The following is a 56224-nucleotide window of genomic DNA, read 5'->3' on the forward strand; positions in this document are numbered from 1 at the left end:
GCCCGCGTTCAATGTATCGCAGAATCCTTGTTCTGCTTGTGAATTAAGCAATGATCTTGGCCACGACGCCAGCGCCCACGGTACGGCCGCCTTCGCGGATAGCGAAGCGCAGACCTTCTTCCATGGCGATGGGGTTGATCAGCTTCACAGTGATCGACACGTTGTCACCAGGCATGACCATTTCCTTGTCGGCTGGCAGCTCGATGGCGCCAGTCACGTCGGTCGTGCGGAAGTAGAACTGGGGACGGTAGTTGTTGAAGAAAGGAGTGTGGCGGCCGCCTTCGTCCTTGCTCAGCACATACACCTCAGCCGTGAAGTGGGTGTGGGGCTTGATCGAGCCGGGCTTGCACAGCACTTGGCCGCGTTCCACGTCTTCACGCTTGGTGCCGCGCAGCAGCAGGCCGACGTTGTCGCCAGCTTGGCCTTGATCCAGCAGCTTGCGGAACATTTCCACGCCGGTGCAGATGGTCTTTTGCGTGTCGCGGATACCCACGATTTCGATTTCTTCGCCGACCTTGATGATGCCGCGTTCCACGCGACCGGTCACCACGGTACCACGGCCGGAGATGGAGAACACGTCTTCCACGGGCATCAGGAAGGCACCGTCCACAGCGCGCTCTGGCGTGGGGATGTAGGTGTCCAGGGCTTCGGCCAGCTTCATGATGGCTTCTTCACCCAGCTTGCCCTTGTCGCCTTCCAGGGCGAGCTTGGCAGAACCACGGATGATGGGGGTGTCGTCGCCTGGGAAGTCGTACTTGTCCAGGAGTTCGCGCACTTCCATTTCGACGAGTTCCAGCAGTTCTTCGTCGTCCACCATGTCGCACTTGTTCAGGAACACGATGATGTAAGGCACGCCCACTTGACGGGCCAGCAGGATGTGTTCGCGGGTCTGGGGCATGGGGCCGTCAGCGGCCGAGCACACCAGGATAGCGCCGTCCATCTGGGCAGCGCCGGTGATCATGTTCTTCACATAGTCGGCGTGGCCGGGGCAGTCCACGTGGGCGTAGTGGCGGTTGGCCGTTTCGTATTCCACGTGAGCGGTGTTGATCGTGATACCGCGGGCCTTTTCTTCGGGCGCAGCGTCGATCTGGTCGTAGGCCTTGGCTTCGCCGCCGAACTTGGCGGACAGCACCGTGGCAATCGCTGCCGTCAGCGTCGTCTTGCCATGGTCCACGTGGCCGATCGTGCCCACGTTGACGTGGGGCTTGGTCCGCTCGAACTTTCCTTTTGCCATTTTTCCGACTCCGAAAANATGAACAGCGTCTGCTTGGCTTCGCCGCCGAACTTGGCGGACAGCACCGTGGCAATCGCTGCCGTCAGCGTCGTCTTGCCATGGTCCACGTGGCCGATCGTGCCCACGTTGACGTGGGGCTTGGTGCGTTCAAACTTACCTTTTGCCATTTCAATTCTCCAAAGAGCAATCCCTGTGTAGTGGTTTTACGTCTGCATCTGGTTGCTGATTCACTCCGCACAGGGGACAGAGTGGCACCGGATCGCAGACAAAACAAAGCCCGGACCAGAAAGGCCCGGGCGAAGTGCTTACTTATTTGGCGCGTGCTGCCATGATGGCTTCAGACACGTTGCGAGGTGCTTCGCTGTAGTGCTTGAATTCCATCGAGTACGTAGCGCGGCCTTGCGTTGCGGAACGCAGGGTCGTGGAGTAGCCGAACATTTCCGACAGCGGCACTTCAGCGCGGATGGCCTTGCCACCGCCTGGGATGTCATCCATGCCCTGCACCATGCCGCGACGGCTGGACAGGTCGCCCATCACGTTACCGGCGTAGTCTTCAGGCGTTTCCACTTCCACGGCCATCATGGGTTCCAGAATGACCGGACCGGCCTTCTTGCAGCCTTCCTTGAAGCCGAAGATGGCAGCCATCTTGAACGCCAGTTCGTTCGAGTCCACATCGTGGTACGAACCGAAGTGCAGCGTGACTTTGACGTCGACCACGGGGTAGCCGGCCAGCACGCCTTGCGTGACGGCTTCGTTGATACCCTTTTCCACGGCCGGGATGAATTCGCGAGGAACCACACCGCCCTTGATCGCGTCGACGAACTCGATGCCCTTGCCGGCTTCGTTGGGTTCGATCTTGAGCACGACGTGACCGTACTGGCCCTTACCACCGGACTGGCGCACGAACTTGCCTTCGGCTTCTTCCACCGTCTTGCGGATGGTTTCGCGGTAAGCCACTTGGGGCTTGCCCACATTGGCTTCCACGCCGAATTCGCGCTTCATGCGGTCCACGATGATTTCGAGGTGGAGCTCGCCCATGCCGGAGATGATGGTCTGGCCGGATTCTTCGTCGGTCTTCACGCGGAAGGATGGATCTTCGGCAGCCAGACGCTGCAGTGCGATACCCATCTTTTCCTGGTCAGCCTTGGTCTTGGGTTCCACAGCTTGCGAAATCACAGGCTCAGGGAAAATCATGCGCTCGAGAATGATCTGCGAGTTCACGTCGCACAGGGTTTCGCCCGTGGTCACTTCCTTCAGGCCCACGCAGGCAGCGATGTCGCCGGCGCGAATTTCTTCGACTTCCTGGCGCTCGTTGGCATGCATCTGCACGATACGGCCGATACGCTCTTTCTTGCCCTTGATGGGGTTGTAGACGGTATCGCCCTTGGTCAGCACGCCGGAGTACACGCGCACGAAGGTCAACTGGCCCACGAACGGGTCGGTCATCAGCTTGAATGCGAGCGCAGAGAACTTCTCGCCGTCATCCGCCTTGCGGGTGACTGGATTCTCGTCGTCGTCGGTACCGGTCACGTCAGGAATATCCGTCGGCGCAGGCAGGTAGTCGATCACAGCATCCAGCATGCGCTGCACGCCCTTGTTCTTGAACGCGGTACCGCACAGCATCGGATGGATTTCTGTAGCGATCGTGCGCGTACGCAGGCCGAGCTTGATTTCGGTTTCGGAAAGGTCGCCCTCTTCCAGGTACTTGTTCATCAGCTCTTCAGAGGCTTCGGCCGCAGCCTCCACCATCTTCTCGCGCCATTCCTTGGCAGATTCCACCAAGTTGGCCGGGATGTCTTCGTAGCTGAACTTCATGCCCTGGGAAGCTTCGTCCCAGATGATGGCCTTCATCTTCAGCAGGTCCACCACGCCAGTGAACGTGTCTTCTGCGCCGATCGGAATCACGACGGGCACAGGGTTGGCCTTCAGGCGCAGCTTCATCTGGTCGTAGACCTTGAAGAAGTTGGCACCAGTGCGGTCCATCTTGTTCACAAAGGCCAGACGAGGCACCTTGTACTTGTTGGCCTGGCGCCAGACGGTTTCCGACTGAGGCTGCACGCCACCCACGGCGCAGTACACCATGCAGGCGCCGTCGAGCACGCGCATAGAACGCTCCACTTCAATCGTGAAGTCCACGTGGCCGGGGGTGTCGATGATGTTGAAGCGGTGCTCGGGATAGGTATTGTCCATACCCTTCCAGAAACAGGTCGTGGCAGCCGAGGTGATCGTGATGCCGCGCTCTTGCTCTTGCTCCATCCAGTCCATGGTGGCAGCACCATCGTGCACTTCACCAATCTTGTGGCTCACGCCCGTGTAGAACAGGATACGTTCGGTGGTCGTGGTCTTGCCAGCGTCAATGTGGGCCGAGATACCGATATTGCGGTAGCGCTCGATGGGGGTATTGCGAGCCATGGTGGATCCTTGATGGGTCGTATTGGAGAGGGTGTCGGGCAGCCATACTGGCAAGAAAGCCCGTCAATTTTGTGACTGCCTGAAATCGACACAAGGCTGCAGGCAAAACGCCAGCAGCCTTGGGCCTATATCAGGGCAAATCCGCGTTTTAGAAGCGGAAGTGGCTGAATGCCTTGTTAGCTTCGGCCATGCGGTGCACTTCGTCACGCTTCTTCATGGCGCCGCCACGGCCTTCGGTGGCTTCCAGCAGTTCGTTGGCCAGGCGTTGGGCCATCGACTTTTCACCACGCTTGCGGGCGGCTTCCTTGATCCAACGCATGGACAGGGCCAGACGACGGACAGGACGCACTTCCACGGGCACCTGGTAGTTGGCACCGCCGACGCGGCGGGACTTCACTTCCACCATGGGCTTCACGTTGTTGATGGCAACGGTGAAGGCTTCCAGAGGGTCCTTATCGGGGTGCTTCTTCTCGATCAGTTCCAGGGCACCGTAAATGATGCGTTCTGCAACAGCCTTTTTGCCGCCTTCCATGATCACGTTCATGAATTTGGACAGCTCTACATTGCCGAACTTGGGATCCGGCAGGATTTCACGTTTGGGGACTTCGCGACGACGTGGCATTTTTTACCTCTATCTTTGCTTCAGTTGGCATCTTTTCAGACACCGCGAGAGCCAATCTCTGGACTCCCACTTACTCGACCCGCGCAGAACACCTGCGTTTGGGGTCACTACGCTGCAACTCCGCGCCACGCGGAAAAACAGCACCGAAAATTTTTCAGACCAGAAGGCCAGGGCTTACTTGGCCTTTGGCTTCTTCGCACCGTACTTGGAGCGGGCTTGCTTGCGGTCTTTCACGCCTTGCAAGTCCAGCGAACCACGCACGATGTGGTAACGCACACCAGGCAAGTCCTTGACACGACCGCCGCGAACCAGCACCACGCTGTGTTCTTGCAGGTTGTGGCCTTCACCGCCGATGTAGGAGATCACCTCAAAACCGTTGGTCAGGCGCACCTTGGCGACCTTACGCAGAGCGGAGTTAGGCTTCTTAGGCGTCGTGGTGTACACACGGGTGCACACGCCACGGCGCTGTGGAGAGTTTTCCATCGCAGGGCTCTTGGACTTGGTCTTTTCGACCTCGCGCCCCTGACGGACCAGTTGATTAATGGTTGGCATGAAATACGTCCCTAAACGTGAATTTGCTTCGTGAAAGCGAAAACGTGAATCCCTTCGGAAATTCCGAAAAGCCTTCTAATGTAGCAGGATGCCCCCCGAAAGGCAAGCCTGCTGCGGCTTGTGGCGACCAAGGGCACTTGCTGCGGCCGCGATGACTAGCAGGCGCTGGCCGCCAAAAGGAGGCCAAAACCAGACCCGGCACCTGCCAGACCTGCGCAGCCAGCTATGGTTTCAGAAGTAGCCCCTTCACTTCTGCAACCCAGCGTTACTTGATCCAGAGGCGGATGGCGTCCCAAGCGCGGCCCAGGATGCCGGCCTGCTCCACCGCCTCCAGCGCCACCAGGGGCACTTCGCCGATGGACTGGTCGCCCAGCATGACCTTGAGGGTGCCGATGGCCTGGCCCTTGGTGTAGGGCGCGACCAGCGGATCGGGGCGGGCGATCTGGGTGGTGATCTTTCCGGCGCTGCCTGCGGGCACGGCGACCACGATGGCTTCTTCGCGGCCAATCTTCAGCACGCTGTCCTTGCCCTTCCAGACGGCAGGGGTCGCCACGGGCTTGCCCGCGTCAAACAGCTTGACCGCCTCGAACGCGGTGTAGCCCCAGTTCAGCAGCTTCTGACTTTCGTTCGCGCGCGCGTTTTCGCTCGCGGCACCCAGCACGATGGACAGCAGGCGGCGCTGGCCCACACCGGGGAATTCACGCTTGGACGTGGCCACCAGGCAGTAGCCTGCAGCGGCGGTGTGGCCGGTCTTGAGGCCGTCCACCGTGGGGTCACGGAACAACAGCGAATTGCGGTTGCTGCCATTCGATGCCGGGGTGCCAGGGTAGCTGTACTGCTTAGTGGAGTAATAGTGCATGTACTCCGGGAAGTCCTTCATCAGCCGCATGGCCAGCACGGAGAGGTCGCGGGCCGTGGTGGTGTGGCCGGGCTCGGTCAGGCCTTCGGGGTTCTTGTAGCTCGTGCCCTTCATGCCCAGCGCCTGCGCCTGGTCGTTCATGAGCTTGACGAAGTTCTCGGCCGTGCCACCCACGCCTTCGGCCAGGGCCATGGTGGCGTCGTTGCCAGACTGCACGATCATGCCCTTGATGAGGTCTTCGACCGGCACCTGCATCTTGGGGTCGATGAACATGCGCGAGCCGGGCATCTTCCAGGCGCGCACGCTCACGGGCAGCTTCTGGTCCAGCGCGATCTTCTTGGAGCGCAGCGCGTCAAACACCAGATAGCCCGTCATGAGCTTGGTGAGCGAGGCCTGCTCCACTGGCGCGTCGATGTCCTTGGCGGCCAGCACCTGGTTGGCGGTGACGTCCACCAGCAGATAGGTGCGCGCGGCGATTTCAGGCGGCTGGGGTGCCTGGGCAAAGGCGCCAAAGGCAGCCGGGGCCACCGCAGCAAAGACGGCCAGGGATCGCAACGCAGACAGGATTCGTTTCATGGGGCAGGAGGGGGCTGAAAAGGCTCGAAAAAGGGGTGGGGGAAAAGGCGGAAGAGGGAGGACAGCGGACGGCCGCAGCCAGTCCGGGCGGCGCCCCTCAGGCGCCCGATTGCAGGTGGCGGACCACCAGATTCTTCAGAAGCGGCAATTGTCCGTGAAAGAAATGCCCCCCCGCGGGGACGACTGTGACAGGCAGTATCTGGGGCCGGGCCCAGTCCATCACGGCCGACAGCGGCACGGTGTCGTCCTGCTCGCCGTGCACGACCAGCGTGCGCAGGTGGGCGTCGGGCGGCACCGGGGCCACCGTGAAGCGGCTGGCGGCCGTGCCGACCAGCACGGCCTTTTCCACGCGCTGCGTGGGCCAGAGGGCCTCCAGGGCGTGGCTGGTGACAAACGCACCGAAAGAGAACCCCGCCAGCGCCAGGGGTTGCCCCTCGGCGGCGGGCGCCACCTGCTCCACCACCGCCAGCAGGTCTTGCAACTCGCCCCGGCCTTCGTCGTACACGCCAGCCGTGGCGCCCACGCCGCGAAAGTTGAAGCGCACCGCCGTCCAGCCACACTGCACAAACGCACGCGCCAGGGTCTGCACCACCTTGTTGTCCATGGTGCCGCCAAACAGCGGGTGGGGGTGGGCAATGATGGCGACGCCACGGGGCGCCGCACCATCGGCCAGGGTGGCGCTGTCGCGCACGGCCTCGATGGCACCTGCGGGGCCGGACAGGGTCAGGCGTTCGGTCTGGGCATTCACGGATTTGCTACTCAATCAATAGCAACAGGGGCATGATTCACTAGCGCCTGCTGCCAAAATCGTTCCAAGACAGGGATGGAGCCGCGCTCAGCGGCCAAGTTCCGCTGGCGTGACCAGGCGTTCCACCACCTGGCCGTTCTTGAGGTGCGATTCGACGATTTCGTCGATGTCCGCCGCGTCCACATAGGTGTACCAGGTGCCTTCGGGGTAGACCACGGCCACAGGGCCGCCCGCGCAGCGGTCCAGGCAACCGGCCTTGTTCACACGGACCTTGCCGGCACCCGCCAGCCCGGCGGCCTTGACCTGGGCCTTGCAGCGGTCAAAACCCGCCTGTGCGTTGTGGTGAGCGCAACTGTCTTCACCGCTGGTGCGCTCGTTGAGGCAGAAGAAGATGTGGCGCTGGTAGTAACCGGGCGCTGCGGCCGGTGCGGAAGGGGTGTCGCTCATCCCTGCATTTTAAGGACCCCCGCCTGCCAGAGAGGGCGGAGCGCAGCCCCAAACCCCTGCGCGGACACACAGAACGCAAGGGGCCATCGCCCTGCGACTCAGGCGGCACTCTCTCTGCGCGACACCCGAAACACCACATACAGCAGCGCCAGGTAGGGCCACAGCCAGCCCAGCCATTGGCCCAGGCCGTAAAAGCGGATGAAGCGGCCCTGCTCCCAGATCTGCAGGGTCTGGGCAAAGTAGGCGCTGGTGGGCGCCTGGTTCAGCAGTGCCAGGTGCCAGGTCAGCGCCAGCAGCAGCACGGCAGCGCAGGCCCGGCGCGGCAGGGCCATCATCAGCAGGGCCAGCGCCAGCGCCGCCCACACGCCCACGCGCACGGGCAGGTCCATCCACTCCCAGGCGTGCACGGGGCCCCAGCTCAGCGCGGCGGACAGAGCGGTCAGGACAACCCCCACCCCGACCACCGCCAGCGCAAACAGCGCGCGCCGCCCCATCTGGCGGATCACACAGTACCCCAGCAGACAGGGGATGAGCAGCCCCAGGGTGACGCAGAGCAGTTCGCCACTGGGCGACAAGGGATCGAGCTCAGCCTCGCGCAGGGGCAGCCAGTCCAGAAACGGGGTGTCGGCCAGCAGATCAATGAGCGCGGCTTCGAGCCGCTCCAGCACCTGGCCCAGGCCAAACGGCACGGCGGCCGGAAACAGCAGCGCCAGCGGCCACAGCGCCAGCAGCACCATGGCCCCCGAAGCGTCGGACACAAACCAGCGCGCGCGAAAGTTGCTCCAGCGGTCCAGCGCCCCCAGCCGCTCCAGCAGTGCGGCACTGAGCGCACCGGCCAGCGTGCCCAGCGCGTTGAGCGCCAGATCCAGGTTGGAGGGCACGCGCCGGGGCAGGTAGATCTGCAAAAACTCCATGCACAGCGACAGCAGCGTGCCCACCAGCGTGGCCAGCGCCACCGCCCACAGCACATGCCGCCAGCCCGAGCGCAACAGGCCCAGCACCAGCAAGAAGCCCAGGGGCGCGTAACCCACGATGTTGGTCACCACGTCAAACCCCGTCCAGTAAGGCGGGGGGATCCGTGCAAACAAAAAGACCAGGGGGTCGATGCCCTGTTCGCGCCACCCGTCAAACGGGAACAGGCTGGCAAAAACGATCAGCGCCGTGTACGTCAGCGCGAGCGGCCAGGCAGAGGTTTTGTGCATGCGCCCTCTGCGTCTCCGTCAAAAGGGTTTGACCACCACCAGCACCACGGCCACCAGCAGCAGCAGCACGGGTGCTTCGTTGAACCAGCGGAACCACACATGGCTGCGGCGGCTGGTGCCATCGGCCAGCTTGCGCAGCAGCACGCTGCACGCATGGTGGTAGCCGATGACCAGCACCACCACGGCCAGCTTGGCATGCATCCAGCCATTGCCCGGGCCCCGGCCAATGCCGTAGCCCAGCCACAGCCACAGCCCCAGCGCAATGGCGGGCACGGCCAGCAGGGTGGTAAAGCGCATCAGCTTGCGCGCCATGAGCAGCAGGCGGTCGCGCTCGGCGGCCGAGCCGGGCGCCACCATCGCCAGATTGACGAAGATGCGCGGCAGGTAGAACAGGCCCGCAAACCAGCTGGCCACGAAAACGATGTGAAAGGCTTTGACCCAGAGCATGGGGGCAGTTTACGGGCCTACGCCACTCCGGCGGGCCAACCCCAAAAAAAAGCCCGGCAGATCCGCCGGGCCGGGAAAGCCTGTGCCGCATCGCTGCAGCCCAGGTCCCGCTCAGGGAGGAAAAGCGGGGGGCGGCAAGCCGCCCGGCCCCAATCTAGCACTGGGCCTGGGCGGTTACAAGCGGCTTTTCCACAGCGCGCCGGAGCGCCAACCACCGCCGCCTGCCAGTGCCACCGGGGGTTCAGCTTGACCGGTTCAGCGGGCTGCGCCGCCCTCGCGGGTCAATGCACGGCGCCACAGGGAGGGCTTCATAATCTGGTGATGCATCTCCAAAGCCCCGCCCCCTTCCCCCAGAACCGCCCCCGTCGCCTGCGCCGCGATGCCTTCACCCGCCGCCTGGTGCGCGAGAACGTGGTCACCGCCGACGACCTGATCTACCCCGTGTTCGTGCACGAGGGCACGAACCGCAGCGAGGCCGTGACCTCGATGCCCGGCGTGGACCGCCTGAGCCTGGACCTGCTGCTGCCCGTGGCCGAGGACTGCGTGAAGCTGGGCATCCCGGTGCTGGCGCTATTCCCGGCAATTGACCCGTCGCTCAAGACGCCAGACGGCAAGGAAGCCCTGAACCCCAACGGCCTGATCCCACGCGTGGTGCGCGCACTGAAGAAGGAATTCCCCGATCTTGGCGTGATGACCGACGTGGCGCTGGACCCCTACACCAGCCACGGCCAGGACGGCGTGCTGGACGAGACCGGCTACATCATCAATGACGAGACGGTGGAGATCCTCACCGGCCAGGCGCTCACGCATGCCGAGGCGGGCGTGGACATCGTCGCGCCCAGCGACATGATGGACGGGCGCATCGGCGCCATCCGCGAGGCGCTGGAGGTGCAGGGCCACATCCACACCCGCATCATGGCCTACAGCGCCAAGTACGCGAGCGCCTTCTACGGCCCCTTCCGCGACGCGGTGGGCACGCGGGGCGCTTTAGGCAAGGCCGACAAGAACGTGTACCAGATGGACCCGGGCAACAGCGACGAAGCCCTGCGCGAGGTGGCGATCGATATCGCCGAAGGCGCCGACATGGTGATGGTCAAACCCGGCATGCCTTACCTGGACATCGTGCGCCGCGTGAAGGACGAGTTCAAGGTACCCACTTTTGCTTACCAGGTGAGCGGCGAGTACGCCATGATCAAGGCCGCCGCCGCCAACGGCTGGCTGGACCACGATGCCGTGATGATGGAAAGCCTGCTGGCCTTCAAACGCGCCGGCGCCGACGGCGTGCTGACCTACTTTGCGCGCGACGTGGCACGCAAGCTACAAAAATAATAGCTGTCAGCGCATATTCCACTAGCGCTACCGGCGCTTTTGACTGAAAACGGTGTCCATGCGCATCTTTCACATCCACAGCAGCGGCGTGCAGGAGCTGACGGCCCTGCCCGCCCAGATGCCGGCGCAGGGCTTTCTCTGGGTGGCCTGCGCCCGCCCGGCCTTCCAGGCGCGGCTGGCCGAGATCCAGGGCCGCCTGCAGGCGCTGATCGGGCTGCAGCTGGTGGACCTGCATGTGTCCGACCTGCTCAACGCGCAGTTGCCCTCGCACTACGACTACACCTCGCAGTACGACCTGCTGGTGTTCCGCCGCCTGGCCACGGTGCACAGCGACGCTGCAGCGCCTGGACAGCCTGCGCCTGCAGCCCCCGCTGCACCGGCCGCGGCGGCCGAGCCCGACAACCCCAACGCCCCCGCCAAACGCAGCGGCCCGCCCGTGCTGCGGCGCATCGACACCAGCCCCGTGGGGTTTGCGGTGTTCGACCAACTGCTGCTGACCGTGCACCCCACCGACTGCGCAGTGCGCGATGCCTACGCCACACGGTTGCTGGCGGCCACCCCGGCCAATGGCAATGGCAATGGCAATAGCAATGGCACCAACGCCACCGCCAGCCATGCTGCCCACGGCAACGCCCACGCGGGCCCCGGCATGGGCGAAGGCCGCAGCAGCCCCATCTCGGGCTCGCGCCTGCCCACCAGCCCGGCCGACCTGATGCTGCGCGTGGTCAACCAGATGGTGGACGGCTACCTGGACCTGCGCCGCGAGCTCACCCGCCAGCTGGACCACTGGCAGACCGAGCTGCTCAAGCCCCGCGCGCGGTACGTGAACTGGACCTCGCTGCTCGAAGCGCGCCTGTCGCTGCACATGCTCGACGAGATCTGCGAAGACCAGCGCACCGCCGTGCAGGACTGGATCGACGCGCTGGAAACCTGGGCCTTGCCCGACACCCCCTCGGGCCTGCGGGAGCTGGACCTGCTCAAGGTGCGCAGCCGCGACGTGCTGGAGCACATCGAGCGCGTGGTGCACCACGTGAGGCGCCTGGAGCAGAGCACCGAAACCGCCGTGCAGATGCACTTCTCGGTGCAGAGCAACCGCACCAACGACATCATGCGCACCCTCACGGCACTCACGGCCGTGTTTTTGCCGCTGAACCTGATCGCGGGCATTTTCGGGATGAACTTCGAGTTCATCCCGCTGGTGCACAAGGCCGATGGCTTCTGGTGGGCCATGGGGTCGATGGTGTTCATCGCGGTGGCGCTGGTGCTGCTGTTCTGGCGCAAGCGGTATCTGGCCAGGACGAGGTGACAACCCCCTGAGCGGCTGCGCCGCTTCCCCCTTCTCTCGAACTGCTGCGCAGTTCGGGAAGGGGGACGATGCCCTCGCTGCGGGGCGGCCCTTGCTCGGCATCCCTGGTCTGGGTCAGCGCCCGTATCGCTGGGCGTCGACCATATCAACGAACGCGCGCTCCAGTACCTTATGGTCGGGCCACCCCAAACAGCCCCGCCGCGTTATCCCATGCCACTTTTTGCGCCACATCGGTGGGCAGGCCGCCCAACCACTGGCGGTAGCCCTGCATGAGGCTTTCGTAGTGTTGCCAGCGCTGGTTGACCCAGGTGTCCGATCCGATCACGAAGCGCGTGGGGTACTTGAGCAGCAGCGCGCGCCAGGCGGGGCACAGCTGGTTGTCGTCGCACACCAGGCCGGGGCGGTACGAGAGTTCGCCCACCAGGCCCGGGTAGCGGGCCATCAGGGCGTCCACCCGCTCCACCGGCGCGCCGCCGATGCCGGTGTGAGCCCAGATCAGCCGGGCCTTTTGGCCCTTGGACGGGGTGTTGGCCATCAGCAGGTCGATGGCGGTGTCGTCCACATGGGCCAGCACCACCAGGTCCCGCTGCTCGGCCAAGGCCATGAGCTTTTTGGCCACGGGGCCGTTGGCGTTGGCGCTGTCGTACAGGTGGAATTCGCCCAGGCCCCGGTACGGGCCGGCGGGCGTGCCCCGGGCCAGCTCGGTCTGCACCATGTCGTAGATGGTGTCGTCGGCAAACCAGCCGGTGTAGTCGGCGCGGTTGCGGTACAGCCGCACAAACGGCACCACCGTCACGCCGGCCTCGCGGGTCTGTGGCAGGCCGGCCAGGGTGAGCGACCCGGCATTGGGCCGCGAGTTGGCCACGATGGCGCGCACGCCGCTGGCCTTCATGCGCGCCAGCACATCGGCGGGTGGGTGCGGGCCTGCTTTGCCGTCCCAGGCTTCCTCGTTGTAGTGCAGGTGGGCGTCGAACAGGGGGCCGGTGTAGTCGGCCGCGTGGGCGCTAGCGCACAACGCTATCAAACCCATAGCTGCCAGCGCATGACGAACTGGCGCTTGGGGCCAAAGCCGCCTGAAATCCGCCATGCTCACCCCCGTTGGTCGTTCGCTATCGTGTCGCGGTCACTGGGGCGGTCTCAGCCCAGGTGCTTGGCAAAAAAGGCCAAGGTGCGCTCGCGGGCCGTGTTGGCGGCGGCCTCGTCATAGCTGCCGCGCTGGTCGCAATTGAAGCCGTGGTCGGCGGCGTACACATGCACTTCGACCTCTGGGTGGGCCTTGCCGAAGGCCTGCACGCTGTCGAGCGGAATCCAGTGGTCGCGCTCGCCAAAGTGGGCCAGCACCGGCACCTTGGGGGTGCGGGCCACTTCCTCCGGCGTGGTCACGCCGCCGCCGTAGTACGGCACAGCGGCCGACAGGCCCTGCAGCTGGCAGGCCGAGCGCCAGGTCAGCAGGCCGCCCCAGCAGTAGCCCACGATGCCCACCTTGCCGCCGCTGTGCTGCGCGGCGTAGTCGATGGCGGCCTGGATGTCGGGCAGCACGCCCGGCGCGGGCAGGGCCTCGACGGCGGCCTTCAGGCCCATGCCGGCCTGCATGTCGTCACCGGTGTAGCCCAGCTCCACACCTTGCTTGACGCGGTGGAAGGTAGAGGGCGCCACGGCCAGGTAGCCGCTGGCGGCGTAGCGGTCGGCCACCGAACGGATGTGCGAGTTCACGCCAAAAATCTCCTGCAGCACCACCACGGCGCCACGGGGGGTGCCCTCGGGCTTGGCGACCCAGGCGGGGGCCACAAAACCGTCACTCGATGTCAGATCAACAAACTGTCCCATGCTGAATGCTCCTTTGCTTTGGTAAATATGGCGCGCGAATGGGCCGCTAAAGGGCCGCAATAGGGCCGCGATTTCGGCCAGGACGCTGCGCGGCGGGGCGCAGAACCTGTTCCAATGCGCCATTCTTGCAGGAGACCCCACCCCATGGAGAAGATCGCACTAATCACCGGCGCCAGCCGGGGCATTGGCGCTGCCACCGCACGGCTGGCCGCAAAACATGGCTGGGCCGTGGCCGTCAACTACCTCGCCAACGAGGCCGCCGCGCAGGGCGTGGTCGATGCCATCCGTGCAGACGGCGGCACGGCCATCGCGGTGCAGGGCGACGTAGCGAGCGAAGCCGAGATCCTGGCCATGTTCCAGGCGGTGGACACCCAGCTGGGCCGCATCAGCGCCCTGGTCAACAACGCCGGGGTGGTGGACGTGACCGCCCGGGTGGACGCAATGAGCACCGAGCGCCTGCGCCGCATGTTCGACACCAACGTGATCGGCAGCATCGTCTGCGCCCGCGAAGCCGTGCGGCGCATGAGCACGCGCCATGGCGGCAGTGGTGGCGCCATCGTCAACGTGTCCAGCGCCGCCTCGCGTCTGGGCTCGGCCCACCAGTATGTGGACTACGCGGCGGCCAAGGGCGCCATCGACACCTTCACCATCGGCCTGGCGCGCGAGGTGGCCGCCGAGGGCATCCGCGTGAACGCCGTGCGCCCGGGCCTGATCGAGACCGACATCCACGCCAGCGGCGGCCTGCCCGACCGCGTGCGCGACCTCTCGCACCAAGTGCCCATGTTGCGCGGTGGCACGGCCGACGAAGTGGCCGAGGCCATCGTCTGGCTGATGTCGCCCGCAGCGAGCTACACCACCGCCACCTTGATGGATGTGTCGGGCGGGCGTTAGGGGCACGGAAGGCTTGGCGCCACCCATGGCGGGCACGCTGCAGCGCAGCATGCCCAACCCCCAAACGGTGCAGAAAACACCGCATACTCGCGCACAGCCCGGGCTGCGCCACCCTCATCGGCCGTTGGCCTGAGCACCCCGAAGAACCACCCTGCCCACCTGCCCCTGGGAGCGCCCTGATGGACCTCAAACCCCTGATCACCCTGCTGGCCATCGTGAACCCGCTGGCCATCGTGCCGTTCTTCATCCACTACACCCAGGGCTTCTCGTACCCGCAGCGACGCCGCACCATCCAGGTGGCCAGCTTCAGCGTGTTCTGCGTGATTGCCGCCTGCGCATTGCTGGGCCTGCAGATCCTCGACTTCTTCAACATCTCGCTGCAGAGCTTTCAGGTGGGCGGCGGCATGCTGCTGCTCATCAGCGCGATGAACATGCTCAACGCCCAGCCCGCCGAGGCCAAGCCCAGCACCAACGAGTTTGAAGAAGGGGCAGAGAAAGCCGCCGCCGGCAGCAGCATCGCCGTGGTGCCGCTCACCATCCCGCTGCTCACGGGCCCCGCCAGCATGTCCACCGTGGTGATCTACGCCGACCGCGCGCAGGGCGTGTGGCAGACGCTGGCGCTGGTGGGCTACGGCGTGGTCATCGCGCTGGCCACGGCCGTGTGTTTTGCGCTGGCCGACCCGATTGCGCGCGTGCTGGGCAAGACCGGCATCAATGTGATGACCCGGCTCATGGGCCTGATCCTGGCTGCGCTGGCGGTGGAGGTGATGGCCGACGGGCTAGGCAAAATCTTCCCGGTGTTGATCGCCCGTTGACGCCCCCATGTCCGCCCGCCTGCTGCTGCTCGAAGACGACCCCGCCATCGCCCGCACCGTGGCCTATGCGCTGGAGCGCGACGGTCTGACCGTCACGCACAGCCTGCTGGTGCATGACGCGCGCCAGCAGCTGCAGCGCACGCGTTTTGACCTGCTGGTGCTGGACGTGGGCCTGCCCGACGGCAGCGGCCTGGACCTGCTGCGCGATGTGCGCAATGCGCCGCCCACCGCCGCCCTGCCCGTGCTGATGCTCAGCGCCCACAGCGAAGAGATCGACCGCGTGCTGGGCCTGGAGCTGGGCGCGGACGACTACCTGACCAAACCCTTCAGCCCCCGCGAACTGGCCGCCCGCGTGAAGGCGCTGCTGCGCCGCGCAGGCCACGGGAACGGAAATGGCAACGGCCACCCGGCAGCGCCCGTCGCCACGGCCACCGCGCTGTTCCACGACGACGAGGCCGGCCAGCGCATCAGCCTGCGCGGCCAAGCCCTGCCGCTAACCCGGCGCGAATACCGCCTGCTGTCCCACCTGCTGCGCGGCGCAGGCCGCATCCATTCGCGCGACGCCCTGCTGGCCGCCGCCTGGGGCGACGACAGCGACAGCACCGACCGCACGGTGGACACCCACATCAAGACCCTGCGCGCCAAGCTGCGCGAGGTGGACCCGGCGCGCGAGTACATCAGTACGCACCGGGGCATGGGGTATTGCCTGGACATCTGAAGCCCAATTGGCCGCCGGCGCATATCTATCAAGCGCTGGCAGCTATTGTTTTTGAAGTAACGCACCATGCGCCTCGGCATCCGCCTGCTGTTCGCCTTCTTCCTCATCAACGGCATCGCCGCGTTCTTTGTGCTGCGCGTGTTCATGGCCGAGATCAAGCCCAGCGTGCGCGAGGTGATGGAGGACATGATGGTGGACACGGCCAACATCCTGGCCGAGCTGGCCAGCGAAGACCTGGCCGCCGGGCGGCTGGCGACGGAAGCCAACAACAGCAGCACCAGCCCGTTTGCCCAGCATGTGCGCCGCTACGCCACGCGGCCCATCGACGCGGCGATCTGGGGCTTTTCCAAGCAGTCGCTCGACTACCGCATTTACGTCACCGACACCACGGGCCGCGTGCTGTTCGACTCGGAGAACCGCGCCATCGGTGCGGACTACTCGCGCTGGCGCGATGTGGCGCGCACGCTGCGCGGCGAGTACGGCGCACGCTCGACCCGCGATGTGGAGGACGACGACACCAGCGGCGTGATGCATGTGGCAGCTCCCATCTACGTGAACCGCCAGATCGCAGGCGTGCTGACCGTGGCCAAGCCCACGCGCACGGTGCAGCGCTTTATCGACCGGGCCGAGCGCAAGGTGTTCATGGGCGGGCTGTTGCTGCTGGCGCTCTCGGCGGCCGTGGGCGTGGCGGTGACGCTGTGGATGGTGTGGAATGTGCGCCGCCTGCGCGACTATGCCCTGAGCGTGCAGGGCCCGGCCGACGGCGAACGCCACGACCCGAACCTGCCACCTCCCACGGCCCTGGCCGTGCCCGAGGTGCCCGGCGAGCTGGGTGACCTGGCCCGCGCCATGGACCGCATGCGCGCGCGGCTGGAGGGGCGCGACTACATCGAGGGCTATGTGCGCGCGCTCACGCACGAACTCAAAAGCCCTGTGGCCGCCATCCGCGGCGCGGGCGAGCTGCTGCAGGACGAGCTGCCCGCCGCCGACCGCGCCGAGTTTGCAACCCAGGTGGTGCAGCAGAGCGAGCGCCTGCAGCGCATCATCGACCGGCTGCTGGAGCTGTCCAAGCTGGAGCAGCGCCAGCACGCCGAAGGCCGCGCGCCCGTGGCGCTGCAAGACTGCGCCGAGGCCGCCATTGCCCAGACCCGCGCCCGCGCCGGGCAGCGCGGCATCGCCCTGGCGCTGAGCGGCCACGGCACCAGCGGCCCGTGGGAGGCTGAGCTGGTGACGCTGGCGCTGACCAACCTGCTGGACAACGCCATCGACTTTGCGCCCGCAGGCAGCACGGTGCGGGTGGACCTGGACGGCGCCACGGTGGCCGTGCAGGACAGCGGCCCCGGCGTGCCCGACTACGCGCTGCCGCGCCTGGGCGAACGCTTTTTCACCACCGCACGACCGGGCGGCGAGCGCAGCGGATCGGGCCTGGGACTGGCCATCGTCCAGCGCGTGATGGCGCTGCATGGCGGGCAGATGGTGGCGCGCAACACGGCGCCGGGCCTGCGGGTGGAGCTGGTGTACCGCACCGCCTGAGCCGCCAAAGACACGGCCAGCACTCCACTTCACACTGGCCTCACAAACTTCATAGCGCCCTCACAGCGCGCCACAACACTGCCTCCACAACAGTCACTTGTGGAGGATCTTTTGTTCAAACACCCCTTGTTCACCAAGCTGGCGGCGCTGACCGCCATCACCGTGTTGCTGCTCTTTGGCCTGGGCCTGATCGAAGACGTGGTGCGCGACCGGCTGCGCTACCGCAGCATCACCGCGCAAAGCGTGGCCGAGAGCCTGGCCGGGTCGCAGACGCTGATGGGCCCCATGATCCACAGCGCCTGCGTGGAGAGCTGGGATGAAGAAGTCGGCAAGGGTGACGAGCGCCGCATGGTCGAAAAGCGCCGCGAGTTCATCCTGACCGCCATGCCCGAGCAGCTCAAGCTCACCACCGGCGCCGCGATGGAAGAACGCGCACGCGGCCTGCACAAGGTGAACACCTACAACCTCAAGGCCAACGTGACGGCGCAATGGGGGTCGCTGGCCAACCTGCTGCCGCAGAGCAGCATGAAAAATTCGCGCATGCACTGCGGCGCACCCATCGTGATGATGGCCGTGGGCGATGCGCGCGGCATCCGCACCGCGCAGTTCACCATGGGCAGCCAGGCGCTGGCGCTCAAGCCTGGCACCTTCCACCCCACCTACAGCCGGGGCCTGCATGCGATGCTGCCCGAATCCGTGCGCGGCAAGGCCGATGGCCTCACGGCCACCTTGGACCTGGAACTGGTGGGCACCGAGCGCCTGGCCATCGTGCCGCTGGGCGGCAACACCGAAGTGCTGATGACCAGCAGCTGGCCCCACCCGTCGTTTGCCGGGCGCTTTCTGCCGTCGGAGCGCGAGGTCAAGAAGACCGGCTTCTCGGCCCAGTGGCGCCTGTCGTCACTGGCCACCACGGCGCAGGCCGACATTGCCAGCGGCAAACGCATCTGCCTGGGCGCGGACGAGGGCAGCGACTATGCGCACACCGGGGCCACGCCGGGCGACTGCGCCGACAGCTTCAGCGTGGCCTTCATCGACCCGGTGAATCCCTATTCCCTGTCAGACCGCGCCACCAAGTACGGCGTGCTGTTCATCGCCCTCACCTTCGTGGCCGTGGGCCTGTTCGAGCTGATGAAGAAGCTGCGCGTGCACCCGGTGCAGTACCTGCTGGTGGGCAGCGCGCTGTGCAGCTTCTTCCTGCTGCTGGTGAGCCTGTCGGAGCACCTGCCGTTTGGCATCTCGTACGCGGTGGCCGCCAGCGCGTGTGTGCTGCTGCTGGCCTATTACGCCAGCCACATGCTGGGCGGGCTCACGCGCGGGGTGCCGCTGGGGGCGGGCATTGCGCTGCTGTATGGCCTGCTGTATGTGCTGCTGCAGCTGGAGCAGACGGCGCTGGTGGTGGGGGCGATTGCACTCTTCCTGGTGCTGGCGGCGGTGATGGTGCTGACGCGCAAGGTGAACTGGTACGGGCTGTCGCAAGGCGGCACGCCCCCGCGCCCCACCATGCCACCGGTACAGCGCCCCACAGCGCCCCGCACGGAGGCCGCATGAACGCCACCGCCGCCCACACCACGCGCTGGGCCCAGTACCTGGCGCAGGCCCAGGCCCTGACGCCGCCCGCCAGCACCGGCCCCGCAAGGGGCACCGCGCTGACCGCCGCCGAAGCGGACCGCGTGCAGCGCCACCGCGACCAGTTGATGGCGGCCCTGCGGTCGCAGGACCGGCTGGCCTTGCATTGCGCCAAGCAACAGGTGCTGGACGCGGCCTTTTGCCCGCACGGTGCAGCAGCGGACCATACCCCCGAAGACCCTGCCGGTGCTGCAGATGCCGCCGCAGATTCACCCGCCCTGCGCCGAGCCCTGCGTGACTTGGCATGGCGCACGGCCGGCCTGTTGATGCCGCGCCACCATAGGGTCTGAATGCCCACCTAGTGGGATGTGGACAGACCCTGCGGACCAAATTTCAATCGAAATGGGCGATAGCGCCAGTGCAATATGCACCATCAGCTATCAAAAAAAAGAGCGATCACCCAGCCGCCCTGCGACTGCGCCCCTCGCGCTGGACCGCGCGCGCCAGGTCGCTGCACGGTGGGGCACACAACGGCAGCCTCCCTTGCAGGCGCCGACGCTGAGTGACAAGCGCTGGGGATAGACGACCCGATGGGGCGCCGGTCAGGCGGGTACGGCGGACGCTGCGTCAGGCTGCGCGGCGGGTATGTCGGCGCCTTGGGCATCCGTGTCCGAACAGGTGGCCCCGCCGCAGCCGTGGATCAGCTCCTGCGGCAATGCGCCGGGGGCATGCACCACGCCCGTCGCCGGGTCAAACCCCACACGGCGCAGGTGCAGGGCCAGCGAGGCGTCCATGGCCTGTGCATGCTGCGGGAACCACAGCGCCAGCTCGCTGGCCATCACGCGCAGCACCTGGAGGTCGCCCTGCTCGGCGCGTGCCGTGCCTTCGCGCATCACCTTCAGCACCACACTGTGCTGCATGCTGTGGCAGTTGCCCGATGCGAAACGGGTGGAGGCCATCCAGTCGTCCTCCTGGCCAAAATGCTGCTCAGTGTGGTCCACCAGCGCGCGCCAACGGGGTAGCAGATTGGCGTCATCGGCCTGGTCCACGGCGGCCAGCAGATCGACGAACTCCCGGTGGGTGTCATCCATCAGGGGCAGGTCGAGGTTCAGCGCGTCAGACCATTCGAGTTGGGCCATGGGAATCCTTGTGCAGGCAGATCAAACGAAGGTGCGAGCTTAGGAGCCCCGGGCGGTCCGGGTGTTGACGCAGGTCATGGCGCGGCGCCGTATGCGGCGGCTGCGACAACCGGCGCCCAAAGCCTCGCCACCTCGCCAGACACAGCAGAACCCTGCACCGCTATGCGGGCAGGGTCCATGCAGCTTTGCCGTGGGATCGCAGTTCAGGCGCCCCGCGCCCGCCTTCGATCAGCTGTGGCCGTACATGCGCTTGGCGTCGTCCACGCACTTGGACTTCAGGTCGCCGCTCATGGCGTCGCAGCGCTCCTTGGCGGCCTTGTAGTTGGCCTCGTTCTTCTCTGCCGTCGCGTCCTTGCGGGCTTCGGCCACGTTAGCGGCCTTTTCCGCCGCGTTATCGGCGGGCTTGGCCTGGGCGGCCGCCACCTTGGCGTTCTCCTTGGCCTTCACATGTTCGGCCTTGGCGTCCTTCACGCACACATCCTTGGCGTTGCCGGTCAGGTCATCGCACTTTTCCTTGGCGACGGCGTAGGCGGCGTCAGCGCGGGCTTCGGCCACCTTCTGGCTGGCCTTGGGGCTGGGCTTGTACTGGGCTTCGAGCTCGGCCTTGGCCACGTCCTCGGCCCCCTTGGCTTCCTTCATGCAGATGTCCTTGGCATTGGCCTTGAGGGCATCGCATTTTTCTTTGTTCATCTTGTAGTCCGCCGAGATGCTCTCCTTGGCGGCCTTGTGCTCTGCAGGGGTCATGGCAAAAGCGGTGGTGGCCATCAGACCGGTGGCGCAGACGGCGATCAGGGTGCGTTTGAATGTCATGGGTTTCTCCTCGGTATGGAATGAATGCAATCGAATGAAATCTGCGGGCGGCGGCTGCCAGGGGGCTCCTGGCGAGGCCGGGGCACTAGCCCCGTTGCCATGGCACCGTCAGTCGTTGAAGCGGAAATCAGGATGGCGGCTTTGCCATTCCTTGAGCTGCTTTTCGGCGACGTCGCGGGCGATGCCCTGGCGCTCTTGCAGCTTGCCCAGGAACTGTTCGCGCTTGCCGTCGATGACATCGAAGTCGTCGTTCGTGAGCTTGCCCCACTGCTCGGTCATCTTGCCCTTGAACTGCTTCCAGTTGCCCTTGATGGTGTCTTCATTCATGGTGTGGTTCCTCATAAACACTTCGCTTCAGCCATCCACTCGGAGTGCGTGGAACACTTGCGTGATGCGATGGAATTCACTGTAAAAATGATCCGGAGCAGACGCCGTAGTCCATGCCACGCAGCACACGTCAGCACAGGCCTACGGGCTTGCCGGACACCGCCGATGTGGCGGCGCCTTCACTCGGGTACTCGCCCGGAACAGACCCCGCAAGGGGTACAAAGTGTTGCAATCGCCCATCATTGGCGGCCCTGCTCGCAGCCCGCGCACCAGTGCCTGTTTCGCCTGGTAACACTTGTGTTTCCCAGCGCACGCGGCGTGTGATTTAGTCACGGTTGTGCCTGCCCGACTGCGCACGTTTCACCACGACCATCCCATGACCCATCCATACCCGGAGACTCTGACCACCGCGGTGGCAGAGGCACCCGAGGGCCAGCCCCTCTCCCCAGAACATGCGACGACGGGCGGCCTGGCCCGTGCGCCCCTGCTGACCGCACTCTTGGCGTCCAGCGCCCTGGCCGCCTGCGGTGGGGGCGGTGGCGACAGCGCGCCGGGTGCGGGAACCCCCGGCACACCCGCGCCCTCCACCCCCTCGCTCGGCGACTACGCCCATCCCTCTGCCACGACGGACAACGAGGCCGCCCGCTTTCTGCTGCAGGCCCAGTTCTCGGCATCGACGGCCGAGATCGCGGCCCTGCGCGCCACCACCTATGCCGGCTGGCTGGACAGTCAGTTCAGCGCAGGCCCCAGCCAGGGCGGCTGGGACTGGTTGAACCAGCGCGGCTACGCGGACGTCAGCAACGACACGGCTTACTACGACAACTCCTACCCTGCCGACTACATGATCTGGTATCAGCTCATGAAGTCGCCCGATGGCCTGCGCAAGCGGGTGGCGCTCGCGCTGTCGGAGATCTGTGTGGTGTCCACCAATGGCGTGGACATCAATTGGCGCTGCCATGCCATGGCGTGGTACTGGGACCAACTGGTGAACAACGCCTTTGGCAACTACCGCTCGGTGCTGGAGAACGTGACGCTCAACGCGGCCATGGGCTACTACCTCAACACCCGGGGCAACCAGAAGGAAAACGCCGCCACGGGCCGCCAGCCGGACGAGAACTACGCCCGCGAGGTGATGCAGCTCATGTCCATCGGGCTGGTGGAGCTGAACTCCGACGGAACTCCCAAAAAGGACGGCGCCGGCAAGCCCGTAGACAGCTACACCATGAACGACGTGACCAACCTGGCGCGCGTGTTCACCGGCTACGACTACGACCAGTCGCAGAACGTCCCGATCACCGTGCCCGGCACGACGCGCGTGGTGCCTAACACCACCTACACGCGCCTCCCCATGGCGCTCAATGCGTCACGCCACTCCACGCTGGCCGCGACGTTTCTGGGCACCACCATCCCCGCCAACACACCGGGCGCTGCGGCGCTCAAGACCGCGCTGGACACGCTTTTCAATCACCCCAATGTGGGTCCCTTCATCGGCAAGCAGCTCATCCAGCGGCTGGTCACCAGCAACCCTTCGCCCGGCTATGTGGCGCGCGTGGCGGCCGCCTTCAACAACAACGGCGCGGGAGTGCGCGGCGACCTGCGCGCTGTGGTCAAGGCCATCTTGCTGGACGACGAGGCACGTTCACCCGCAGGGCTCACCCAGCCGGCCTTTGGCAAGCTGCGTGAGCCCATGCTGCGCCTGGTGCAATGGGGCCGCACCTTTGGCATCAACTCGGCGCAGGGCAGCTGGAAGATTGGCGACCTGAGCGATCTGGGCTCGCGGCTGGGCCAGAGCCCGCTGCGCTCCCCTTCCGTGTTCAATTTCTTCCGGCCTGGCTATGTGCCGCCGTCCACGGCATTGGCCACTTCAGGCGCTGTGGCCCCCGAGTTCCAGCTGGTCAACGAAAGCAGCGTGGGGGGCTACCTCAACTACATGCAGGGCGTGATCCGCAACGGCATCTACGTGAATGCCCCCGAGCTGCCCAACAATGCCAGCACCTCCAACAACGGGTACGACATCAAGGCCAGCTACACGAACGAGCTGGCCATCGCGGCCGACGCTGATGCGCTGGTGGCCCGCATCAACCTGCTGATGTGCGCAGGCCAGCTGTCAGCCGCCACCGTCAAGCTCATTGCGGATGCACTGAAGGCGACGCCCGTCACCACCGCCAGCACCGACGCAGTCAAGCTCGACCGCGTGGCGGCCGCCGTCTTCCTGGTCATGGCTTCGGCCGAATACCTCGTTCAAAAGTAAGCCCTGCCATGCACCTGCTTCAACCCGAACTCCACACCCGCCGCACGTTCCTGCGCCGCTCCACCCAGCTGGGGCTTGCGGGCACAGCCCTGCCCTTTGCCCTCAACCTGGCCGCCATGGGCGAGGCGGCCGCCTTCACCGCCACCGACTACAAGGCACTGGTCTGCGTGTTTCTGTATGGCGGCAACGACTATGCCAACACCGTCATCACCTACGACGACGACAGCTACAACCGCTACAGCACCATCCGGGGCGGCGGCGCAGGCCAGTCGGCAGGCGGCATTGCACTGGCCAAGGCAGCACTGGCCCCCACGCTGCTGACCCCCACCACGCCCCTGCCGGGCGGCCGCCAGTACGCGCTGCACCCGGCCATGACAGGGCTGGCCGGCCTGTTCAACAACGGCAAGGCCGCCGTGCAGCTCAACGTCGGCCCGCTGGTGGTGCCGCTGACCCGCGCGCAGTACAACAGTGCCGACCGCGCCACCTACCCCGTGCCTCCCAAGCTGTTCTCGCACAACGACCAGCAGTCGGTGTGGCAGTCGTCCTCGCCCGAGGGCTCCACCGTGGGCTGGGGCGGCAACATCGGCGACCTGGCGCTGTCGTCCAACGGCAACTCGCTGTTCACCTGCATCTCTGTCACGGGCAATGCGGTGTTCCTGTCGGGCGACTCGGCCCTGCAGTACCAGGTCAGCACCAATGGGGCCGTGGCCATCAATGGTGTGAAGAACCGGGTGTACGGGTCATCGGCTGTGCAAAGCGCGCTCGCGTCGCTCATCCAGCAGCCGCGCACGCAGACGCTGGAGAACGAATACAACCGCGTGACCACCCGGGCCGTGACGGCAGAAAGCCAGATCACCAACGGGCTCGCGGGCGTGACGTTGTCCACGACCTTTCCCAACAACAACTCGCTGGCCAACCAGCTCAAGATGGTGGCGCGCCTGATTGGTGCGCGCAGCACCCTGGGCAGCAAGCGACAGGTGTTCATGGTGTCGCTGGGCGGCTTTGACCTGCACGACAACCTCATTGCGCAGCAGCCCGGCTTGCTGCAACGGGTGAGCGAAGCCATGACCGCGTTCTACAACGCCACGGTGGAGCTGGGCGTGGCCGACAAGGTCACGGCGTTCACCGCCTCCGACTTTGGCCGCACGCTCAGCTCCAACGGCGACGGCTCGGACCACGGCTGGGGCAGCCACCACCTCATGGTGGGCGGCGCGGTCAAAGGGAAGGCGTTCTACGGCAGCGCGCCGCCGGTCAGCATCACCAACACAGCCGCCCCCGAAGACCAGTGGCATGTGGGCCAGGGTCGCCTGCTGCCGTCCACCTCGGTGGACCAGTACGCGGCCACCCTGGCCAAGTGGTTCGGCGTGGCCGACAACGAAATGGCGGGTGTGCTGCCCAACATCACGCACTTTGGCGCAGCGGCGGGTCGGCCGGACTACCCGGTGGACCTGGGGTTCCTGTAACGCATTGAGCCCCCGCAGCCTGGGGCCGCAGGTCAGGCCCAGGTCACGAGGCCGGGCCACCACGCGGCTCCCCAATAATGGCGGCATGACGACTCCCTCTGCTCCCCCGCTTCGCCCGCGCGTGGTCATCATCGGTTGCGGGTTCGGCGGCCTCGAAGCGGCCCGCGCCCTGCGGGGCGCGGCGGTGGATGTGACCCTGGTGGACAAGACCAACCACCACCTCTTCCAGCCTCTGCTCTACCAGGTGGCCACGGCCGGGCTGTCGGCCCCGGCCATTGCGGCGCCCATCCGGCATCTGTTCCGTCAGCAGCGCAACGTGACCACCTTGCTGGGCGAGGTCACCCGCATCGACGTGGGCCAGCGCACCGTGCACCTGGCAGACGGCGCCACGCTGCCGTACGACCACCTCATCGTGGCCGCCGGTGCCACGCACAGCTACTTTGGCCGCGACGACTGGGCGGCCTGTGCGCCCGGCCTCAAGACGCTGGACGACGCGTTCGAGATCCGCCGCCGCGTGCTGCTGGCGTTTGAGGCGGCCGAGAAAGAGCCCGACCCCGCTCGCCGCGCAGACTGGCTCAACTTTGTGGTCGTGGGCGCGGGCCCCACGGGCGTAGAAATGGCCGGCACGCTGGCAGAGATTGCGCGCCACACGCTGCCCGGCGAGTTCCGCCACATCGACCCCGCCAGCGCGAAGATCATCCTGCTCGAAGGCGGCACGCGCGTGCTGCAGGCCATGCCCGAGGCCCTGAGCCAGCGCGCCAAGGAGCAACTGGAAAAGCTGGGCGTGGACGTGCGCCTGGGCGCGCGTGTCACCGCCATCGACAGCGATGGATTGAAGGTCGAATCACCCGCAAGCGCTACTACATCAAGCGCAAATAGCTATCAAATAAATAGCAAATGCATTGTGTGGGCAGCGGGCGTGGCCGCATCACCACTGGGCCGCCACCTGGCAGACACCACCGGCGCCAGCACCGACCGCGCGGGCCGCGTGGTGGTGGAGCCCGACCTGACGCTGCCGGGCCACCCCGAGATCAGCGTGATCGGCGACCTGGCAGCCGCCAAGAGCCACGCCCCCGGCCACGAGCCCACGCCCGTGCCCGGCGTGTCGCCCGGCGCCAAGCAGATGGGACGCGCCACGGCGGCCAACATCCTGCGCCGACTGGCGGGCCAGCCCACGCAGCCGTTTCGCTACCGCGACTACGGCAACCTGGCCACCATCGGCCGCAACTCTGCCGTGGTGGACCTCACCTCGCCCGCCGGGCCGGTGCGGTTCTCCGGCTACTTTGCGTGGCTGTTCTGGCTGTTTGCGCACGTGTACTTCCTGATCGGCTTTCGCAACCGGCTGGTGGTGTTACTGGACTGGGCCTGGGCGTACTGGAGCTTTGCGCGCTATGCGCGGGTGGTGACGGGCATTGAACGCCATGAGGCCACGCCCCCGTCCCCTTCGCCGCCCGGCACCTGACGGCCAGCCGCGCTGCGTGGCGCCACGGCCAAGGCTGGCGCCCGCTGGCAGATGCGGGCTACAAAGACCTGGGGCGTTACTGCCCCACCTGCTCCACCCAGGCCGCCAGCTCCCCGGCCAGCTGGCTTGATGCCGCTGCCAGCGCGGCCACGCCGCCCGGCGCATCGGCCGACTTGGCGGGCTGCTGCACGATGAACACGCGCTGGTCGCGCAGGGATTCGCCCGACGGGGTCAGCTCGACCACCGTGGCGCGCAGGCGCACCACGCCCGCGCTGTCGCTGGGGCTGGTGAACAGGTGGCTGAACTCCTCCAGCTCGGTGCGCAGCACCAGGGGCAGCTTGTTGCCCTGCGCGGGTTCGCGGGCCTGGGCGGCGCCGTCGTCGGCCTTGAGCACGGCGCGGCGCAGGCCCAGTTGTTCGCGCAAGCGCTGCTGCAGCAGTTGCGCGGGCGGCTGGCTCCAGCGGGCCTGGCTGTAGGGGCGCAGCTGCTGGGCGTCGGCATAGGCCAGGCGGTACAGCACGGCGTTGCCGCCCTCGGGCAGGCCGGGCGCATCCATGTCGGCGAGCGCCAGCGGCGCCAGGGGCGCGCGCCGGTCGGTGGGCACGGTGGCCAGCGGGCCGGGCCCAAAGTCATACAGCACGGGGCGGGTGGGGGCAGCCGGCAGGGCCGAGCAGCCCGTGAGCACCAGCGCTGCGACCAACCCACAACCCCACAGGGCGGTAGCGCTAGATGTATATGCCTTGGTTGCTATGTTTTTGATAGTCATCACATTCATTCCTCACAAGGCCCACGCTGCCCATGCGGCGCGGTCGGAGACACCCCTCATCGGCCACCACCAAAACCGGGCTCACCCGGCCCGGGCGGGATGGCGCCCGAGCCGTAAATGAACAGCTGCGGGTTGTCGCTGATGCCCCCCGCCGCTCGGCCCATCTGGCGGGCGGCGCGGGCCGTGTCGTCGGCCGCACGGTTCACCCGCGGCAGGGTCGCGGTGCTGAACTGGTCCGCCGCCCGCGCCAGGGACTGGGTGCCGGCGGTGATCTGGTCGATGGCACCGCCCTCGGCATTGAGCCGCTGGTTGGTCTTGCCCAAGTCCACCGCCAGGGCGGACACGCTGGCGCCCGCCTGCTGCAGCGACTGCAGCGTCTGGCGCGCGTCGCTGGCCAGGGGCGGCAGCGCGGCCAGGGCCGGGTCCAGGCGCTGCGACACGGTGGCATCCAGCCGCTGGGTCAGGGTGTTGACGCTGCCTGCGGCCTGGCCGATGTTGGACAGCGCCTCGGTGAGCTTTTGCTGGTTGCTGTCGCCCAGCAGCTGGTTGATGCGGCGCGTGGCCTCTTCGACCTGACCCAGAATGGCCGGCGCCTGCTCGGCCAGCTTGCCAAACGGCGAGGGCTTGAGCGGCAGGCGTGGCAGGCCGCTGGGGCCGGGGGGCAGCTCGGGGTAGGGCTGCTCGGCGTCGTCCAGCAACACGTGGGCCAGGCCGGTGACGCCCTGGTAGCCCAGCACGGCAAAGGTGGTGGGGCTGATGGGCGCCTGCTCGTTGACGGCGATGCGGATCAACACGTTGCCGTTGACCTGCGGATCAAAGCCGATGCGCGTGACCTTGCCCACGGCCACGCCCTTGTAGCGCACGGCGGCCTGGGGCTGCAGGCCACTCACGCCGTCGCGGGTGGACAGCTCGTACTGCTCGTAGTTGGCGTTGTCGCGCGTGAGCCAGACGGCCAGGCCCGCCAGCATGGCGGCGACCACCAGCACAAAGATGCCTGCGGCGAGGGCGTGGGATTTGTTTTCCATCAGGGGTGTTCCTTGTGGGGCGCGGGCGGTGTGGCGACGTGCGCCGGAGCCTGCTGCACAGAAGGCACGGGCGCCATGGCCCGTTGGCCACGTTCGCCCATGAAGAAGTGCTCGATGAACGGGTGCGAAAAGTGCGCCACCTCGTGCGGCGGGCCGGTGACGATGACCTTTTTATCCGCCAGCACGGCCACGCGGGTGCTGAGTGCGAACAGCGTATCCAGGTCGTGCGTGACCATGATGACCGTCAGCCCCAGCGCTGCGCGCAGCTCGCGCAGCAGCGCGCAGAAGTCGTCGGAGCTGCTCGGGTCCAGGCCCGCCGTGGGTTCATCGAGCAGCAGCAGCGGCGGGTCCATGATGAGCGCACGGGCCAGCGCCACGCGCTTGACCATGCCACCCGACAGGTCGGCCGGCATGCGCGTGGCATGTTCGGGCTTCAGCCCTACCATCTGCAGCTTGACCAGCGCGGCGTCGCGCACCAGCTCGGGCGGCAGCGTGCCCTGCTCGCGCAGCGCAAAGGCCACGTTGTCGAGCACGTTGAAGGCCGAGAACAGCGCGCCGTGCTGGAACAACATGCCCACCCGGCTGGCTGCGCCCTCGCGCCCCATCTCGGACGCAGGCCGGCCCAGCACCGTGACCTGCCCGCGCGTGGGCCGCGCCAAGCCGAGGATCTGGCGCAGCAGCACCGTCTTGCCCGTGCCCGAGCCCCCCACCAGGGACAGCATCTCACCGCGCTGCACGGTGAAGTTCAGGTCCTGGTGCACGGTGAAGGTTTCGTCACCCTTGCCAAACTGCGTCCAGAGGCCTTGCACGTCCACGATGGGCGGCTCGCCGGGCGCGACGGCGATGTGTTCGGGCTTGGCGATGCGCTCAGTCATATACCGATGTTCTTGAAGGCGACCGCAAACAGCGCGTCCACGATGATCACCATGGTGATGGACGACACCACCGACGCCGTCGTGCCTTCGCCCAGGCTCTGGGTGTTGGGCTTGACGCGCAGGCCCCAGTGGCAGCCGATGAGCGCAATGAACGCGCCAAACACCACCGACTTGGCCATCGCCAGGCCCAGGTTGCCGACCTTCACCGCGGCGGGCAGTGCCTGCACAAAGTAGGACGGCGAGATGTCCATGGAGACGTCGGCCGCCAGCATGCCCCCCGCCAGCGCCGCCAGTGTGGTCCACACGCTGATGAGCGGCATGGCCAAGGCCAGCGCCAAGGTGCGCGGCATCACCAGCCGAAACCCGTGCGGGATACCCATCACACGCATGGCATCGAGCTCTTCGGTCACGCGCATCACACCGATCTGCGCCGTAATGGACGAGCCCGAGCGGCCCGCCACCAGAATGGCCGCCAGCATGGGGCCCAGCTCGCGGATCAGCGAGATGCCCAGGATGTTGACGATGAACGACTCGGCACCAAACTGCCGCAGCTGCAGGCTCATCAGGTAGGCCAGCACCACCCCGATGAGGAAGCCCACCAGCGCCGTGATGGGCAGCGCCGTGGCGCCCATGCGGTACAGGTGGCCGGACACATCGCGCCACGGCCCCTTGCGGGGTGCACGCACTAGACGGCCCAGGTCCAGCACCAGCTGGCCCACCATCTCCAGCAGGTGGCGGGCATGGTCCACGCCATGCAGCACCAGCACGCCCAGGTGGTCGATCTGCTCGCCCAGGCGCCAGGGCTCGGGCGGCGGTGCAACACAGGTGAAATCTGCCACCCGCGTCAGCATGGCGCGCTGGCTGTCGGTACAGGCCAATTGCGCGGGCCAGGCGTGCTGCCAGTGGTTCCACAGCAGCTGCGCGCCCACATGGTCCAGCCACTGCAGCTCTCGCAGGTCCCAGCCCAGGGTGGGGGCAGGCGGTGCGTCACGCAGCTGGTCCGACACGGCCTGCCACTGCTTCGCGCTGCCCAGCTCGGCCGCGCCCCAGCGCCCACGCAGCTGCGCGCACGGCCCTTGGGGCGTATCGGCGCGAACGATGTGGGGGGCGTGGTCGGTCATGGGTCAGGCCGCCAGGGCAGCCGCAGGGGGTGGGTCGTCAAGAAGCAGCAAGGAAGAGCGTGCATGGTAGCGGAGCGAATCCTGCACGCGCTGTCGGACACCAGCCTGTCAAGCAAAGACAGGCGGCGAAGCGTGTAATTATTATCAAATCGACACCTAGCGCAATATCTACAAGCACCAGCAGCTACTAAAAATGTAGCAATAGGCACACACCCTATCGACAGGGCCTGCCCCATCCGCACAATGGCCCACCGTTACCACCCTTGATCGGCACCGCCCCTTTTCCATGAGCGACACCACGTTTGACACCATCATCATCGGCGGGGGCACGGCCGGCTCCCTGCTTGCCAACCGCCTGAGCGCCGACGGCCGCCACCGCGTGCTGCTGATCGAAGCGGGCCGCAAGGACGACTACCACTGGATCCACATCCCCGTGGGCTACCTGTACTGCATCGGCAACCCGCGCACCGACTGGCTCTACAACACCGAACCCGACGCGGGCCTGAACGGCCGCACCCTGCGCTACCCGCGCGGCAAGACGCTGGGCGGCTGCAGCAGCATCAACGGCATGATCTACATGCGCGGCCAGGCGCGCGACTACGACCAGTGGGCCGAGCTGGCGGGCGACGCCAGCTGGCGCTGGGACAACGCCCTGCCCTACTTTCGCCGCCACGAAGACCATTGGCGCCTGGACCAGCCCGGGGCCGTGAACGAAAATTTCAAACGCCTGCACGGCAACAAGGCCACCGGCAGCACGGGCGAGTGGCGCGTGGAAAAACAACGCCTGCGCTGGGACGTGCTCGACGCCTTTGCCCACGCCGCGCAGCAGGCCGGTATCCCGGCCACCGACGACTTCAACAGCGGCAGTAACGAGGGCGTGGGCTATTTCGAGGTCAACCAGAAAAGCGGCTGGCGCTGGAACACCGCCAAAGCCTTTTTGCGCCCAACCTGCTACGGCCGGCCCAACTTCGAGATGTGGACCAGCGCGCAGGCGTCCAAGCTCCTCATCGAGACCCAGCCCGATGGCACCCAGCGCTGCACGGGCGTGCAGGTGTGGGACGGCACCGAGATGGTCACGGCCCGCGCGGCGGGAGACGTGATCCTGAGCGCGGGCGCCGTCAACTCGCCGCAGCTGCTGCAGCTGTCGGGCATCGGGCCCGCAGCGCTGCTGCGCCAGCACGGCGTGGAAGTGAAGGTGGACCTGCCCGGCGTGGGCGCCAACCTGCAAGACCACCTGCAGATCCGCGCGGTGTTCAAGGTGCAGGGCGTGCAGACGCTCAACACCATGGCCAACTCGCTGGTCGGCAAGGCCAAGATCGGGCTTGAGTACGCGCTCAAGCGCAGCGGACCCATGAGCATGGCGCCTTCGCAGCTGGGTGCGTTCACCCGCAGCAGCCCCGACCAGCCCTATCCCAACATCGAATACCACGTGCAACCCTTGTCGCTCGATGCGTTTGGCGAGCCGCTGCACGGGTTCCCGGCGTTCACCGCCAGCGTGTGCAACCTCAACCCCACCAGCCGGGGCACGGTCAACATCAAGAGCGCCGACTTCAAGACCGCGCCCGCCATCGCCCCCAACTACCTCAGCACGCCCGAAGACCGCCAGGTGGCGGCCGACAGCCTGCGCGTCACGCGCCGCATCGTGGCCCAGCCCGCGCTGGCCAAGTACCAGCCGCAGGAGTGGAAGCCCGGCGTGCAGTTTGAAAGCGACGAAGACCTGGCGCGCCTGGCGGGCGACATTGCCACCACCATCTTCCACCCCGTGGGCACCACCAAGATGGGCCGCGACGGCGACCCGATGGCCGTGCTGGACGCCCAGCTGCGCGTGCGCGATGGGCGCGGCGGCGTGGTGGCGGGCCTGCGCGTGGTGGATGCGGGCGCCATGCCCACCATCACCAGCGGCAACACCAACTCGCCCACGCTGATGATGGCGGAGAAGGCCGCGGAGTGGATCATCCAGTCACGGCAGGCGGCGTGAGTAGCATCGCGCCGATGTACTCCTCCACCTTCATCTTTGCGACCAAGAACCTGTTCAAGCTATGTTCGGGGTCGCGCAAGCGCCTTGCCGGGATGGGGTGCTAGGCGCGGTGCGCAGCCAATAGCTCGGCTATTGGCAAGCGCCGCAACGCCGCAGACCGCCCGGCAAGGCACTTGCCCGAAGGGTTGGAGTGAAATCGGGCGATTGGACGCCCCGGCTGCTTGCATGGGCACGAGCCCATGCGGCGCATCCGAAGCTTCCACTCATCCCGATTGCACTCCAACGCGATCCCCAAACATAGCTTGAACAGGTTCTCAATTCGACGACGCCTTTCACCGGCTGGACGAAGCCATCGCCACCGCCGCGCGTTCCATCGACGGCTACCTGGGCGAGGAGTCGTGGACGGACACGGGCAACGGCCTGGTCTCCAACGTGTACTACTGGCAGTCGCTGGAGGCGCTACAGACGCTGATGCAGCACCCGGCGCATCTGAAGGCCAAGGCCGCGCAGGCGCAGTGGCTCAATGGCTACCAGGTGGTGATTGCGCAGGTGCTGCGCACCTACGGGGACAACCGGCTGGCTGGGCTGCTGCCCACGGCCGGGCTGTTCACACAGGGCACTCCGGCCCACTGATCTTTTCCGTTCAAGCCACGGCGTAGAAGCCGCTTGGCAGGTCAGCGGATGCCGCCCACGTAGCGCGGCACTTCGGGGGTGGGCTCGGGGCGCGCACGTACCGCATGCGCCGCGGCGTCCAGCAGCGGTCGGCGCTGCGCGGCCGGCGGGCTGGCGTGCAGGGCGTGCTCCAGGCGGTCGGCCCATTCGGCCAAGTCGGGGGCGTTGTCTTCGGTGGCGCGCTGGCGCGCAAACCGCACGATCTCCTGCGCGTAGTCCGCGTTGGCCGCCATCCATTCGGTATCGGTCACGCGCCCTGTCTTGCGCCGTAACAACACATGCAGGTGGGCGGCAATCGCCAGCTTGTCGGAATCGGACATGTTCGGCTCCTTACTGCATTGGGGTCATCCATCGGACTGCATCCGCTGGCCCGCAGGGCACAGCGATGCGGGGGCAAGGAAGGCCTGCGGGGTCTCTCGGAGGCCCATTCAGCCGCCCAGGCGCTCGCGGTGCTGGGCAATGTCCAGCCCGGTCTGCTCGCTTTGCTCGTCCACCCGCAGGCCCATCGCAAAGTTGACGACCCACAGCAGCGCGGCCGTCATCACCAGGCTGTAGGCCGCCACGGCGCCCACGCCGATGGCCTGGGTGAGCAGGCTGCCCGCAGCCCCCCCGACGGTCTTGCTGGCCAGCACACCCGTCAGCAGCGACCCCACGATGCCCCCAACGCCATGCACGCCAAATACGTCGAGCGAGTCGTCCACCCGCAGCAGCCGCTTGAGCCCCGTGGCGCCCCAGTAGCAGGCCAGCCCGGCCACCAGGCCAATCACCACGGCCGAGCGCAGCGTGACAAAACCGGCGGCGGGTGTGATGGCCACCAGCCCCGCCACCAGGCCAGAGCACAGCCCCAGCAGCGATGGGCGCCCGCGCACCACCCACTCACCCAGCATCCACGACAGCGCCCCGGCTGCAGCGGCCAGGTGCGTCACTGCCATGGCCAGCCCGGCGCGCCCGTCGGCCGCGACCGCAGAGCCTGCGTTGAAGCCAAACCAGCCCACCCACAGCATGCCCGCGCCCGCCATGGTGAGCCCCAGGTTGTAGGGCTCGAAGGGCTCGCGCCCGTACCCCGTACGGCGGCCCAGAAACCAGGCGCACACCAGCCCCGCGACGCCCGCGTTCACGTGCACCACCGAGCCGCCCGCAAAGTCCAGCGCGCCCATCTGCGCCAGCCAGCCCCCGGGCTCCCACACCCAGTGCGCCACGGGCGCGTACACCACCAGCGTCCACAGTCCAACGAAGACCAGCATGGCCGAGAACCGCATGCGCTCCACAAACGCGCCCACCAGCAGCGCTGCCGTGATGATGGCGAACGTGAGCTGGAACATGGCGTACACCGACTCTGGGATCAGCGGCGCAATGTGGCTCACGGCCAGCTTGCCCGCCTCCAGCTGAAAGTCGAGCCCCGCAAAGCCAGCGCGGTCCCAGCCCCCCAGCCAGGCGCTGCCTGGTGTGAAAGCCAGTGAGTACCCCGCCGCAAACCACAACAGGCTGACCAGCGCCGCAATCGCGACCACGCACGCCATGGTGTTGAGCACGTTCTTCCTGCGCACCATGCCTGCGTAGAAAAGCGCAATGCCTGGCAGCGTCATCAGCAGCACCAGGGCAGTGGAGGTCATCATCCAGCTGGTATGGGCCGCATTCACCGTGTCCTGCGCCACCAGTGCGGGGCGGGTGAGGGGCGCCGCGATGGCAGGAACCTCCGGCACGCCCTGGGCCAGCGCGCAGGTGCACAGCCCCAGACACAACGACGCGACCGCAATGACCCGGTGGTTGACTGCACGCATGCACGCTCCCTTTCGCAATTTGTTACAAGCGCATTGCACGAGCCATGCCAGCAAAGTCCCACCGAATCGGGGCACAGGACGCCCCGGCCGGCCCTCCAGCGCCCAACAAAGGGGGGCGGGAAACCCCCAATGCACCAGCAAAGTGCAGCCGTTACAGTTGCGGCACTCGAAAGCGCGCTTCGGTGTGCCAAGCGAGGGGCCCGAGGAGACAACCTTTCTACCAAGAACCACATTCAAAACACCCAACGAGGTGTGAACCCTTTCAGGCGCTGGCGATCCCAGCGCCTTTTTCTTGCCTGTTAGGGATGGCCTGCATAACCCTCGCGAGTCGGTGGTAGTGCGGATCGGGATGGGCCGCAAGGCGCCTTTTCACAGCCAATAGCCCGGCTATTGGCAAGAAAAGCAACGCAGCGGACCGCGCGAGGCCGCGCTATCACCGACCGCAGGGAGTTGTGCAGGCCTTCCCTAGATCCTGAACGGTCCTGAATCGATAGCAAGCCCGGTGCGACAATCCTGCGATGGAATGGATTTTGATGACCCTGGCCTCGCTGCTCGCGGGCTTTGTGGATGCGATCGTGGGAGGCGGTGGACTGGTGATGGTGCCCGCGCTGTTTGCGGCTTTTCCGGGGGCGCCCCCGGCAACGCTGCTGGGCACCAACAAGGCGGCCTCGGTGTGGGGCACGGCCATGGCCACTTGGCAATACAGCCGCAAGGTGCAGATCCGCTGGTCGGCCATGCTGCCAGCCGCGGCCGCCGGTTTTGCCGGGTCGTTCGTGGGTGCCTGGGCCGTCACCGTGGTGTCGGCCGACTTCTTGCGCAAGCTGCTGCCCCTGGTGCTGCTGGGCGTGCTGCTCTACACACTGGCCAAGAAGGAGCTGGGGCGGCACCACACACCCCGGTTTGCGGGCCGGGCCGAGGTGATCGCCGCCTGCCTGATTGGCGTGCTCATCGGCTTTTATGACGGGTTCTTTGGCCCGGGTACGGGCAGCTTCTTCGTCTTCTTGTTCGTGCGGCTGCTGGGTTACGACTTTCTCAATGCATCAGCCTCGGCCAAGCTGCTCAACTGCGCCACCAACATTGCCGCCATTGCGCTGTTCGCCGCCAAGGGCCATGTGTGGTGGCACTTTGCGGTGACACTGGCCGTGGCCAACGTGCTGGGCAGCCTGCTGGGCACGCACATGGCGCTCAAGCATGGCACTGGCTTTGTGCGGGGGATCTTCATCGTGGTGGTGAGCACGCTGATCCTGAAGACAGGGTACGACGCTTTCCTGCGGTAGGCCTGCTCTTCACGCACCAGGGGTCGGTTGCCAGGGTGGCACCCAACTTGCGACGCGCTGCACGGCCTACCACCAGGGCGCTCCGAGGTCATCGGGGTTGCCCTGCATGGCCCGGATGTGAACGTGCGTCCTATAATTTCTGCACGTTTCCGTTTGATGACGGGGCCCCTCGCCAACGGCGATGCCCTTATTCACCCGTTCCGGCCTGCCTACCCGCAGGCCGGATTTTTTGTACCTGAACCACCCCCACAGGAACCTGTCATGCAATTTTTCAAGTCTGCCGTTGTCACCGCCGTGGCACTGTGCGCTGCCCTCGCCGTCCAGGCCCGCACGCTGGACGAAGTCAAGAAGGACGGCAAGATCATCGTGGCCACCGAGGGCCAGTTTGCCCCGTTCAACTACTTTGAAGGCACCAAGCTGACAGGTTTCGAAGTGGAAGTGGCGGAGCTGGTGGTCAAGAAGATGGGCCTGAAGCTCGAATGGAAGACCCTGGGCTTTGACGCGCTGCTGACCGGCCTGGGCCAGAACCGCTGGGACGCCGTGATCGCCTCGCACGGTGTGACCGACGAGCGCTCCAAGGCCGTGACCTTTGCCAATCCCCACTACTGCTCGGGCGGGATCATCGTGGCCATGGACGACAAGATCCGCAACGCCAAGGACCTGACCGGCAAGGTCGTGGCCGTGCAGACCGGCACCAGCTACCTAGAGCAGGTCAAGAAGGTCAGCGGCGTGAAGGAAGTGAAGAACTTCCCGCAAGACACCGACGCCCAGCGCGCCCTGATCTCCAAGCGCGTGGACGCCTGGGTCAGCGACAAGTTCGTGGCCAAGGAAGCCGCCGCCAAGAACGCCAAGGCCGGCTTCAAGCTGGGTGACATGCTGTTCATCGAGCGCATCGCTCCCGCCATGGCCAAGGGCAACACCGGCCTGGCCGATGCCTGGAACAAGGCGTTCACCGAAGTGCTGGCCGATGGCAGCTACGCCGCCGTCTCCAAGAAGTATTTCAACGAAGACGTGCGCTGCAACTGATGTGATGGCACATGGGGTGCGCAGAAGGCCGGGAGCCTCTGCGCACCTTTTGCCTTTTGTGGCGGCATAGGGCAATGTTCCCGCCGCCCACCCGATTTCCAACCAAGACCTTCTGGTCGTCCGATCCATGCTTCTCGCTCTTTGGCCACAAGGCTGGTCCCGACAGCAGCGCAGCAATGCCACGCTGGTCGCTGCACTGGTGGTGATGGTGCTGGCTCTCTCGCTGCTGGGCCACCTGCTGTCGTTCTTTCCCGACCCCATCGGCCCCAACGCCCAGGCGTTTTCTGAAGGTGCGCGCACCACGCTGTGGCTCACGCTGGTCAGCGGTGCCGTGGGGCTGGTGCTGGGCACGGCAGCGGCGCTGGCCCGCACGGCCCGCTGGACGCCCGTGCGCTGGATTGCTGGCGTGTACATCTGGGCCATTCGCGGCACCCCGCTCTTGGTGCAGATCCTGTTTGTGTACTTTGCGCTGCCGGTGCTGGTGCCGGGGCTCAACCTGCCCGACTTTGCGGCCGCCGTGGTGGCCCTGGGACTGAACGTGGGCGCGTACAACGCCGAGGCCCTGCGCGCGGGCCTGCTGGCCGTGCCGCGCGGGCAGACCGAGGCCGCCCGCGCATTGGGCCTAGGCCGCATGCATGTATTCATGGATGTGGTGTTTCCGCAGGCGTTCAAGATCTCGCTGCCGCCGCTGGTGAGCAACTTTGTGGCGCTGCTCAAGGACTCGTCGCTGGCCTATGCCATTGGTGTGGTGGAACTGACCAACGTGGGCAACCGCATCCAGTCGGCCACCTTCCAGCCCATCGCCACGCTGACCACGGTGGCCATCACCTACCTGCTGCTGACAACGCTCGTGACACAAATCTCCAACGCCGTCGAGTACCGCTTTGACGTGGAGGGCCGCAACCAATGAACCCCCACACTCAACCCAAGCCCTACATCGTGGCCGAGCGGGTGTGCAAGTCGTTCGGCTCGCACCAGGTGCTCAAGGATGTCTCTACCGTGTTCCACACCGGCGAGGTGACGGTGATCATCGGCGCCTCGGGTTCGGGCAAGAGCACGCTGCTGCGCGCCATCAACCGCCTGGAGCCCCACGACAGCGGGCGCATCACCATCGATGGCGTGGAGGTGTGCGATGACATCAGCACCCTGCAGCGCCAGCGCTGCGAGGTGGGCATGGTGTTCCAGCAGTTCAACCTGTTCGGCCACATGAGCGTGCTGGACAACGTGACCCTGGCCCCCCGCCGCATCCGCCGCACGCCGCGCACGCAGGCCAACGACGAAGCCATGCAGCTGCTGCGCCGTGTGGGCATGCAGGACCACGCACACAAGTACCCCTGGCAGCTGTCGGGCGGGCAGCAGCAGCGGGTGGCCATTGCGCGGGCGCTGGCCATGCAGCCCAAGGTGATGCTGTTTGACGAGCCCACCTCGGCGCTGGACCCCGAGATGGTCAAGGAAGTGCTGGACGTGATGCGTGGCCTGGCCCGTGGCGGCATGACCATGATCGTGGTCACCCACGAAATGGGCTTTGCGCGCGAGGTGGCCGACCGCGTCATGTTCTTCGACCAGGGCCGCATCGCCCACGATGCGCCTCCGCAGGAGTTCTTCAGCAACCCGGCCAACGACCGTATCCGGGCGTTTCTGGGCCAGGTCAGCCACTGACCCGGGGCCGCGCCGCGCTGCGACGCCAAGGCCGCCGGGCAACCGGCGGCCCTTTTTCTTTTTTGGTTGGGGGATTTCTTTCGATGCGTACTGAACGCTGGGGCCTGATGGCCCTGCTGGCCGTGACCGTGGTGTGGGGCACCACCTTCCCGGCGATGAAACTGCTCTCGGCGCACCTGGACGCGCTGCAGATCATCTGGCTGCGCTTTGTGATTGCGCTGGTAGTGCTCGCACCCCTGTGGCGCGGCATGCTGCGCCACGAGCGGCGCTGGGGCTGCGCTTTAGGCCTGCTGCTGTTCCTGGCGTTCTGGCTGCAGATCGAGGGCCTCGCGCGCACCAGCAGCAACCGCAACGCGTTTGTCACCGGCCTGAACGTGCTGGTGGTGCCGCTGATCGCCATGGCGGCGCTGGGACGGCGCTACGGCTGGCGGCTGTGGGCCGCCTGCATGATGGCACTGGCGGGCATGGCGCTGATGTTCCACGAGAACGAGCCCTGGAACCTGGGCGATACGCTGACGCTGGCCAGCACCGTGTTCTACGCGCTGTACATCCTGGCGCTGGAAGAGTGCGCGCGCCGCACGGCCGCGCAGCCCCTGCGCGCCACCCGCATGGCCGCCGCACAGGCCACGGTGATGGCGCTGGCCTCCAGCACACTGCTGCTGGTGCAAAGCGGCAACATGGAATGGGTGCGCTCCGTCGCCCACTTGCCGGCGGACGCCTTGGTGGCCCTGCTGTACCTGGGCCTGCTCGCGAGCGTGGTGGTGGTGACGCTGCAGGCCTGGGGCCAGCAGCGCGTGGACGCCATGCGCAGCGCCATCGTGTTCGGGCTGGAGCCAGTGTTTGCCGCGCTCACGGCGTGGGCACTGTTGGGCGAGCAGATGGGCTGGGCCGGGCTGAGCGGGGCAGCGCTGATGGTGGTTGCGCTGGTTTTCAGCCAGCTCCAGCCATCACCGCGCGCAGCCCCTGCGTAGCTCCATCGACGGACAAGCCCGCAGGCATCCTGTGTCAGCTTTTGAAGCCAAAAGACCCGATAGCGCTAGTCGGTATTGCGTCAATTGCTATGTATTTGGGAGCAATCAGGCATTCCATCAAGGTGCCACCAACGGTACCTCGTCGACCTTGCGGGGCTTGCCCATGGGCGCACTGGCCAGGCCCTTCTGCACGGCGGCGATGTCTTCTTCGCTGGGGTACTCGCCCATCAGCCAGTAGTCAAACACGCGCCGCGCAATCGGGGCGGCATGGGCGGCGCCAAAGCCCGCGTTCTCGACGATGGCCGCCAGTGCGATGGTGGGATTCTCGGCGGGGGCAAAGGCGGCGAACAGCGAGTGGTCGCGCTGGTGTTCTTCGAGCGCCCTGGCGTTGTACTTCACGTTCTGGCCCAAGCTCACGGCCTGGGCGGTGCCCGTCTTGCCGGCCGAGGTGTAGGGCGCGCCCATGAACACCCGCGTGCCCGTGCCGCCCTTGTTCACCGCCACCAGGGCATTGCGCACCAGCTCCACGTTCTTGGCCTGGTAGCCCAGGTTGATGCCGGGGGGCTGCACGATCTCGGTGATGGCGCCGGTGACCGCATTCTTCACCGCCTTGGCCATGTGCGGGCGGTAGCGGATGCCGCCATTGGCCAGCGTGGCCTCAGCGAGCGCCAGCTGCAGCATGGTGAAGTTGTTGTAGCCCTGGCCAATGCCTAGCGACACGGTTTCACCCGGGAACCAGCGCTTCATGTCGGCCCGCTTGTAGGTGTTGCGCTTCCATTCGGTGCTGGGCAGCGTGCCCCGCACTTCGCCGTTGAGGTCGATGCCCGTGGACTGGCCGAAACCCAGCGGCTTCATGAAGTCGTGGATGGCGTCCACGCCCATGTCCACGGCCAGCGAATAAAAGTAGGTGTTGCTGGAGAACTGGATGGCGCGGTGCATGTCCACACCGCCCAGGCCGCCTTCGTGGCTGCGGAAGGTGTGGCCGCCAAAGGTGTAGAAGCCGGGGTCGTTCACCACCAGACTGGGCGAGCGCTTGTTCAGCTGCAGGGCCGCCAGGGCCATGAAAGGCTTGTAGGTGGAGCCGGGTGGGTAGGTGCCGCGCAGGGCGCGGTTGAGCAGCGGCTTGTCGATGGACTCGTTGAGCGCGGCCCAGTTTTCGGCATCAATGCCTTCGACGAACAGGTTGGGGTCGAAGGTGGGCTTGCTCACCAGCGCCAGAATTTCGCCGTTGCGCGGATCGATGGCCACCAGCGCGCCCCGGCGGCTGCCGTACAGCTCTTCGATGAGCTTTTGCAGCTTGATGTCGATGGACAGCATCACGCTGTCGCCCGGGGTGGCCGCGTGGCTGGAAAGCTTGCGCACGGCACGGCCGCCCGCCGAGGTTTCCATCTGCTCCACACCGGTCGCGCCATGGAGGGCCGACTCGAAGCTGTGCTCGATGCCCAGCTTGCCGATGTATTCCGTGCCCCGGTAGTTGGCCTCGTCTTCCGAGTCCTGGATGCGGGCCTTCTCGGTCTGGTTGATGCGGCCGATGTAGCCAATCGCATGGCTGGCCACGTCGCCCAGCGGGTAGTTGCGGAACAGCCGCGCCTTGATGTCCACGCCCGGAAAGCGGTAGCGCTGGGCGGTGAAACGCGCCACCTCCTGGTCGGTCAGGCGGGTGCGGATGGGCAGGGATTCGAAGTTGCGCGACTCTTCCATGAGCCGCTTGAAGCGGCGGCGGTCGCGCGCCTGGATGTCCACCACCTTGGACAGGGCGTCGATGGTCTCGTCCAGCACCCCCGCGCGCGAGGGCGTGATCTCCAGCGTGTAGGCCGAATAGTTGGTGGCCAGCACCACCCCGTTGCGGTCCAGGATGAGCCCCCGGTTGGGCACGATGGGCACCACGGCCGTGCGGTTGCTTTCGGCCTGGGCTGCCAGGTCCTCATGGCGCACCACCTGCAGGTACACCAGCCGCGCTGCCACCATGCAGAACGCCGCCATCACCACCAGGCCCACCACCACGGCGCGGACCCGGAACCGCGAGGCGTCGGCTTCGCTGCTGCGCACCTCGGTCATGACCATCCCCCCGAAGACACGGCCCAGAAACTCGCTGCCCGTGCGAGTGGCGCGGACCAGGCCAGGGGATACCGGGCAAGCGCCGCCCCGCCGCGAGCGCGCCGCCCCACCGCCCGCAGTGCACAGCGCTGCGAGAGAAGGGGGAAGCGGCGCAGCCGCTCAGGGGGTTGCCTCATGTTCACAAGGGTCGGTTCTGGTCTTTGTCGGGCGGGCGGCGCTGGGGCGCCAGCAGCACCCAACTGGCCAGGGGCCACAGCAGCGCCTCCAGGAACGGGGCCAGAAAGCTCCAGAACCCCGGGAAGATCCCACCTGCGGCCATGCGCAGCAGCAGCTCGATGGCATGGGCAACGGCAAACAACGGAAACACTTGCAACGCCTGCGACGGCACACTGAACCACAGCAGGCGGCGGTGGATGGCAATGGCACCGAACGACAGCACGGTGTAGGACAGCGCATGCTGGCCCAGCAGCGCAGACTGGCTCACGTCCATGCACAGGCCCAGCACAAACGCCGCGCCCATGCCAATGCGCAGCGGCTGGTGCACACCCCAGAACACCAGCAGCACCATCAGCAGATCGGGCATCCACACTACGCGGCCCAAAGGCAGCATGTTGATGGCCAGGCCCGCAGCCAGACTGGCCCATATGAACACCGGGTTCACCGGCATCAACAGGGGTTCACCCCGCGGCATGATCATCGCGGGCCTCCTTGTGTCGGGGTCATCGGGGTGAGGCAGTGGCTCATTTGCGGCCTCCGCGTTTGGTCGCAGGCGCGGCCGGGGCCGCATCCGGGCGGGGCAATTCGTTGTCGCCCAGCGGCTTGAGCACCACCACGTGGCGCGCGCCCTGCACCTGGGCCAGCGGAGCGCAGTAGATGCGCGCAAAGGCAGAGTCGGCCCGTCGCTCCACCTTCACCACGCGTGCCACGGGCAGGCCGGGGGCGTACAAGCCATCCACGCCGCTCGTGGTCAGCAGGTCGTCTTCGCGGATGTCGGCGTTGGCGGGCATGAAGCGCAGCTCCATGCCGCCGCCATGGCCTGCCACCGGATCGCCGTAGGCCACGCCGCGCACACCGGTACGGATGTTGAGCACCGGAATCGCCTGATCACGGTCCACCAGCAGCGTCACTTCGCTGACCAGCGGAAACACGCGGGTGACCTGGCCCAGCACGCCGGCCTCGTCCATCACGGGAGCGCCCAGCTCCACGCCGCCCAACTGCCCTCGGTCCAGCACCACCCGGCGCGTGTAGGGGTCGGCGGTGTCGTAGATGACCTCGGCCGCCTGTGCGGGTGTCTGCAGCCGGTCGCGCAGCTCCAGCAGTTTGCGCAGCCGCTGGTTTTCCATGGCCAACTGGTCGGCCTGGTTGGCGCGCTGGCCCATCACGGTCATCTGCTTGCGGGCGGCATCCAGGCCTTCTTGCGCGGTTTGCAGCGACTGGAAATAGCTGCGCCCGTGGCTCGCGAATTCCACCGGCTGCAGCATGAGCCACTGCACCGGGTACAGCACGGTGGCCACGGCCTGGCGGAAGGGGCCGGTGATCTGAAAGCGTGCATCGGCCACCATGAGGAACAGCGCCAGCGCACTGAACACGGCCAAACGCGACAGGGCCGAAGGGCCCTGTTTGAAGAAAGGGGGAGCGCTGCGCTCCAGAGTACCCAGGGGCATGGTGCGCAGCGGTCAGTGTCTGCCGCGGGGAGCGGGCTCCACGGGCGGGTGCTCAGAAACAAGCATTGGAGCAGGGGCAGTCATGCAATTCGGAGCGCAAAAAGTGCCTGCAGCATACAGGCCTGCCGGCTTACTCGCTCGTGAAAATGCTGCCCAGGCGGTCCATGCGCTCCAGGGCGATGCCGCAGCCGCGCACCACGCAAGTCAGCGGGTCTTCGGCCACCAGCACGGGCAGGCCGGTTTCTTCGGCCAGCAAGCGGTCCAGGTCGCGCAGCAGCGCGCCGCCGCCGGTCAGCATCATGCCGCGGTCGGCAATGTCGGCGCCCAGCTCGGGAGGGGTCTGTTCCAGCGCGTTCTTCACGGCCGAGACGATCTGGTTGAGCGGGTCGGTCAACGCCTCCAGCACTTCGTTGCTGGAGATGGTGAAGCTGCGTGGCACGCCTTCGGACAGGTTGCGGCCCTTGACTTCCATCTCGCGCACTTCGGAGCCTGGGAAGGCGGAGCCGATGTTCTTCTTGATGGCTTCGGCCGTGGGCTCACCGATCAGCATGCCGTAGTTGCGGCGGATGTAGCTGATGATGGCTTCGTCGAACTTGTCACCACCCACGCGGACGCTGCCCTTGTAGACCATGCCGCCCAGCGAGATCACGCCCACCTCGGTCGTGCCGCCGCCGATGTCCACCACCATCGAGCCCGAGGCTTCCGACACGGGCAGACCGGCGCCGATACCGGCGGCCATGGGTTCTTCGATCAGATAGACGGCCGTGGCGCCTGCGGCCTCGGCTGCGTCCTTGATGGCGCGGCGCTCGACCTGGGTGGAGCCGCAGGGCACGCAGATGATGATGCGCGGGCTGGGGGTGAACAGCGTGCGCGGGTGCACCATCTTGATGAACTGCTTGATCATCTGCTCGGTGATCACGAAGTCGGCAATCACGCCGTCCTTCATCGGGCGGATGGCTTCGATGTTGCCGGGCACCTTGCCCAGCATGGCTTTGGCCTCGTGGCCTACGGCCTGAATGACTTTCTTGCCGTGCGGACCGCCTTCGTGGCGGATGGCGACGACAGAGGGCTCGTCGAGCACAATGCCTTTGTCGCGGGCGAAGATGAGGGTGTTGGCTGTGCCAAGGTCAATGGCCAGGTCGGTGGAGAAGTACCGACGGAAAGCTCCGAACATTCAAAAATCCTCTCGGGCACGGCATGCGCGTCGGCTTGCCGTCGCCAGGTATTCAGGGGGGTGTTTATGGGCTTTTTTCGCACAACGCCTGGCGGTTTCGAGGCTATTGCGGCAAAGCCGGGATAATACCCCATCCCCTGTGAATAACTCCCTCCGGCGCAGCCTGGATCACAGCTTTACTTCTGGTTTCTCTAGATTCTCCTCCCTATGGCACTGACCCCCCAGGACATCGGCCGCATCGCTAATTTGGCACGGCTTGAGCTGACACCTTCCGAAAGTGAGCGCATGCTTACGCAGCTCAATGGTTTCTTTGACATCGTGGAACAGATGCGGGCTGTGGATACCTTGGGCGTCACGCCCCTGGCCCACCCCGTGGCCGCCATCCAGGACGTGCAGCTGCGCCTGCGCGAGGACGTGGCCAGCGAGCCCAACCAGCGCGAAGCCAACCAGCAAAGCGCCCCCGCCGTCGAACGAGGCCTGTTCCTCGTGCCCAAAGTGATCGAATAAGACCCCCTCCGCATGACTTCCACCGCATTGCATGACCTGGGCGTGGCCCAGCTGGCCACCGAGCTGCGCGAGCGCCGCGTCTCGGCCGTCGAGGCCGCCCAGCATTTCCTCGCCCGCGCACAGGCCCACCAGAACCTGGGCGCCTACGTGGCCGTGAACCCCGACACCACCCTGGCCCAGGCCCGCGCACAGGACGCTGCCATTGCCGCAGGCACTGCCGGCCCCCTCGCGGGCGTGCCGATTGCGCACAAGGACATCTTCGTCACCAAGGGTTTCCCCAGCACCGCCGGCTCCAAGATGCTCGCGGGCTACCAGTCGCCGTTTGACGCCACCGTGGTCACCAAGCTGGCCGACGCGGGCGCTGTAACGCTGGGCAAGCTCAACTGCGACGAGTTCGCCATGGGCTCGGCCAACGAAAACTCGGCCGTTGCCCCCGTGGGCTTTGACGCCCCCGCGCCCGTGCGCAACCCCTGGGCCACCGACCGCATCCCGGGCGGCTCGTCCGGCGGCAGCGCCGTGGCCGTGGCCGCGCGCCTGGCACCGGCCGTCACTGGCACCGACACGGGCGGCTCCATCCGCCAGCCCGCCTCGTTCTGCGGCATCACCGGCATCAAGCCGACCTATGGCCGCGCCAGCCGTTACGGGATGATCGCTTTCGCCTCCAGCCTCGACCAGGCGGGGCCGATGGCCCGCTCGGCCGAAGACTGCGCACTGTTGCTGTCCGCCATGTGCGGCCCCGACCCGGACCGCGACTCCACCAGCCTGGACGTACCCGCCGAGAACTTCAGCGCCAAGCTCAATGACAGCATCGACGGCCTGCGCATCGGCATCCCCGCCGAGTTCTTCGGTGAAGGCCTGGCACCCGATGTGCGCGCCGCCGTGGATGGCGCCCTCAAGGAATACGAAAAACTCGGCGCCAAGCTCGTGCCCATCAGCCTGCCGCGCACGCAGCTGTCCATCCCGGTCTACTACATCATTGCCCCAGCCGAGGCGTCATCCAACCTCTCCCGCTTTGACGGCGTGAAGTTCGGCCACCGCGCCAAGGATTACACCGACCTGGTGGACATGTATAAGAAAACCCGTGCCGAAGGCTTTGGCGACGAGGTCAAGCGCCGCATCATGATCGGCGCCTATGTGCTGAGCCACGGCTACTACGACGCCTACTACCTGCAGGCGCAGAAGATCCGCCGCATGATCGCCGACGACTTCCAGAACGCGTTCAAGGACTGCGACCTGATCGCGGGCCCCGTGGCCCCCACCGTGGCCTGGAAGCTGGGCGACCACGGCAACGACCCGCTGGCCGACTACCTGGCCGACATCTTCACCCTGCCCGGCTCGCTGGCCGGCCTGCCTGGCATGAGCGTGCCCGCTGGTTTTGGTGAGGGCGGCATGCCCGTGGGCCTGCAGCTGTTGGGCAACTACTTCCAGGAAGCCCGCCTTCTGAACGCTGCGCACCGCCTGCAGCAAGCCACCGATTTCCACCTCCGCCAACCCGGAGGTCTGTGACATGACGACCAGCAAATTGATCCACGGTTATGAAGTCGTCATCGGCTTCGAAACCCACACCCAGCTCGCCACACAGAGCAAGATCTTCAGCCGCGCCCCCACGGCCTTCGGCGCAGAGCCCAACACCCAGGCCTGCGCGGTGGACCTGGCCTTGCCCGGCACCCTGCCCGTGATGAACCGCGAGGCTGTGGCCTGCGCTATCAAATTGGGATTGGCCCTCGGCTCCCACATTGCGCCTGTGAGCATTTTTGCGCGCAAGAACTACTTCTACCCTGACCTGCCCAAGGGCTACCAGATCAGCCAGTTCGAAATCCCCGTGGTGCAGGGTGGCGAGGTCGAGTTCTTTCTCGGTGAAGAGAAGAAGACCGTGCGCCTGGTGCGCGCCCACCTCGAAGAAGATGCGGGCAAGTCGCTGCACGAAGACTTCATTGGCCAATCGGGCATCGACCTGAACCGCGCCGGCACGCCGCTGCTGGAGATCGTGACCGAGCCCGACATGCGCTCGTCCGAAGAGGCCGTGGCCTATGCCAAGGAGCTGCACAAGATCGTGACCTGGATCGGCATCTGCGACGGCAACATGCAGGAAGGCAGTTTCCGCTGCGACGCCAACGTGTCCGTGCGCAAGCCCGGCCAGCCACTGGGCACGCGCCGCGAGATCAAGAACCTGAACTCGTTCAAGTTCATGCAACAGGCCATCGATTACGAAATCCGCTGGCAGATCGAGCAGATCGAAGACGGCCACGCGATCCAGCAAGCCACCGTGCTATTCGACCCCGACACGGGCGAAACGCGTGCGATGCGCACCAAGGAAGACGCGGCCGACTACCGCTACTTCCCCGACCCAGACCTGCCACCGCTCCATATTTCAGAGCAATGGGTGCATGAAGAACGGGCACAAATGGCCGAATTGCCTCGCAGCATGGCGGCACGCTTCGTGGCCGACTATGGCCTGCCCGAATACGACGCCACGACGCTCACGCAGAGCAAGGCCATGGCGGCTTACTTTGAGACGGCGGCCAAGGCCTGCGGCCAGCCCAAGCTGACCAGCAACTGGATCATGGGCGAGGTATCGCGCCGCGTGAATGCGGGCGAATCCAGCATCGAGCAGACCCCCGTCATCGCCGCCCAACTGGCCGCGTTGATCGGCCGTATTGCCGACGGCACGATCTCCAACAACGCCGCCAAGCAGGTGTTTGATGCGCTGTGGACCGGCGAATCGAACGACGTGGATGCCGTCATTGAATCCAAGGGCCTCAAGCAGATGAACGACTCCGGCGCGCTGGAGAAGATCATCGACGAGGTGATTGCCGCCAACCCCGACAACGTGGCCCAGTTCCGCGCGGGCAAGGACAAGGCGTTCAACGCACTGGTCGGCCAGATCATGAAGGCCAGCAAGGGCAAGGCCAATCCGACGCAGGTCAACGAGTTGCTGCGCGCCAAGCTGGCGGGCTGACGCGCAACGCTGGATCGAAGCCACCACAAAAATAACAAAGGGCCGTGAGGCCCTTTGTTATTTGCGCTTCGGTTGGACTCTCTGTGCCAAGGGCGGAGGCGCGCCCTCCTCAGCGCGCACACCTCACCGCGTGGGGGCGGATGCGGCGTCGCTGGCAGGCGCTGCGCCCGGCAAGGGCATGCGCTGGGCATCCCACAGCTTGCGCAGCTGGGCCAGCTCCACATCAAAGCGCTGGTGCACACGGCGCTTTTCCTGGTCTTGCCCGGCAATGAATCGCTGCTGCTCGGCAATGCTTTCTTCGTTCTCGGCGATCTTGCGGCGCAGCGACATGGGGGCCTTGGTGGGGTCCTTCTTGTAGAACTCCATCTCCACATCAAAGGCTTTGCGCTGTTGCGCCAGCTCGACCAGACGCTTTTCGGCCGTGGCGGTCACGTCGTCCACCAACTGGATGGCCGCGGCGCGCTCCACATCGTGCGTGGCCTTGTCGGGGTAGCGGGCCGTCAGCGCGCGTTCGCGGCGGCGCTCTTCCAGCTCGCGGGCACGGGCCTCGGCCTCCTTGCGGCGCTGGACCTCTTGCGCCGCCCGCTCTTGCTCGGTCAGCGAGGGGCCGATTTGCCGCCGCACGATGCCCGAAGGTCCCAGCTCTCGCTGCTCACGGTCCATGCATTCGGCGATCGGGCGGTCGGCGGTCAGGCGCCGGCCATTGCGGTCCACGCAGGTGTAGATGCCACTGGAAGTCCCAGGGGCCTGCGCCCACGCCACATCAGCGCCCAGGGTGGCCAATAAAACCCCGCCCATGATCCACGCCGATTTGCTCAAATCATCTACCCCTCATTGACGCCATACCGCTGGCGGTAGGCCAGCACTTTTTCGTGGTGGGAACGCATCCCCTCTTCCCCATTTTGCTCAAGAAATAGCAATAAGTCTGCCAGCCGTGCAATGGCGCACACCTGCATGCCCAATTGCCCGCGCACGTATTGCACGGCGCTGTGGTCCACGTCCTGGCCATTCTCCGTGGCTTTTTCCTGGCGGTCCAGTGCAATAGCCACCGCATGGGGCGTGGCACCGGCGGCGCGGATGATGGCAATGGACTCGCGGGCGGCCGTGCCGGCCGACATCACATCGTCCACGATGAGCACCCGGCCCTTGAGGGGCGCGCCCACCAGGGTGCCGCCCTCGCCATGGTCCTTGGCCTCCTTGCGGTTGTACGCAAAGGGCACGTTGCGGCCCAGGCGCGCCAGCTCCACCGCCACCGTGGCGGCCAGCGGAATGCCCTTGTAGGCGGGGCCAAACACCATGTCGAATTCGATGCCGCTGGCCAGCAGGGCTTTTGCATAGAATTCCGCGAGCCGCCCGATCTTGCGGCCGTCGTCGAACAGACCGGCATTGAAAAAATAGGGGCTCAGACGCCCTGCCTTGGTCTTGAATTCACCAAACCGCAGCACGCCGGACTCGACGGCAAAACGGACGAAATCCTGCGCCAGCTGGCCCTGTTCGGGGGTTTGCACGCCAACATCCACCATGGGGAAATCCTTGTTCAAGTTAACCAGCCTCAATCTCAATGGCATCCGCTCAGCCACCAGCAAAGGCGTGGAAAGCTGGATGGCAGCCACGCGGCCGGATTGTATTTGTGTGCAGGAAGTGAAGGCCCAGGCGGCCGACATGGCCAACCGGTTCGAGCGCCTGGCCGAGCTGCAGGGGCACTTTCACTTTGCCCAGAAAAAGGGCTATTCGGGCGTGGGCGTCTACACGCGGCACGAGCCGTCGGATGTAGTCATTGGCTATGGATCGGCAGAGTTCGATGCAGAAGGCCGATATGTCGAGCTGCGTTTTGACACGCCCGCCCGCAAGCTGTCGATCATCAGCGCGTACTTTCCCAGCGGCTCCTCGGGCGAAGAGCGCCAGCTGGCCAAGTTCCGCTTTCTGGCCGAGTTCCACCCGCACCTCATGCGCCTGAAGGCCGAGCGCGAGTTCATCCTGTGCGGCGACATCAACATTGCGCACCAGCAAATCGACCTCAAAAACTGGCGCAGCAACCAGAAGAACAGTGGTTTTTTGCCCGAAGAACGCGCCTGGATGACAAAGTTGTTGCACACAACTGATGAAGGCGGCGGCATCATAGACGTTTACCGTCAGTTACAACCCACCGCCACCGACACCGCCTACACCTGGTGGAGCAACCGCGGGCAGGCCTATGCCAACAACGTGGGTTGGCGGCTGGACTACCACCTGGCCACCCCTGCGATCGCGGCGCTGGCGCGCGCAGAACATATTTACAAGGGCGAAAAGTTCTCGGACCACGCACCCATCACGGTGGACTACGCACTGACCCTGTAAGCCCCAGACCCCCATCCCGATGACCGACGCCAGTACCTCCGCACCGCCCCCCGCCCACAGCTTTCGCCCCCAGAGCGCCGAGGCGCTGTGGCGCCAGATATCCACCCCCCACCCCACGGTGGGCAAGGCGCGGCACCTGGGCGAGGCGCTGGTGCATGCAGGTCTGCTGTCCACACCCGCCCTCGCGGAGGGCCTGCGGGCGCAGCAGGAGGAGCGCGGCAACGGCGTGCAGCGGCCCATCGGCCAGATCCTGGTGGACCGGGGAGCCCTCACCCAAGACCAGCTGCGCAGCGTGATTGCGACCTGGCTGGGCGAGTACACCGTGCACCCCGGCGACATCGCGCCCGAGGCGTCGGCCCTGGCCCTCATCCCCCGTGCCGTGGCCGAACGCGAATCCGTGCTGCCCCTGATCGCCCGCGAGGACGCGCTGGTGCTGCTGATGGCCGACCCCTGGGACCGCCTGCTGATCGACGAAATCCGCTTTTTGACCCAGCGGCGGCTGATTCCGCTGCGGGCGGCGCCCGGCACGCTGATGCCTGCCATCCACAAGGCCTACCGCACCCACCCCACGGACACGGGCGGCGCGGCGTCGGGCGCACGCGCCACCTCGCAGGAGTTGCTGACCAACCTGAACACCACGTCGCCAGACGCCGACACCGAACAGGCCGACGTGATCAGCGAGTCGGACAACACCCTGGTGCGGCTCATCAACTCGGTGATTGACGAAGCCATCAGCCACCGTGCGTCGGACATCCACATCGAGACCGAGCCCGCCCCGCACAACGTGCGCGTGCGCCTGCGCATCGACGGCGACCTGGTGCCCTACCTGGAGCTGCCCGCGCGCTACCGCTTTGCGATGGTGGCTCGCATCAAGATCATGGCCAGCATGGACATCTCGGAGCACCGCAAACCGCAGGACGGCAAGATCGACTTTGCCCGCTTTGGTGGCCCCCCGGTGGAGCTGCGCGTGGTGACCGTGCCCACCTCGCGCGGGCTGGAGGATGTGGTGCTGCGCCTGCTGGCGGGCGCCAAGCCGCTGCCGCTGGAGAACATCGGCCTGAGCCAGTCCAACCTGCTGGCACTGCGCGCGGTGGTGCAGAAAAGCTATGGCCTGGTGCTGGTGTGCGGCCCCACGGGCTGCGGCAAGACGACCACGCTGCACTCGGTGGTGCGCGACATCAACACCGCTGGCCGCAAGATCTGGACAGCCGAAGACCCCATCGAGATCACGCAGGAAGGCCTGCGCCAAGTGCAGGTAAACCCGCGCATTGGCTGGACCTTTGCCGCCGCCATGCGCACCTTTTTGCGCGCCGACCCTGACGTGATCATGATCGGCGAGATGCGCGACGAAGAGACGGCGCGCATCGCCATCGAGGCCTCGCTGACCGGCCACCTGGTGCTGTCCACGCTGCACACCAACTCGGCGCCCGAAAGCATCGCGCGCCTGCTCGAAATCGGCCTAGACCCCTTCAATTTCTCGGACTCGCTGCTGGCCATCCTTGCGCAGCGCCTGGTGCGGCGCCTGTGCACCACCTGCCGCGAGCCGCGCGTGGCCGACGATGACATGCTGGCGGGGCTGGCATCGCAGTACCTCGAAAGCGGCACCCACAACACCGCCGAGGCACGCCACGCCCAGATCGCACTGTGGCGCCAGCAATATGGCGACACCCAGGGCGAGTTGCGGATGTGGCGCCCCGTGGGCTGCACCAAATGCGAAGGCCATGGCTACCACGGCCGTCTGGGGATTCACGAGCTCATGATGAGCGACGAAACCATTCGCCAGCACATCCGCCACCGGGCCCCCGCCTCGGACATCCGGCACTCGGCCCTCGCAGCGGGCATGCTCACCCTGCGCCAGGACGGCATCGACAAGGTGCTGCAGGGGCTGACCGACATGAGCGAAGTGGTGGCAGCGACCAACCTCTAGGGCCCTCCGCAAGAATCACCGCGCCGTGGGCTTCTGCGGTCTCGGGCGGTCTGCGGCGTGGCAAACACTCGCTACAGCTATTGCTGCGTCTTGCGCTGGCCGCCCCTCCCGATGCGCAGCACACGCGCCCTGTGCGAAACTCGTCGCTATCGCCTTCTGGCCCTGCCGCCACCGCGCGAACCCGCCGCCGCAACCATTGCAAGCGGCGCTGGCGCGTCGGGCTTCTGCCTTCCACCCCATGCTCCGCTACCTCACCGTCCCAGTTACCCCTTTCCAGCAGAACGCCTCGATCGTCTGGTGCGACGCCACACGGCAGGCCGCCGTGATCGACCCAGGCGGAGACCTGGACACGCTGCTGGCCGAGGTTGAAAGGCTGGGGCTGCAGCTCGCCCAGATCTGGCTCACCCACGCCCACATCGACCACGCCGGCGGAACGGGCGAACTGGCCCAGCGCCTGTCGCTACCCATCGTCGGCCCCCACCCGGGCGACCAGTTCTGGATCGACGGGCTGCCGCAGCAAAGCGCGATGTTCGGCTTTCCGCCCGCACAGCACTTCACCCCCACACGCTGGCTGCACGATGGCGACACCGTGCAGATCGGCAACGAGACCTTGAACGTGCGCCACTGCCCCGGCCACACGCCCGGACACGTGGTGTTCCACGCGCCGCAGATCGACCGCGCGTTTGTGGGCGACGTGCTGTTTGCGGGCAGCATTGGGCGCACGGACTTCCCCCAGGGCAACCACCAGCAGCTCATCGACAGCATCACGCAGCGGCTGTGGCCCATGGGCAACCAGACGGTGTTCATTCCGGGCCATGGACCGGAGAGCACCTTCGGGCGCGAGCGGCAGGGCAACCCCTACGTGGGCGGGACCTGAGCGCTGATCGCTATCACTCCTTTATTGATAGCACATTAGGCATATTGCACTAGCGCATCCGGCTGATTGGGGTTGAAATGGGTTGCAAGAGGCGGCTCCAGGCGTCTGTGGCGTGCTCTGCGCCGCCGGCGACGCAGCGGCGATCAAGCCCGGGGATACCGGCCAGTTCGCCGCACCCCCGACACCGCCGGGGGCTACGATGGTGTGGTTTGCCACCTCTGCGGGCCGCCCATGCCCTTGTGCCATGACCCCATCCAACGCGTCGCGCCCCCCGCTTGAACCCCAGCGTGGCTCCAGCCTCGCGGGCAAGGCTTACTGGGCCATGGTGCAGCGGGTGGCGCTGACAGCCGCCACCATCGATGCGGGCTACATCCTGCTGTTTCTCTGGCTGGGCTCGATGCCGCTGGCGGCCATCAATGTGCTGAGCATCGCCATGTACCTGGGCGCCCACTGGCTCATCCAGAAGCGCTACAACACCGCAGCGCTGGCACTGATCTGGCTGGAGGTGATCGGGCACTCGGCACTGGGCTCGCTGCTCATCGGCTGGGAGAGCGGCTTTCACTACTACCTGCTGATGTTCATCCCCGCCATCGTGATCGCCAACACACGCGGCTATGCCACGCCCATGGTGCTGGCCCTGCTGGCTTACTACCTGGGCCTGCACATGCTGAGCGACGCCGTAGGGCCGCTGGACCCGTTGCCTGCCCAGAGCGTGAAGATCGTGAACTGGGTGCACATCTGCGTGGTGTTTGCCATGTCGGCAGCGCTGTCGGCTTTCTACCGCCGCACCATCCTCATTGCCGAGGCGCGCCTGCGCAAGCAGGCCACGCGCGACCCGCTGACCGGCCTGGCCAACCGCAGCCACTTTGACGCACAGGCCACCGAGGCGCTGGAGCGCAGCCAGCGCAGCGGCATGCCCGTGACGCTGCTGCTGTGCGACGTGGACCACTTCAAGCGCGTGAACGACCAGTACGGCCACGCCGTGGGCGACCAGGTGCTGGTGGCCATGGGCCAGGTGCTGGCCGACAACCTGCGTGAGGGTGATGTGCTGGCGCGCTGGGGCGGTGAAGAGTTTTTGGCGCTGATGCCCGCCAGCCCGCTGGACGCCGCCAGCGCCACGGCCGAACGCATCCGCGCCGCCGTGGCCCGGGCGCCGCTGCCGGTGGGCACTGCGCCCATTGCGCTGACGCTGTCGTTTGGGGTGGCCCAGGTGCACGGGCCGGACGATCTGCAGGCCGCCATTGCCCGCGCAGACCAAGCGCTGTACGCTGCCAAGCACGCGGGGCGCAACCAGGTGCAGCTGGCGGGTGCAAACGCCACCGACACCGTGGCGGCCAGCGCTTAAATACACTGGCTCAGCGGTTCAACCGTTGCGGCGCGCGGCCTCGTACAGGCCCTGCACCTTGGGCACGTTCAGCTCCAGTTCGCGGATGCGCGCGGGGCCCGAAGGGTGGGTGGACAAAAACGCCAGCCCACCTTGTTTGCTGCCACTGGCATTGCCCATCTTCTGCCAAAGGCTCACAGCCGCTGAGGGCTGGAAACCAGCACGCGCGGCCAGCTCCAGCCCCACCAGATCGGCCTCGCTCTCGTCGGACCGGCTGAACTGTAGCGTAAGCAACTGCCCGCCCAAGCCCGCCGCCGCCTGCCCCAAGTCGCCCAGCCCCAGCAGCTGCGAGCCCAGGCGCAGCGCCAGGTTGGTGCCCTGCGTCTTGGCGATGCGCTCGCGTGCGTGTTCACGCAGCGCATGGGCCATCTCGTGGCCCATGACCATCGCAGTCTCGTCGTCGGTGAGTTTGAGCTGGTCGAGGATGCCGGTATAGAACGCAATCTTGCCGCCGGGCATGCAAAACGCATTGATCTGCGAGCTGCCGATCAGGTTGACCTCCCAGCGCCACTGGCGGGCGCGGTCGTTCCAGGGCGTGGCGTACGGGATCAGCCGCTTGGCGATGGCGTGCAGGCGCTGCAGCTGGGGGTGGTTGTCGGGCGCCAGCGCGCGCTTGGCGCGGGCCTGCTCCAGCATCTGGCGGTACTGCTGGGCGGCAGACTGCTCCAGCGTTTCGGCGGGCACCAGCTTGCGCAGGCTGGAGGACGAGCCCACGTCCACCTGCGCCAGCACCGGCGCAGCCGCGCTGGCACCCGCCGCCAGCAGAAACGCGCGGCGTGCGGACCAGGGGGACGACGGCGCGACGGAGGGAGCGGGGCAGAAAAGACACATACAAGGCAATCCCAGAAGGAATAATGAGCAGCGCTGGCACACAACACACCAGAACCTGCCGCGCAGATGGAGGCTGACAGGATGGCTACAAGGATGCGTCGGCGATGATAGACAAAACCCCCGCTCACCCATGTCAGACACCTCCACATCTTCCACCCCCAGCCTCGCTCCCGCTACCGCCGCGGACAAGCCCCCGCGCACCCCCTGGCTGCAGACCCTGCGCGTGTACTTGGAGCCCGCCAGCCTGCGCATGCTGACGCTGGGCTTCTCGGCCGGGCTGCCGCTGCTGCTGGTGCTGGGCACGCTGAGCTTTCGCCTGCGCGAGGCGGGCATCGACCGCAGCACCATCGGCTACTTGAGCTGGGTGGGCTTGGCCTACGGCTTCAAGTGGGTGTGGGCGCCGCTGGTGGACCGCATGCCCATCCCGGGGCTCACGCGGCTGCTGGGGCGGCGGCGCAGCTGGCTGCTGCTGGCGCAGCTGGTGGTGGTGGCGGGCCTGGTGGGCATGGCCCTGGCCGACCCGCGCCTCACCCTCGGGCCCATCGTGTGGTGCGCCCTGGCCGTGGCGTTCGGATCGGCCACACAGGACATTGCGCTCGACGCCTTCCGCATCGAATCGGCCGATGCCAACCACCAGGCCGCGCTGGCGGCGTCGTACCAGACGGGTTACCGGCTGGCGATGATCTGGGCAGGTGCCGGAGTGCTGTGGATTGCCGCGCGCTCCGAGGTCGCGCCCGCCGTTGGCCAGGCCTTTGCACAAGGTGCCGCCGCGTACCAGAACGGCGCTTGGCAGGCCGCGTACCTGGCCATGGCGGCGTC

The 56224-nt window shown here is 66.4% G+C and carries 53 protein-coding genes and 1 pseudogene (1 of these 54 cut by a window edge); 26 read left to right on the forward strand and 28 right to left on the reverse strand.

Annotation, left to right across the window (positions count from 1 at the left end; genetic code table 11):
* Positions 1-43: 43 nt before the first annotated feature.
* The 10 genes and pseudogenes from tuf to ASD94_RS11670 all read right to left on the reverse strand — a co-directional run bounded on the left by tuf (position 44) and on the right by ASD94_RS11670 (position 9099).
* Positions 44-1234: an elongation factor Tu gene (tuf, locus tag ASD94_RS11630; protein WP_056642984.1), complete on the reverse strand. Its 1191-nt coding sequence runs from the start codon at positions 1232-1234 to the stop codon at positions 44-46.
* 18 nt (positions 1235-1252) lie between these two features.
* Positions 1253-1401 (reverse strand): annotated as a pseudogene (locus ASD94_RS23270) (GTP-binding protein); the annotation flags it as partial.
* A gap of 142 nt (positions 1402-1543) precedes the next feature.
* Entirely contained in the window at positions 1544-3646 is a 2103-nt protein-coding gene (fusA, locus tag ASD94_RS11635) for an elongation factor G (protein ID WP_056642986.1), read from the reverse strand.
* A 148-nt stretch (positions 3647-3794) separates the two neighbouring features.
* A complete protein-coding gene (rpsG, locus tag ASD94_RS11640; RefSeq protein ID WP_005798541.1) occupies positions 3795-4268 on the reverse strand; it encodes a 30S ribosomal protein S7 in 474 nt (157 codons plus the stop codon).
* A 174-nt stretch (positions 4269-4442) separates the two neighbouring features.
* Entirely contained in the window at positions 4443-4820 is a 378-nt protein-coding gene (rpsL, locus tag ASD94_RS11645; RefSeq protein ID WP_015012185.1) for a 30S ribosomal protein S12, read from the reverse strand.
* Between the two features lie 265 nt (positions 4821-5085).
* A complete protein-coding gene (locus ASD94_RS11650) occupies positions 5086-6255 on the reverse strand; it encodes a D-alanyl-D-alanine carboxypeptidase family protein (protein WP_056642989.1) in 1170 nt (389 codons plus the stop codon).
* A gap of 97 nt (positions 6256-6352) precedes the next feature.
* A complete protein-coding gene (locus tag ASD94_RS11655; RefSeq protein WP_056642991.1) occupies positions 6353-7003 on the reverse strand; it encodes an alpha/beta hydrolase in 651 nt (216 codons plus the stop codon).
* Between the two features lie 87 nt (positions 7004-7090).
* The gene (locus tag ASD94_RS11660; RefSeq protein ID WP_056642994.1) at positions 7091-7450 is read right to left on the reverse strand and encodes a ferredoxin; all 360 of its coding nucleotides are present in this window, start codon (positions 7448-7450) and stop codon (positions 7091-7093) included.
* Between the two features lie 98 nt (positions 7451-7548).
* Positions 7549-8652: a VanZ family protein gene (locus ASD94_RS11665; protein WP_056642996.1), complete on the reverse strand. Its 1104-nt coding sequence runs from the start codon at positions 8650-8652 to the stop codon at positions 7549-7551.
* An 18-nt stretch (positions 8653-8670) separates the two neighbouring features.
* Entirely contained in the window at positions 8671-9099 is a 429-nt protein-coding gene (locus ASD94_RS11670) for a CopD family protein (protein WP_015012180.1), read from the reverse strand.
* 321 nt (positions 9100-9420) lie between these two features.
* Here ASD94_RS11670 and hemB point away from each other — a divergent pair, with 321 nt between their 5' ends.
* Both hemB and ASD94_RS11680 read left to right on the forward strand, forming a co-directional pair.
* On the forward strand, positions 9421-10428 hold the full coding sequence (hemB, locus tag ASD94_RS11675) for a porphobilinogen synthase (protein ID WP_056643000.1): 1008 nt from the start codon (positions 9421-9423) through the stop codon (positions 10426-10428).
* Positions 10429-10486: 58 nt separating this feature from the next.
* Positions 10487-11734, forward strand: coding sequence for a magnesium transporter CorA family protein (locus ASD94_RS11680; RefSeq protein ID WP_056643002.1), 1248 nt, complete (start codon positions 10487-10489; stop codon positions 11732-11734).
* Between the two features lie 169 nt (positions 11735-11903).
* On the opposite strand, the gene ASD94_RS11685 is transcribed toward ASD94_RS11680, so the two are convergent.
* Together ASD94_RS11685 and ASD94_RS11690 are read right to left on the reverse strand one after the other, a co-directional pair.
* Positions 11904-12764: an amidohydrolase family protein gene (locus ASD94_RS11685; RefSeq protein ID WP_056643004.1), complete on the reverse strand. Its 861-nt coding sequence runs from the start codon at positions 12762-12764 to the stop codon at positions 11904-11906.
* Between the two features lie 107 nt (positions 12765-12871).
* Positions 12872-13561, reverse strand: a complete 690-nt coding sequence (locus ASD94_RS11690; RefSeq protein WP_056643009.1) for a dienelactone hydrolase family protein — start codon at positions 13559-13561, stop codon at positions 12872-12874.
* A gap of 144 nt (positions 13562-13705) precedes the next feature.
* Between ASD94_RS11690 and ASD94_RS11695 the strand changes: the two genes are divergently transcribed.
* The 6 genes from ASD94_RS11695 (at position 13706) to ASD94_RS11720 (ending at position 19434) form a co-directional block, all read left to right on the forward strand.
* The gene (locus tag ASD94_RS11695; RefSeq protein ID WP_056643013.1) at positions 13706-14452 is read left to right on the forward strand and encodes an SDR family oxidoreductase; all 747 of its coding nucleotides are present in this window, start codon (positions 13706-13708) and stop codon (positions 14450-14452) included.
* A 179-nt stretch (positions 14453-14631) separates the two neighbouring features.
* Positions 14632-15267 carry a MarC family protein gene (locus tag ASD94_RS11700; protein WP_015012174.1) on the forward strand — a complete coding sequence of 212 codons (636 nt, stop codon included), beginning with the start codon at positions 14632-14634 and terminating at the stop codon, positions 15265-15267.
* 7 nt (positions 15268-15274) lie between these two features.
* On the forward strand, positions 15275-15985 hold the full coding sequence (locus tag ASD94_RS11705; protein WP_056643017.1) for a winged helix-turn-helix domain-containing protein: 711 nt from the start codon (positions 15275-15277) through the stop codon (positions 15983-15985).
* A gap of 66 nt (positions 15986-16051) precedes the next feature.
* Positions 16052-17518 carry a two-component system sensor histidine kinase CreC gene (gene creC / locus ASD94_RS11710; protein WP_056643021.1) on the forward strand — a complete coding sequence of 489 codons (1467 nt, stop codon included), beginning with the start codon at positions 16052-16054 and terminating at the stop codon, positions 17516-17518.
* 111 nt (positions 17519-17629) lie between these two features.
* A complete protein-coding gene (creD, locus tag ASD94_RS11715; RefSeq protein ID WP_056643023.1) occupies positions 17630-19066 on the forward strand; it encodes a cell envelope integrity protein CreD in 1437 nt (478 codons plus the stop codon).
* Complete coding sequence (locus ASD94_RS11720) at positions 19063-19434, forward strand: hypothetical protein (protein WP_233247248.1); 372 nt, start codon at positions 19063-19065, stop codon at positions 19432-19434. Before creD ends, ASD94_RS11720 begins: the two co-directional genes overlap by 4 nt.
* 252 nt (positions 19435-19686) lie before the next feature.
* Here ASD94_RS11720 and ASD94_RS11725 read toward each other — a convergent pair whose 3' ends face one another.
* The 3 genes from ASD94_RS11725 to ASD94_RS11735 all read right to left on the reverse strand — a co-directional run bounded on the left by ASD94_RS11725 (position 19687) and on the right by ASD94_RS11735 (position 21360).
* Positions 19687-20223 carry a hemerythrin domain-containing protein gene (locus ASD94_RS11725; RefSeq protein ID WP_056643025.1) on the reverse strand — a complete coding sequence of 179 codons (537 nt, stop codon included), beginning with the start codon at positions 20221-20223 and terminating at the stop codon, positions 19687-19689.
* A gap of 228 nt (positions 20224-20451) precedes the next feature.
* Positions 20452-21033 carry a hypothetical protein gene (locus ASD94_RS11730; RefSeq protein ID WP_056643027.1) on the reverse strand — a complete coding sequence of 194 codons (582 nt, stop codon included), beginning with the start codon at positions 21031-21033 and terminating at the stop codon, positions 20452-20454.
* Positions 21034-21141: 108 nt separating this feature from the next.
* Positions 21142-21360: a CsbD family protein gene (locus ASD94_RS11735; RefSeq protein ID WP_056643031.1), complete on the reverse strand. Its 219-nt coding sequence runs from the start codon at positions 21358-21360 to the stop codon at positions 21142-21144.
* 376 nt (positions 21361-21736) lie between these two features.
* Between ASD94_RS11735 and ASD94_RS11740 the strand changes: the two genes are divergently transcribed.
* The 3 genes from ASD94_RS11740 (at position 21737) to ASD94_RS11750 (ending at position 26536) form a co-directional block, all read left to right on the forward strand.
* Positions 21737-23611, forward strand: coding sequence for a DUF1800 family protein (locus ASD94_RS11740; protein WP_056643033.1), 1875 nt, complete (start codon positions 21737-21739; stop codon positions 23609-23611).
* Positions 23612-23619: 8 nt separating this feature from the next.
* A complete protein-coding gene (locus tag ASD94_RS11745) occupies positions 23620-25074 on the forward strand; it encodes a DUF1501 domain-containing protein (RefSeq protein WP_056643037.1) in 1455 nt (484 codons plus the stop codon).
* Between the two features lie 85 nt (positions 25075-25159).
* The gene (locus ASD94_RS11750; protein WP_056643039.1) at positions 25160-26536 is read left to right on the forward strand and encodes an NAD(P)/FAD-dependent oxidoreductase; all 1377 of its coding nucleotides are present in this window, start codon (positions 25160-25162) and stop codon (positions 26534-26536) included.
* 76 nt (positions 26537-26612) lie between these two features.
* Here the strand turns inward: ASD94_RS11750 and ASD94_RS11755 are convergent, their stop codons facing one another.
* The 4 genes from ASD94_RS11755 to ASD94_RS11770 are packed head-to-tail and all read right to left on the reverse strand — an operon-like array spanning position 26613 to position 30323.
* Positions 26613-27302: an ABC-type transport auxiliary lipoprotein family protein gene (locus ASD94_RS11755; RefSeq protein WP_056643042.1), complete on the reverse strand. Its 690-nt coding sequence runs from the start codon at positions 27300-27302 to the stop codon at positions 26613-26615.
* Positions 27303-27358: 56 nt separating this feature from the next.
* On the reverse strand, positions 27359-28327 hold the full coding sequence (locus ASD94_RS11760) for an MlaD family protein (protein ID WP_056643045.1): 969 nt from the start codon (positions 28325-28327) through the stop codon (positions 27359-27361).
* Positions 28327-29202, reverse strand: a complete 876-nt coding sequence (locus tag ASD94_RS11765) for an ABC transporter ATP-binding protein (protein WP_056643048.1) — start codon at positions 29200-29202, stop codon at positions 28327-28329. The genes ASD94_RS11760 and ASD94_RS11765 overlap by 1 nt, the downstream gene beginning before the upstream one ends.
* Positions 29199-30323: an ABC transporter permease gene (locus ASD94_RS11770; RefSeq protein ID WP_056643051.1), complete on the reverse strand. Its 1125-nt coding sequence runs from the start codon at positions 30321-30323 to the stop codon at positions 29199-29201. The genes ASD94_RS11765 and ASD94_RS11770 overlap by 4 nt, the downstream gene beginning before the upstream one ends.
* Positions 30324-30609: 286 nt before the next feature.
* Between ASD94_RS11770 and ASD94_RS11775 the strand changes: the two genes are divergently transcribed.
* Together ASD94_RS11775 and ASD94_RS11780 are read left to right on the forward strand one after the other, a co-directional pair.
* Positions 30610-32301 carry a GMC family oxidoreductase gene (locus ASD94_RS11775; RefSeq protein WP_056643052.1) on the forward strand — a complete coding sequence of 564 codons (1692 nt, stop codon included), beginning with the start codon at positions 30610-30612 and terminating at the stop codon, positions 32299-32301.
* 339 nt (positions 32302-32640) lie between these two features.
* On the forward strand, positions 32641-32934 hold the full coding sequence (locus tag ASD94_RS11780) for an antibiotic biosynthesis monooxygenase (RefSeq protein ID WP_056643055.1): 294 nt from the start codon (positions 32641-32643) through the stop codon (positions 32932-32934).
* Between the two features lie 41 nt (positions 32935-32975).
* Here ASD94_RS11780 and ASD94_RS11785 read toward each other — a convergent pair whose 3' ends face one another.
* Together ASD94_RS11785 and ASD94_RS11790 are read right to left on the reverse strand one after the other, a co-directional pair.
* On the reverse strand, positions 32976-33293 hold the full coding sequence (locus ASD94_RS11785) for a hypothetical protein (RefSeq protein WP_056643058.1): 318 nt from the start codon (positions 33291-33293) through the stop codon (positions 32976-32978).
* 108 nt (positions 33294-33401) lie between these two features.
* Positions 33402-34754, reverse strand: coding sequence for an ammonium transporter (locus ASD94_RS11790; RefSeq protein WP_156391415.1), 1353 nt, complete (start codon positions 34752-34754; stop codon positions 33402-33404).
* A gap of 518 nt (positions 34755-35272) precedes the next feature.
* On the opposite strand from ASD94_RS11790, the gene ASD94_RS11795 reads away from it, so the two are divergent.
* From ASD94_RS11795 to ASD94_RS11815, 5 genes are all read left to right on the forward strand, one after another.
* Complete coding sequence (locus tag ASD94_RS11795; protein ID WP_015012153.1) at positions 35273-36031, forward strand: TSUP family transporter; 759 nt, start codon at positions 35273-35275, stop codon at positions 36029-36031.
* A gap of 261 nt (positions 36032-36292) precedes the next feature.
* The gene (locus tag ASD94_RS11800; protein ID WP_056057476.1) at positions 36293-37057 is read left to right on the forward strand and encodes an ABC transporter substrate-binding protein; all 765 of its coding nucleotides are present in this window, start codon (positions 36293-36295) and stop codon (positions 37055-37057) included.
* Between the two features lie 127 nt (positions 37058-37184).
* Positions 37185-37967, forward strand: a complete 783-nt coding sequence (locus ASD94_RS11805; protein ID WP_056643061.1) for an amino acid ABC transporter permease — start codon at positions 37185-37187, stop codon at positions 37965-37967.
* Positions 37964-38716: an amino acid ABC transporter ATP-binding protein gene (locus ASD94_RS11810; RefSeq protein WP_056643064.1), complete on the forward strand. Its 753-nt coding sequence runs from the start codon at positions 37964-37966 to the stop codon at positions 38714-38716. The genes ASD94_RS11805 and ASD94_RS11810 overlap by 4 nt, the downstream gene beginning before the upstream one ends.
* Positions 38717-38799: 83 nt before the next feature.
* Entirely contained in the window at positions 38800-39687 is an 888-nt protein-coding gene (locus ASD94_RS11815) for a DMT family transporter (RefSeq protein WP_056643069.1), read from the forward strand.
* Positions 39688-39804: 117 nt separating this feature from the next.
* Here ASD94_RS11815 and mrdA read toward each other — a convergent pair whose 3' ends face one another.
* From mrdA to ASD94_RS11835, 4 genes are all read right to left on the reverse strand, one after another.
* Complete coding sequence (gene mrdA, locus ASD94_RS11820) at positions 39805-41745, reverse strand: penicillin-binding protein 2 (RefSeq protein ID WP_056643612.1); 1941 nt, start codon at positions 41743-41745, stop codon at positions 39805-39807.
* Between the two features lie 178 nt (positions 41746-41923).
* On the reverse strand, positions 41924-42442 hold the full coding sequence (gene mreD / locus ASD94_RS11825) for a rod shape-determining protein MreD (RefSeq protein WP_056057460.1): 519 nt from the start codon (positions 42440-42442) through the stop codon (positions 41924-41926).
* Between the two features lie 43 nt (positions 42443-42485).
* Complete coding sequence (mreC, locus tag ASD94_RS11830) at positions 42486-43409, reverse strand: rod shape-determining protein MreC (RefSeq protein WP_056643071.1); 924 nt, start codon at positions 43407-43409, stop codon at positions 42486-42488.
* Positions 43410-43539: 130 nt separating this feature from the next.
* The gene (locus ASD94_RS11835) at positions 43540-44583 is read right to left on the reverse strand and encodes a rod shape-determining protein (protein ID WP_008907364.1); all 1044 of its coding nucleotides are present in this window, start codon (positions 44581-44583) and stop codon (positions 43540-43542) included.
* Between the two features lie 207 nt (positions 44584-44790).
* On the opposite strand from ASD94_RS11835, the gene gatC reads away from it, so the two are divergent.
* The 3 genes from gatC to gatB are packed head-to-tail and all read left to right on the forward strand — an operon-like array spanning position 44791 to position 48049.
* Positions 44791-45090, forward strand: a complete 300-nt coding sequence (gene gatC / locus ASD94_RS11840) for an Asp-tRNA(Asn)/Glu-tRNA(Gln) amidotransferase subunit GatC (protein ID WP_056643074.1) — start codon at positions 44791-44793, stop codon at positions 45088-45090.
* Between the two features lie 12 nt (positions 45091-45102).
* A complete protein-coding gene (gene gatA / locus ASD94_RS11845) occupies positions 45103-46596 on the forward strand; it encodes an Asp-tRNA(Asn)/Glu-tRNA(Gln) amidotransferase subunit GatA (RefSeq protein WP_056643077.1) in 1494 nt (497 codons plus the stop codon).
* A 1-nt stretch (position 46597) separates the two neighbouring features.
* Positions 46598-48049 (forward strand): Asp-tRNA(Asn)/Glu-tRNA(Gln) amidotransferase subunit GatB, encoded by a 1452-nt coding sequence (gene gatB, locus ASD94_RS11850; RefSeq protein WP_056643079.1) that lies wholly within the window; start codon positions 46598-46600, stop codon positions 48047-48049.
* Positions 48050-48172: 123 nt separating this feature from the next.
* Here gatB and ASD94_RS11855 read toward each other — a convergent pair whose 3' ends face one another.
* Positions 48173-48868 (reverse strand): DUF4124 domain-containing protein, encoded by a 696-nt coding sequence (locus ASD94_RS11855; RefSeq protein ID WP_200954228.1) that lies wholly within the window; start codon positions 48866-48868, stop codon positions 48173-48175.
* A 5-nt stretch (positions 48869-48873) separates the two neighbouring features.
* Positions 48874-49572, reverse strand: a complete 699-nt coding sequence (gene pyrE, locus ASD94_RS11860) for an orotate phosphoribosyltransferase (protein WP_056643087.1) — start codon at positions 49570-49572, stop codon at positions 48874-48876.
* A 10-nt stretch (positions 49573-49582) separates the two neighbouring features.
* On the opposite strand from pyrE, the gene ASD94_RS11865 reads away from it, so the two are divergent.
* From ASD94_RS11865 to ASD94_RS11880, 4 genes are all read left to right on the forward strand, one after another.
* Positions 49583-50386: an exodeoxyribonuclease III gene (locus ASD94_RS11865; RefSeq protein WP_056643614.1), complete on the forward strand. Its 804-nt coding sequence runs from the start codon at positions 49583-49585 to the stop codon at positions 50384-50386.
* A 19-nt stretch (positions 50387-50405) separates the two neighbouring features.
* On the forward strand, positions 50406-52313 hold the full coding sequence (locus tag ASD94_RS11870; RefSeq protein WP_056643090.1) for a GspE/PulE family protein: 1908 nt from the start codon (positions 50406-50408) through the stop codon (positions 52311-52313).
* A gap of 238 nt (positions 52314-52551) precedes the next feature.
* Positions 52552-53190, forward strand: a complete 639-nt coding sequence (locus ASD94_RS11875) for an MBL fold metallo-hydrolase (RefSeq protein WP_056643093.1) — start codon at positions 52552-52554, stop codon at positions 53188-53190.
* A 244-nt stretch (positions 53191-53434) separates the two neighbouring features.
* The gene (locus tag ASD94_RS11880; protein ID WP_056643097.1) at positions 53435-54535 is read left to right on the forward strand and encodes a GGDEF domain-containing protein; all 1101 of its coding nucleotides are present in this window, start codon (positions 53435-53437) and stop codon (positions 54533-54535) included.
* A gap of 18 nt (positions 54536-54553) precedes the next feature.
* Here the strand turns inward: ASD94_RS11880 and ASD94_RS11885 are convergent, their stop codons facing one another.
* Positions 54554-55405 carry a M48 family metallopeptidase gene (locus tag ASD94_RS11885; protein WP_056643100.1) on the reverse strand — a complete coding sequence of 284 codons (852 nt, stop codon included), beginning with the start codon at positions 55403-55405 and terminating at the stop codon, positions 54554-54556.
* Positions 55406-55535: 130 nt separating this feature from the next.
* On the opposite strand from ASD94_RS11885, the gene ASD94_RS11890 reads away from it, so the two are divergent.
* On the forward strand, positions 55536-56224 hold the 5' end (the start) of the coding sequence (locus tag ASD94_RS11890; RefSeq protein WP_056643103.1) for an AmpG family muropeptide MFS transporter. 706 nt of this gene lie beyond the right edge of the window; the window shows 689 of its 1395 coding nt (coding positions 1-689); the start codon lies at positions 55536-55538; the stop codon falls past the right edge of the window.

The organism is Acidovorax sp. Root70 (assembly GCF_001428225.1).
Lineage (GTDB): Bacteria > Pseudomonadota > Gammaproteobacteria > Burkholderiales > Burkholderiaceae_C > Acidovorax.

Coding starts and splice junctions, on each gene's coding strand:
- ASD94_RS11835 (WP_008907364.1), bottom strand. CDS start 44,583: ATGTTCGGAGCTTTCCGTCGGTACTTCTCCACCGACCTGGCCATTGAC.
- gatC (WP_056643074.1), top strand. CDS start 44,791: ATGGCACTGACCCCCCAGGACATCGGCCGCATCGCTAATTTGGCACGG.
- ASD94_RS11670 (WP_015012180.1), bottom strand. CDS start 9,099: ATGCTCTGGGTCAAAGCCTTTCACATCGTTTTCGTGGCCAGCTGGTTT.
- ASD94_RS11870 (WP_056643090.1), top strand. CDS start 50,406: ATGACCGACGCCAGTACCTCCGCACCGCCCCCCGCCCACAGCTTTCGC.
- ASD94_RS11750 (WP_056643039.1), top strand. CDS start 25,160: ATGACGACTCCCTCTGCTCCCCCGCTTCGCCCGCGCGTGGTCATCATC.
- ASD94_RS11815 (WP_056643069.1), top strand. CDS start 38,800: ATGCGTACTGAACGCTGGGGCCTGATGGCCCTGCTGGCCGTGACCGTG.
- ASD94_RS11705 (WP_056643017.1), top strand. CDS start 15,275: ATGTCCGCCCGCCTGCTGCTGCTCGAAGACGACCCCGCCATCGCCCGC.
- ASD94_RS11795 (WP_015012153.1), top strand. CDS start 35,273: ATGGAATGGATTTTGATGACCCTGGCCTCGCTGCTCGCGGGCTTTGTG.
- fusA (WP_056642986.1), bottom strand. CDS start 3,646: ATGGCTCGCAATACCCCCATCGAGCGCTACCGCAATATCGGTATCTCG.
- ASD94_RS11770 (WP_056643051.1), bottom strand. CDS start 30,323: ATGACCGACCACGCCCCCCACATCGTTCGCGCCGATACGCCCCAAGGG.
- mreC (WP_056643071.1), bottom strand. CDS start 43,409: ATGCCCCTGGGTACTCTGGAGCGCAGCGCTCCCCCTTTCTTCAAACAG.
- ASD94_RS11880 (WP_056643097.1), top strand. CDS start 53,435: ATGACCCCATCCAACGCGTCGCGCCCCCCGCTTGAACCCCAGCGTGGC.
- ASD94_RS11760 (WP_056643045.1), bottom strand. CDS start 28,327: ATGGAAAACAAATCCCACGCCCTCGCCGCAGGCATCTTTGTGCTGGTG.
- ASD94_RS11735 (WP_056643031.1), bottom strand. CDS start 21,360: ATGAATGAAGACACCATCAAGGGCAACTGGAAGCAGTTCAAGGGCAAG.
- ASD94_RS11810 (WP_056643064.1), top strand. CDS start 37,964: ATGAACCCCCACACTCAACCCAAGCCCTACATCGTGGCCGAGCGGGTG.
- pyrE (WP_056643087.1), bottom strand. CDS start 49,572: ATGGTGGATGTTGGCGTGCAAACCCCCGAACAGGGCCAGCTGGCGCAG.
- gatB (WP_056643079.1), top strand. CDS start 46,598: ATGACGACCAGCAAATTGATCCACGGTTATGAAGTCGTCATCGGCTTC.
- rpsL (WP_015012185.1), bottom strand. CDS start 4,820: ATGCCAACCATTAATCAACTGGTCCGTCAGGGGCGCGAGGTCGAAAAG.
- ASD94_RS11650 (WP_056642989.1), bottom strand. CDS start 6,255: ATGAAACGAATCCTGTCTGCGTTGCGATCCCTGGCCGTCTTTGCTGCG.
- ASD94_RS11685 (WP_056643004.1), bottom strand. CDS start 12,764: ATGGGTTTGATAGCGTTGTGCGCTAGCGCCCACGCGGCCGACTACACC.
- ASD94_RS11785 (WP_056643058.1), bottom strand. CDS start 33,293: ATGTCCGATTCCGACAAGCTGGCGATTGCCGCCCACCTGCATGTGTTG.
- ASD94_RS11885 (WP_056643100.1), bottom strand. CDS start 55,405: ATGTGTCTTTTCTGCCCCGCTCCCTCCGTCGCGCCGTCGTCCCCCTGG.
- ASD94_RS11665 (WP_056642996.1), bottom strand. CDS start 8,652: ATGCACAAAACCTCTGCCTGGCCGCTCGCGCTGACGTACACGGCGCTG.
- ASD94_RS11800 (WP_056057476.1), top strand. CDS start 36,293: ATGCAATTTTTCAAGTCTGCCGTTGTCACCGCCGTGGCACTGTGCGCT.
- rpsG (WP_005798541.1), bottom strand. CDS start 4,268: ATGCCACGTCGTCGCGAAGTCCCCAAACGTGAAATCCTGCCGGATCCC.
- ASD94_RS11775 (WP_056643052.1), top strand. CDS start 30,610: ATGAGCGACACCACGTTTGACACCATCATCATCGGCGGGGGCACGGCC.
- ASD94_RS11765 (WP_056643048.1), bottom strand. CDS start 29,202: ATGACTGAGCGCATCGCCAAGCCCGAACACATCGCCGTCGCGCCCGGC.
- tuf (WP_056642984.1), bottom strand. CDS start 1,234: ATGGCAAAAGGAAAGTTCGAGCGGACCAAGCCCCACGTCAACGTGGGC.
- ASD94_RS11720 (WP_233247248.1), top strand. CDS start 19,063: ATGAACGCCACCGCCGCCCACACCACGCGCTGGGCCCAGTACCTGGCG.
- ASD94_RS11875 (WP_056643093.1), top strand. CDS start 52,552: ATGCTCCGCTACCTCACCGTCCCAGTTACCCCTTTCCAGCAGAACGCC.
- ASD94_RS11680 (WP_056643002.1), top strand. CDS start 10,487: ATGCGCATCTTTCACATCCACAGCAGCGGCGTGCAGGAGCTGACGGCC.
- mrdA (WP_056643612.1), bottom strand. CDS start 41,745: ATGACCGAGGTGCGCAGCAGCGAAGCCGACGCCTCGCGGTTCCGGGTC.
- ASD94_RS11725 (WP_056643025.1), bottom strand. CDS start 20,223: ATGGCCCAACTCGAATGGTCTGACGCGCTGAACCTCGACCTGCCCCTG.
- gatA (WP_056643077.1), top strand. CDS start 45,103: ATGACTTCCACCGCATTGCATGACCTGGGCGTGGCCCAGCTGGCCACC.
- mreD (WP_056057460.1), bottom strand. CDS start 42,442: ATGATCATGCCGCGGGGTGAACCCCTGTTGATGCCGGTGAACCCGGTG.
- ASD94_RS11740 (WP_056643033.1), top strand. CDS start 21,737: ATGACCCATCCATACCCGGAGACTCTGACCACCGCGGTGGCAGAGGCA.
- ASD94_RS11700 (WP_015012174.1), top strand. CDS start 14,632: ATGGACCTCAAACCCCTGATCACCCTGCTGGCCATCGTGAACCCGCTG.
- ASD94_RS11730 (WP_056643027.1), bottom strand. CDS start 21,033: ATGACATTCAAACGCACCCTGATCGCCGTCTGCGCCACCGGTCTGATG.
- ASD94_RS11805 (WP_056643061.1), top strand. CDS start 37,185: ATGCTTCTCGCTCTTTGGCCACAAGGCTGGTCCCGACAGCAGCGCAGC.
- ASD94_RS11695 (WP_056643013.1), top strand. CDS start 13,706: ATGGAGAAGATCGCACTAATCACCGGCGCCAGCCGGGGCATTGGCGCT.
- ASD94_RS11790 (WP_156391415.1), bottom strand. CDS start 34,754: ATGCGTGCAGTCAACCACCGGGTCATTGCGGTCGCGTCGTTGTGTCTG.
- ASD94_RS11690 (WP_056643009.1), bottom strand. CDS start 13,561: ATGGGACAGTTTGTTGATCTGACATCGAGTGACGGTTTTGTGGCCCCC.
- creC (WP_056643021.1), top strand. CDS start 16,052: ATGCGCCTCGGCATCCGCCTGCTGTTCGCCTTCTTCCTCATCAACGGC.
- ASD94_RS11755 (WP_056643042.1), bottom strand. CDS start 27,302: ATGACTATCAAAAACATAGCAACCAAGGCATATACATCTAGCGCTACC.
- hemB (WP_056643000.1), top strand. CDS start 9,421: ATGCATCTCCAAAGCCCCGCCCCCTTCCCCCAGAACCGCCCCCGTCGC.
- ASD94_RS11745 (WP_056643037.1), top strand. CDS start 23,620: ATGCACCTGCTTCAACCCGAACTCCACACCCGCCGCACGTTCCTGCGC.
- ASD94_RS11660 (WP_056642994.1), bottom strand. CDS start 7,450: ATGAGCGACACCCCTTCCGCACCGGCCGCAGCGCCCGGTTACTACCAG.